Consider the following 57,429-nt stretch of genomic DNA (forward strand, 5'->3'; position numbering starts at 1 on the left):
GGGGCGGGGCGCTGCGCGCCTCGCAGTGGGGGAAGCCGCTGGCGCGGCTTCGGGTGCGGAGTGGGGGTCGGCGCTGCGCGCCTTGGGGTGGGGCGTCGGCGCTGTGCGCCTTGGGGTGTGGAGTGAGGCGTCGGCGCTTCGCGCCGCCGGGCCGGCGACTGCGGGGGAATCGTACGAGGGCCTGTGCTCCGGGGGAGTTCCCCACGGTTGGCGGGCTACAGGGGGCGGTGACCGGGGACAATCCGGTGGCCGCCGACGAAAGTAAGGGGACGTTCGACACGCCTGCGCGCGTACGGGAAACGCGCCTGGATGGACCACGACGCGGCAGTACGCGCGTAGGTGTGTCGGGCGGCCCCGACCCACGGCGGGACTGCGGCGCACCCACAGCCCGAGGCGAGGTGCACCCTCGCCCGGCAGTGAGCCGACAGCGGAGAGAGACCCCCTATCCAGCCCGCCCGGCGTTTGAGGGCGAGGCGCGCAGCGCCGAAAAGCCCGGCCGGCGTTTGAGGCCTCCGGCCGAAGGCCGGATGCGCGACAGCCGACGCAACCGGCAGCCGAAGACCGACGAACACCGCCGCGCGACGGAGGCCGACGCAACCGGCAGCCAAAGACCGACACAGACGGCCACCGGCCGGAGGCGCGACGGTTGACGCCCTCGTGTGCCCGCGCCTACATTGCCTTTCATATTGCAGAACATGAATTCCGCGATACGGAAAATGACTGGCCGTAGGAGTGAACGCATGGCTCGTATGACCGCCGCTCGTGCGGCAGTGGAGATCCTCAGGCTCGAGGGCGTCGACGTCGCCTTCGGCGTGCCCGGCGCGGCGATCAACCCCTTCTACAAGGCGCTCAAGGAAGCCGGCGGCATCCGGCACACCCTCGCCCGGCACGTCGAGGGCGCCTCCCACATGGCCGAGGGCTACACCCGGGCGAAGCCCGGCAACATCGGCGTCTGCATCGGTACGTCCGGACCGGCCGGCACCGACATGATCACGGGCCTGTACTCCGCGACCGGTGACTCGATCCCGATCCTGTGCATCACCGGCCAGGCGCCGACGGACAAGCTCCACAAGGAGGACTTCCAGGCCGTCGACATCGCGACCATCGCCGCGCCGGTGACCAAGAAGGCCACCACCGTGCTGGAGGCCGCGCAGGTCCCGGGCGTGTTCCAGGAGGCCTTCCACCTGATGCGCTCCGGCCGCCCCGGCCCCGTCCTCGTCGACCTGCCGATCGACGTCCAGCAGACGGAGATCGAGTTCGACCCCGACACGTACCAGCCCCTGCCCGTCTACAAGCCCGTCGCCACCCGCGCCCAGATCGAGAAGGCGATCGGGATGCTGCTGGCGTCCGAGCGGCCGCTGATCGTCGCCGGCGGCGGCGTCATCAACGCCGACGCGTGCGATCTGCTGACCGAGTTCGCCGAGCTGACCGGCACCCCCGTCGTGCCGACGCTGATGGGCTGGGGCGCGATCCCCGACGACCACGAGCTCAACGCCGGGATGGTCGGCCAGCAGACTGGCCACCGCTACGGCAACGCCACGTTCCTCGCCTCGGACTTCGTCCTCGGCATCGGCAACCGCTGGGCCAACCGCCACACCGGCTACCGCCTCGACGTCTACACCGAGGGCCGCACCTTCGTCCACGTCGATATCGAGCCCACCCAGATCGGCCGGATCTTCGCCCCCGACTACGGCATCGTCTCCGACGCCCGCGGCGCGCTGGAGCTGTTCGTCGAGGTGGCGAAGGAGCTGAAGGCCGCGGGGCGGCTGCCCGACCGTACCGAGTGGATCCAGTCGCATCTCGCCCGCAAGGGCACCCTGCACCGGCGTACGCACTTCGACAACATCCCGATCAAGCCGCAGCGGGTGTACGAGGAGATGAACAAGGCCTTCGGCCGCGACACCCGGTACGTGACCACGATCGGCCTCTCCCAGATCGCCGGCGCGCAGATGCTGCACGTCTACCGGCCCCGCCACTGGATCAACTGCGGCCAGGCCGGACCACTGGGCTGGACCATTCCCGCCGCGCTCGGTGTCGCCGTCGCCGATCCGGAGACGCCGGTCGTGGCGCTGTCCGGGGACTACGACTTCCAGTTCCTGATCGAGGAGCTGGCGGTCGGGGCCCAGCACCGCATCCCGTACGTCCATGTGCTGGTCAACAACGCCTACCTGGGGCTGATCCGGCAGGCGCAGATCGGCCTCGAGATCAACTTCCAGGTCAATCTGGAGTTCGAGAACATCAACACCCCGGAGATCGGCGTCTACGGCGTCGACCACGTCAAGGTCGCCGAGGGCCTGGGCTGCCGGGCGATCCGGGTCACCGACCCCGACGAGCTGGGCGCGGCCTTCGCCGAGGCCCGGCGGATCGCGGCCGAGGACCGGGTGCCGGTCGTCGTCGAGGCGATCCTCGAGCGGATCACGAACATCGCGATGTCGCCGACGGCGGACATCAGCGCGGTGAAGGAGTTCGAGGACATCGCCACCGAACCGGGCCACGCCCCGACGGCCGTCATCCCGCTGACGGAGCCCGTCGGCACCTGAGATGAGCTGCCGGGAGGGGACGGCTCCCGGTACCGGCCGTACCCCGGGGAGCGGGCACTCCCCGGGGTACGGCCTCGTCCGCCCGCGCCCGCGGCCCGGCCGGACGCGGGGCCGAGGCCCCGTGTCCGGTGCCGAAAGGCGCGCTATGTCACCGTCGCGCCACCGCCGCACGGGCTGTACCGGCAGGTGAGTTCGGCGGTGTACGTCGTGCGCCCCGACGCCTCCGGCAGACCCAGCACGAAGAGCACCGAGCCGGTCCGGTCGCGCATCGCGTTCGTCGAGCAGTCGTACCTTCCCGGCAGTCCGTAACCGAAGCACCCGTCGTACCAGTCCACCGTGTACAGCGACGGCCTGGCCGTGTTCTCCGACCCGGCCGCGTCCGTGATCACCGTGTCGTACTGGTCCGACCGGCCGGCCGGCAGCACCGCGCACACCGCACTGCCCGTGTCCTCCGAGAGTGTGCCGGTCAGCGGTCCGTACCCGTATGCCACCGACGGGATCCGCGGGCACTCGGCGGCGAAGCCGTCCACCGTCGCGACCCGCCAGGCGTCGATACGGTGTTCGGCCGGGACCTCGCGGTCCGCCGGCACCCAGGTGATCACCTGGTACGACGCCGACCCCTCGGCCACACACGCCCGGCCGAAGTTCGAGCACCGGCTCTCGCCGTCGGAGCCCATCACGTAGGCGTTCGTCGCCCCGTGCGCGTCCCGGACGTCGACCCGTACCGCGTCCGAGGCCGCCGGGGTGGTCACCCGGTGGCAGCGCAGCACCATCGTGCCGCCCGAGGATCCGGCGACGGACCGGCCGCCGATCGCGGTCACCGGTGTGGCCGGGCAACCGGGCGCCGTCGCGGTCACGTCGCGGCGGGTCAGCCGGTACGCGGCCGGCTCCTGGTGTCCGGTGAACAGCACCGTGTGCGCCAGACCGGGCGTCAGCGAGCAGCCGGTGAACGCGTTCTCGGTCACCTGACGGCTGCATGCCTCCCGGCCCGCCGTGTCCACCACGGAGAAGTTGGCTTCGGCGTCTCCCGCGACCCGCTCGAGCTGGAGCATCTCCCGGGCGGTGTGCTGGGACGCCGGAATGGTCAGACAGCCCGCGAACACCGTGTCGTCGGTGGCGAGCCGGGCCGCGCGGGATCCGTCCGCGAACGTGCCGCGGGGGAGCACCGGGCAGTCCGGCACGGTGTCCGTGCGCAGCAGGAAGACCCCGTACCGGCCCGACTCGATCCACTCGCCGGCCGTCGCCAGCAGCCGGAACGGGCCGGTGCCGGTCAGCCGGCAGGTGCCGGCGGTCAGCTCCGGCAGACCGCACTGCCGGGCGCCGGTGCGGTCGATCACCCGCAGCTCCGGATGGTCGACGTCGTAGTCCTCCCGTGGCGTGAGCGCGGCGATCCGGCCCCCGGCGGGGCTCGGCAGCACCAGGCAGTCGAACTGGCCGGGTCCGGAAAAGGCGTCGGTGTACGTCCCGGCCCGTGCCCTGACACAGCCGGCGCCGCTGTCCAGCCGCAGGAAGGCCGTGGCGTAGACGGGTTCCGCGACCCGGTCGGGGTCGCCGGCGACCAGGGTGTACGTACCGGCGGCGGAGAAGTCGCACCAGGTGTCCTCCCGGCAGACGATCCTGCCGTCCCGGTCGTACACGAACGAGCCGAGGCGCGCGCCTTCCCCGTCCACCGCCCGTACGGCGTACGGGCCGGCGGCCGGGACCACCAGGGCCCGGCAGCGCACCGGCCCGGTGCCGGGTGCTTCGCCGTACGTCCCGGTCACTGCCTTGGGGCAGCCCTCCGGGTGGGAGAGCCGCCGGATCTGCAGCTCGTAGTCGGGCTCCCGCTCGACTTCGGAGATGTACGAGAGCACCCGGTACGGCCCGTCGCCCGGCAGCACACAGCCGTGCTCCTCGTAGTCCCGGGCGCAGATCTCGGTGCCGGACTCGTCGGTGATCCACTGGTGGACGTATCCGTAGGACGTCGTGTTCGCGTAGACGACGACCCGTTCGCCGGATTCCGCCTCGAAGGGCCTGCAGTCCACCCGGTACAGCCCGCCGGCGGACACGGCCGTGGCGGGCTGGTCCCAGGAGGTGCCGACCGGGCCGGCGCAGCCCTCGGTGGCGGTCAGCGGTGTCACGAAGAGCCGGTAATCCTCCGGATCCCAGTAGGTGTTGGTGACGACGACGGTGTACGTGCCCGACTCGGGCAGATCGCACCAGGTCACCCCGGAGCCTCCCGAGGTGCACGCCCCGGGGTCCGGGAGGCCGGGTACGGAGACGGACAGGCCGTAGTGGTCGAGCAGCGAGAACTGATGGCGGCCGGCCGCGGCCTCGATCGTGTGGCAGGCCGCCTCGTCCGGCGCGAGGGTGCCCTCGGCCACGGCGTCTCCCGGATCGCCGTACGGGGCGAGCGCCAGCTCCGTGCACGGGCCCGGGTCGGCCGCGGTCCGTACGGCGGCGGAGGCGGGCAGGGCGGGCAGCGCCAGGGCGGCCAGCAGGGCGAGTAGGGCGAACAGGACGGTGTGCGGTGCGGTTCCTCTGGTGCGACTCATCGCATCTCCCCCGATGTCCTGAGTAGCGGCGGAGCCCCGCGGGCGCGGCGCTCTCGCTCGACGGCAAGACAGCGGCCGCAGGCGGAAGGTTGTGGCCGCGCGACCCGAATCACCCGGGGGTCGAGGCCGCTTCCGCGCCGGCCCTCCCCCCGGGTGCGGCAGACGGCGTACGCCTGTGTCGTGCACCTGCCGTAGTGACCGGGCGCCCCGCCCCATTGACCGGGGCGGGCGGCGGGCAACATCATCGCCGGGAGCCGGTGGAACGTCGCCCTGTCGAAACGAGGCCGTCCGTGCCGATATCCCCGTCCGCCCCGGTCCGTTCCGGTGTCGTCGAGCGGGTGCGGGTGCCGTTGCTCGGGGGCGGGCTGGTGGTGCTGCTTGCCCTGACCTGGCTGCTCTCCGGGGAACTGGCCGACGACGCCGAGCCGTTGGGTGTGGCGCTCGGGCGGACCGCCGTGTGTGCCGTCGTGCTCGGGGCTCTTGCCGCGAGCCGGGCCGGCGGGCGGGCCGGGGTGCGGGAGGTGCTGGCGCGGCCCGGGGGTGTGGCGGGGCTGGCGCTGCTCGGGTTCGCCGGGTACGCCGCCGGGACGCTGCTGGCGATGCCACGGATCGGGACCTCGCTGACCAACGTGGTGGTGGCGCTGCTGCCGTGCTTCTCCGTGGCCGTCGGCGCGCTGTTCTTCGGCGAGCGCTCCGGCGCGCGCAGGGCCGCCGGGGCGCTCACGGCCACCCTCGCCGCCGCCGGGTACGCCGCGCTCGGCGCGGACGGCGCCCGGCTCGACGCCGCGGGGCTGGCGCTCGCGGCCGGCGCCACCGCCGGGTTCTCCGCGTACACCTTCCTCTACCGGCGCCGGCTCGCCGCGATCCCGCCGCTCGCTGTGCTCCCCGTACTCCTGGGCGCCGCGTCGGCGTTCCTCGTCCCGCTCGCCGCCGCGCCGCTGCTCGCGGACCCGCCGACGGCCGCGCAGTGGGGCGGCATCGCGGTGCTCGGCGGCGTCGTGTACGCCCCCGCGTACCTCGTCCAGCACCGGCTGATCCTGCTCCGCGGTCCCGTGTACGTCGCCGCGCTGCAGCTCGCCGTGCCGTTCACCGTCCGGCTGGGTGACTGGGCGCTCGGCGGCGCGGCAGCTCCGGGCGCGGGTGAACTGGCGCTGCTGGCAGCGTGTTGCGGCGGAATCGCGCTGGTGATCACACCCGGACGGGTGCGGTAGCCGATCAATCCGGCGGATCTTCTTCCATAAACCTTATGACTTGCTAATATCTGCAATTCCTGAGGTCGCCATCTGCATGCGGTGGGCGAGGACGACCGCATGACGGAACGATGGCGTCGACGGATCCCGTGCGCCCGGGTGGCTGTGTCTTTGCGCGAGCTTTGCGCGTCGTTGACGGCCACGGACGGCTGCCCGGCCGGGCTGTGCGGCATCGTGTGGCGCGCCGGAAGTGCGAGGAGCGGGAACGTGAGTCTGCTGCGCAAGATCCGCGGCACCGGGCGGGTGGCCGAACCCGCGCCGCCGCGGCCGAAGGACGAGCCGCCCGCGGCGGCCCGGGAGTTGGGCGGTTCGGCGCAGGTACGGTGCATCGACGCCGGGTCCTGCAACGGCTGCGAGATCGAGATCGGCAACGCCTTCGGCCCGGTGTACGACGCCGAACGCTACGGCGCCCGGCTGGTGGCCTCGCCCCGCCACGCCGACGTGGCGCTGGTGACCGGGCCCGTGACCCGCAACATGGCGGAGCCCCTGCGGCGCACGGTCGCCGCGATGCCCGAGCCCCGGCTGGTGATCGCCGTCGGCGACTGCGCCCGCGACTGCGGGGAGTTCGCCGGGGCGTACGGCGTGCAGGGCGCCGTCGGCGACATCGTCGACGTGGACCTCGAGGTGCGCGGCTGCCCGCCCCGCCCCGAGGACATCGTCGCCGCGCTGCGCACGGTGACCGGCCGGTGAGCCCCATCGGGGCGGCGCTCGGGGCGGCTTCGGCCGCGGCCGGCGCCGGCGCACTCGCCGGCCTGCTGCTCCCGCTGCGCGTCCGGCCTCTGGCGGCCGGCGCCTGCACCACCGCCGCCGGGGCGGCCGGCGTGGTCGCGGGCGTCGCGGCGCTGGGCGGCGACAGCTGGTCCGTACGGCTGCCGGGGCTGCTGCCGCTGGCCGGCACGCATCTCGCGGTGGATGCCCTGTCGGGGCTGTTCATCGCGGTGGCCGGCGCGGTGGTCGCGGCGGTCGCGGTGTACGGCATCGGCTACTCCGGGCACGGCGCCACCGGCGCGGGCTCGCGCGGGGTGCAGGCGCTGCTGCCGCTGTTCGCCTGGTCGCTGCTGCTGGTGCCGGCGGCGGCCTCGGTGTCGACGTTCCTGCTGCTGTGGGAGCTGATGGCGCTGACGTCGCTGCTGCTGGTCCTGGCCGAGCACCGGCTGCGGGCCGAGGTGCGCGGTGCCGGGGTCTGGTACGCGGTGATGACCCATCTGGGGATGGTGTCCGTGCTGGCGGGGCTGGCGTGGTTCGCCGCCGACGCCGGGGGCGAGACCTTCGCCGCGCTGCGGGCCGGTGCCGACCAGCTGTCGCCGGGGGTGCGCGGGGCGGTGTTCGTGCTGGTGACGGCCGGGTTCGCGTCGAAGGCGGGGGCGGTGCCGCTGCACGCCTGGCTGCCGCGGGCCCATCCCGAGGCGCCGAGCCATGTGTCGGCGCTGATGAGCGCGGCCATGGTCAACCTCGGCTGCTACGGCATCGTGCGCACCGGCTTCGACCTGCTGGGCGGCGGACCGTCCTGGTGGTGGCTGGCCGTCCTGGCGACCGGGGCGCTGTCGGCGGTGTACGGGATCCTGCAGGCGGCGATGTCCTCCGACCTCAAGCGGCTCCTCGCGTACTCGACGACCGAGAACATGGGCCTGGTCCTCGTCGGCATCGGCGCCGCCGGCCTCTTCGCCGACCGCGGCCGGCCGGAGCTGGCCGCCCTGGCGCTGGCCGCCGCGCTGCTGCATCTGGTCAACCACTCCGCGTTCAAGGCCCTGTTGTTCTGCGCCGCCGGCTCGGTGGTGCACGCCACGGGTGAACGCGACCTGGACCGGCTCGGCGGACTGCGGGCCAAGATGCCCGCCACCGCCGGGCTGTTCGCGCTGGCCGCCCTGGGGGCGGTGGCGCTGCCGCCGGGCAACGGCTTCATCAGCGAATGGCTGCTGCTGCAGTCGCTGATACACGGTCTGCAGGTCCCGGGCGTCGCCACGGCCGTCGTCCTGCCGCTCGCCGTCGCCGTGATCGCGCTGTCCGCCGGCCTCGCCGCGGCCGTCTTCGTCAAGGCCCTCGGCGTCGGCTTCTTCGCCCGGCCCCGCAGCGAGGAGGCCCGCCGCGCCAGGGAGGCCGGCCCGTTCATGCTGGCCGGCATGGGCCTGCTCGCCGCCTGCTGCGTCGCCCTCGCCGTGGCCCCCGGCGCCCTCGGCTCCGGCCTCGACCGCGCCGGCACCGCCGCCGGACTGGCGGGCGCGCCTGTCCTGGACGACGGTACGGGCGTCCGCCTGGACGCCGTGTCGGCGAAGCTCGTCCCCGTCTGGGTGCTCGCCGCCCTCACCGTGGCGCTGCTCGCCGCCGTCGGGGTGCCGCGTCTGCTGCGGCGCAGACGCCGGCGGCTGAGAGCCCGGCTGTGGGACTGCGGCGGCGGGGCACCGACCCCGCGTATGGCGTACACCGCCACCTCGTTCGCCGAACCGCTGCAGCGCGTCTTCGACGACGTCCTCGCCCCCGAACAGGACGTCGACGTCACCCACACCCGCGAGTCCGTCTATCTGGTCGAACGGGTCCGCTTCCAGCGCCGCGTCCCCGACCGGGTCGAACACCGGCTCTACCGGCCGGTGCTGGACTGGGCCGAACGCGCCGGGGAGGCCGCCCGGCGGCTGGCCCCCGGCAGCGTCCACCGCTATCTCGGCTACGGCTTCTTCGGCCTGGTCGCCCTCCTCCTCGTCCTGGCGGTGGGCTGGTGAGCGCCCTCGGATACGCGGCGATCGCCGCCCAGGCCGGCGCGGTCGTCGTCGGCGCCCCCCTGCTCACGGGCTGGATGCGTCAGGTACGGGCCAGGCTGGAGGGCCGGGCCGGCGCGGGCACCGCGCAGCCCTGGCGGGATCTGCGCAAGCTGCTGCGCAAGGAGCCGATCACGGCCGCCGGCACCGGGCCCGCGTTCCGCGTCGCGCCCGCGCTGCTCGTGGCGTCCACCCTGGTGGTGGCCGCGCTCATCCCGCTCGTCTCCACCGCCACCCCGATCAGCGGCCACGCCGACGCGATCCTGGTCGTCGGACTGCTGGCGCTCGGCACCGTCACGCTCGCCCTGGCCGGACTCGACACCGGCACCGCCTTCGGCGGCATGGGCTCCTCCCGCGAGATGACCATCTCGGCGCTCGTCGAACCGACGATCCTCCTCGCCGTCTTCGCCCTGTCCATCCCCGCCGGCTCCACCAACCTCGCCGCGATCATCTCCGGCGCCGCCGAGGACCCCGCGCGCCTCGCCTCCCCGGCCGGACTGCTGGCCACCGCCGCCCTCGCCGTCGCGGTGCTCGCGGAGACCGGCCGGATCCCGGTGGACAACCCGTCGACCCACCTCGAACTCACCATGGTCCACGAGGCGATGGTCCTGGAGTACGCGGGCCCCGACCTCGCCCTGGTCGAACTCGGCGCCCAGATGCGGCTGACCGTGCTGCTCGGACTCCAGGCATCCCTCTTCGTCCCCTGGGGCATCGCCACCGCCGGGGACTCCTGGGGCTCCCTGCTCCTGGCGCTCGCGGTCCTCGCCGTCAAGGTCGCCGCCCTGGGCGCGCTGCTCGCCGCCGCCGAGGTCTTCTGGGCGAAACTCCGGCTGTTCCGCGTACCGGAACTGCTCGCCGGCTCCTTCCTGCTGGCACTGCTCGCGGTGACGGCCTCCTACTTCCTGGGCACCGGCGGGGGCATCCTGTGACCGAAGCGCTCTACACGCAGCTGCTCGACCTGGCCTGCGGGGCGTTCCTGCTCGCCGCCGTCGTGGTGCTCTGGCTGCGCGAACTCACCGTCGTCGTCCGGGTCCTCGCCGTCCAGGGCGTGGCGCTGGCCGCGATCCCACTGCTCATCGGCTGGTACGAGGACGAGGCCGCCCTCCTCGGCATCTCCGCCGGACTCGCCCTGCTGCGCGGCGGCCTCCTCCCGTACCTCCTCAACCGGGCCCTCACCGGGCCCAGGGACAGCGAACACCGCGAGACCCGGCCCCTGGTGAACGTGGCGGCGTCCCTGCTCACCGCCGCGCTGCTCACCCTCCTCGCCTACGCCGTCACCCGGCCGCTGGTGGCACTGGAGGCCACACCCGCCACCCGGGCGCTGCCCGTGGGCTTCGCGGTGGTGCTGATCGGGTTCTTCGTCCTGGTCACCCGGCGCCGCGCGCCCTCCCAGGTGGTCGGCTTCCTGCTGCTGGACAACGGCATCACCGCCATCGCCTTCCTCGCCGCCTCCGGGGTGCCGGTCATCGTCGAACTCGGCGTCTCCTTCGACGTCCTGCTCGCGGTGCTCGTCCTGCACATCCTCACCACCCGGATGCGCGCCGCGTTCGGCGGGACCGACCTCGACGAGCTGAGGGAGCTGCACGACTGATGGCCTCCGGCACCCTCACCACGCTGGCGCTCACCGCGCCCGTCGCCGTACCGGCGCTGCTGGCGGCCGGCTTCGCCCTCGCCGAATGGCGCGCGGGGGGTCCGCCCCACCGCGGTGCACCTCCGGGCCGGCCGGCGCCCGCCGACTGGCTCGGCCTGCTCACCCCCGCCGCGATCCTCGCCGGCGCCGGCCGGCTCGCGGCCGAAGTGCACGGTACGGAGGGCACGTTCGCCCACGGCCGGCTGCTGCGCGCCGACGCGCTCACCGTCTGGCTGCTGCTGACCGTCGGCGCCGTCGCCGCCCTCGCGCTCGCCGCCACCCCGGCCCACCTCGCCGCCGAACGCGACGCGGGCCGCGCGGACGCCCGTACCGGACGCCGCTACCACGTCCTCGTCCAGGCGTTCCTCGCCGCGATGTGCCTGGCGGTGCTGGCCGCGAACCTCGGCGTGCTGTGGGTGGCGATCGAGGCCACCACCATCGTCACCGCGTTCCTCGTCGGCCACCGCCGCACCCGCAACTCCGTCGAGGCGGCCTGGAAGTACGTCGTCATCTGCTCGGCCGGGATCGCCCTGGCGCTGCTCGGCATCGTGCTGCTGTACTTCGCCGCCCGCCAGGCCGGGATGTCCGAGGCCCTCGCCCTGGACTGGCCCGCCCTCGCCGCGCACGCCGACCGGCTCGACCCGGCCGTCACCCGGCTGGCGATCGTGCTGATCGTCCTCGGCTTCGGCGCCAAGGCCGGCCTCGTCCCGCTGCACGCCTGGCTGCCCGACGCGCACAGCCAGGCCCCCGCGCCCGTCTCCGCGCTGATGTCCGGCGTGCTGCTCGCGGTGTCCTTCACCGCCCTCCTGCGCTGCAGGACGATCGCCGACGCCGCCCTGGGCCCCGGCTTCACCCGGGCCGTGCTGCTGGCCGTCGCCCTGCTCACCCTGGCGCTCGCCGCCGCGCTGCTCCTCGCGCAGCGGGACTACAAGCGGATGCTGGCGTACTCCTCGATGGAGCACATGAGCCTGATCGCCCTCGGCGCCGCCGTCGGCACCCCCCTCGCGCTGCGCGCCTCGCTGCTGCACATCGCCGGGCACGGGCTGGCCAAGACCGTCGCGTTCTGCGCCGCCGGGCGGATCCTGCAGCAGGAGGGCACGTCGAGGATCGCGGAGGTACGCGGACTGCTCGCCCGTTCCCCCGCGCTCGCCGCCGGGTTCGGGATGGCCGTGGCCGCGCTGGCCGGGCTGCCGCCGTTCAGCCTCTTCGCGTCGGAACTCGGCATCGTACGGGCCGGGTTCTCGGCCGGGCTGGGCTGGGCCGTGGTGCCGGCGCTGGTGCTGGTGCTCGTCGCGTTCGCCGGGCTCGGGACGCGCAGCGCCGGGATGCTGCTGGGCGATCCGGGGGACCGGCCGACCGTGCGGCTGGGGGCGGCGGCCGGGGCGCCGCTGCTGGCCGGGCTCGCCGCCTGCGCCGCCCTCGGGCTCGCCGCCGGGCCCCTCGACGGCCTGCTGTCCGACGCCGCCGCCGTACTGACCGGGAGCTGATCGCCGTGCCCGCCGCCACCCGCACCGTCCAGGAGACGGGACCCGCCGACCTCCCCGCCGTCGCCGCCGGACTGCTCGCCGAGGGCCGCCGCCTCGCCCTGGTCGCCGCCCACCACGACGACGCCGCCGCGCCCGGCGGCCGGGCCCTGCGCGTCGTCTACCTCTTCGTGTCCGGCCCGCCCGACACCCGCCTCGAGGTCCACGTCCGCCTGGACGCCGACCGGCCCGAGCTGCCGACGCTGGCCCACCGCTCCTTCGCCGCCGGGCGGTTCGAGCGCGAGATGCACGACCTGCACGGCGTCCGCGTCCAGGACCATCCGCTGCCCCGCCGTCTCGTACGCCACTTCCACTGGCCCCGCGGCTGGTACCCGATGCGCCCCGACGCCGGTCCGCCGCCCGCGTTCGGCGCGCAGGAGGGGCCGTACCCCTTCCTCGAGGTGGAGGGGGACGGGGTGTACGAGATCCCCGTCGGGCCGGTGCACGCCGGGCTGATCGAGCCCGGGCACTTCCGGTTCTCCGTCGTGGGCGAGACCATCCTGAAGCTCAAGGCCCGGCTGTGGTTCGTGCACAAGGGCATCGAGAAGCTCTTCGAGGGGCGGACCGTGGAGCGGGGGCTGCCCCTGGCCGAGCGGATCAGCGGGGACACGGCCGTCGGGCACGCGCTGGCGTACTGTCTGGCCGTCGAGGAGGCCACGGGGACCGAGGTGCCGGGGGAGGCGCAGCGGGCGCGGGCGATGCTGCTCGAGCTGGAGCGGATGTACAACCACGTCACCGATCTCGGCGCGCTGTGCAACGACGTGGGTCACTCGGTGCTGAACTCGCACGCGCTGCGGATCCGGGAGCAGTTGCTGCGGGTCAACGAGACGGTCACCGGTCACCGGCTGCTGCGCGGCGGTGTCGTGGTGGGCGGCGCGCGTCTGGAGTCCGTGCCCGAGCCCGGGCTGCTGCGGGCGGTGCGCGAGGACATCCGCGAGGTCGCCGCGCTGGCCCTCGGGCACTCCACCGTCCGCGACCGCTTCACGGGCACCGCCGTGCTGGGCGCGGACGTCGCGCGGGATCTGGGGTGCCTGGGCTACGTCGCCCGCGCCGCCGGTCTCACCGACGACGCGCGGATCGCGCACCCGTTCACGGTGTACGACCCGGCGCCGGACGTCGCGGTGCGCACCACGGGTGATGTGCTGGCCCGCTTCCAGATCCGCGCGGAGGAGATCGACACCGCCGTCGACCTCGCCACGGCCCTCGCCCCGGGCCTGCGTCCGGGGACGGTGCGCGCCGACCCGGCCGGGGGGCCGCGCTCCGGCGTCGGCATCGTCGAGGGCTGGCGGGGCACGATCACCACCCGGGTGGAACTGGCCGCGGACGGCACGCTGGCGCGGGTGAAGCCGGTGGATCCGTCGTTCTTCAACTGGCCGGCGCTGCCGCTGGCGCTGGCGGACACGATCGTGCCGGACTTTCCGCTCACCAATAAGAGCTTCAACTTGTCGTACGCGGGAAATGACCTGTGACGGTCCGGCCGGCCTGCTTTTCCGGCTGGGGGTCCGGGGGTGATCCCCCGGGGGAGCGCAGTAACTTGTCGTATGCGGGAAATGACCTGTGACCTGTGATTACCCCGTGTGCAGCGCACCCCGCAGCATGTCCACCGCCAAGCTGACCGCCGCCCGCGCCGCAGGCGTCTCGCGCAGGTCGTCCCGGACGACGAAGTCGTGCACCGCCCCCTGGAACCGCACCGCCGTGACCGGCACCCCCGCCGTGCGCAGCTTGTCCGCGTACGCCTCGCCCTCGTCCCGGACCACGTCCTCCTCCGCGGTGACGACCAGCGCCGACGGCAGCCCCGCCAGCTGCTCGGGCGTCGCGCGCAGCGGGGAGGCGGTGATCTGCGCGCGCTCGGCCTCGACGGTCGTGTACTGGTCCCAGCACCACCGCATGCGGTCGCGCCCCGGCCCGTGGCCGGTGGCGAAGCGGTGGTACGACCCGGTGTCGAACGCGGCGTCCGTCACCGGGTAGAACAGCACCTGCCCCGCCAGCGGCAGATCCCCGTACTCCTTGGCCATCAGCGTCATCGCGGCGGCCATGTTCCCGCCCGTCGAATCACCGGCCAGCGCCAGCCGCCGGCCGTCGAGCCCCCGCGAAGCGCCCTTCGCGGCCACCCACCGGGCGACCGTGTAGTTCTGCTCCAGGGCCACCGGATAACGCGCCCGCGGCGCCGGGTCGAACTCGGGGAAGACCACCGCCGCCCCCGCCCCGACGGCGAGTTCGCGCACCAGCCGGTCGTGGGTGCGGGCGCTGCCGGACACCCAGCCGGAGCCGTGGACGTACACCACGACCGGCAGCGTGCCGGTGCTCCCGGCGGGCCGGACGATCCGGACCCGGACCCGGTCGGTGGGGCCGCCGGGGACGGTGCACCACTCCTCGTCCACGGCGGGCGGCGGCACCGGTCCCGGCTGCGGGGGCTCGAACATGACGTACTCCTGAACTCTCCGGCCAGGACCGGGATCTCCGGCGTGGCGGCGACTCGCGCCACGCTAGGACGCGGACTTGACTGTGGGCGCACCACGGCTTGACCGTCGGTGCACAGCCCCGCCGGTGAGCCGGTCAGTCGCAGCTGTCCATCAGCACGGCCAGCGCCCCGTCCACGTCGATGTACTCCTTCCCGTCGGGGACCAGCGCGTACGACCGGCGCAGGAACTCCCGGACGTCGGTGGTCCGTACCTCGATCAGCGCCGCACGGTGGGCGGACCGCACGACGATCCGGACGGAGTCGCGGTGGCACCGGTGCGGGGGGTTCACCAGCACCCGGCCGACGCCGGACGGGCGGCGCATGCCCTCCGCGAGCAGCGAGCGGGCGAACACCCAGTCGACGGGCTCCGTCTCGGGCGCGCCGAGGGACAGCAGGACGGCGTACGGGTCGGCCCGGTCGTAGTGCAGCAGCGCGGGCATGAGTACGACGGGCTCGCCGGGGACGTCGACGGCGACGGTGGCGGCGTGGACGACGGTGGTGGGCTGATTCAGCTCCTGCATGACGGTCCTCTTTCTCTTCCCGGATGTTCCTGGGTTCGCTGAGTGGGGGCCGGGCGGATTGCGTTCACCGGGTGACCGGCCGGGCGGTGCGCCAGTCGCGCGGGGAGACGCCGTAGACGCTGCGGAACAGCCGGCTGAAGTGGGCGGGGCTGGCGAACCCCCACCTCCGGCCGACGGCCGCCACGGCCGGGGCGTCCGTACGGTGGGCGAGTTCGCGCGCGCACTGTTCCAGCCGGCGCCGCTGGATGAGCTTGGCGACGGTGAGGTCCTCGTTCTCGAAGAGGCGGTGGAGGTAGCGCACGGAGATGTGCTGGGCCCTGGCCACCTGCTCGGGGCAGAGCTCGGGGTCGTCCAGATGGCGCTCGATGTGGTCGCGGATCCGCAGCACGAGGTGGTCCCGTTCCGTCGTCGGCTCCGCGGCGCTCCGGTCGGCGACCAGGGTCGCGAACAGGTCGGCGATCCCGGCGGCCAGCCGCCCCGCGACGGCGGGGGAGTACGGCCGGGCGCCGGGGACGAGCGCCGTCAGCAGGGACAGTACGACCGCCCCGAACCCGTCCCGGGTGTCGATGACCCGGCCCGTGGCCTGCCGCAGCTCCTCCTCCGGCAGGCCGAGGGCGGTGCGGGGGACCAGAACGATCCGGGTGGCGAACGGCCGCGGGTAGTCCAGGGAGTACGGGCGGGCCGTGTCGTACACCAGCAGATCGCCCCGCCCCGCGGTGACCGTCCGGCCGTCCTGGACGAGCGTCACCGTCCCCGACCGCTGCACCGCGATGCCGACGAACTCCCCGGGCCGGCGGGAGAGATGCGCGGGGGTGCGGGCGGCGCGCTGGGCGCCGGCCTCGATGTCGCAGATCCGCAGCCGCCCCACCCGGCCGGTGGTGATGCGGCCGGTGAACGGGCCGGCGCCCAGCGGGACGAGGGACATGGGCACCAGCGCCTTGCCCCACGCGTCGTGCCACTGCGCGAGCCGGTCGCGGTCGGGGACCGGCGCGGTTGTCGGCAACTGGTTCATCTGGTTCTCCTTCTCCCACGTCGGGCCTGGTGGCACCGGGTGTACCGCCGGTCTCAGCCAAGCAACGGGCCGCGGGGTGCTCCAGGCAGAAGGCAGGCAGAAAACGGCAGGAAGGGCCGATGAGCGGAGAAATGCGCGCAGAGAACGGTGCCGTGCGCCGACGGTCAAGAAACGCCGGCGCCCGGGCCCCTCCGGAGGGGCCCGGGCGCGGACGGGGAACAGGGCGAGCCGTGCCCGTTCCCGTGGAGGCGATCCGCCCGATCAGGCGGCCGGCGGGTTCCTGCGCGGGGACAGCGTGGCGTTCGGCAGTACGGGGGCCGGGAGGCGGTCGCCCGCGTACCCCTCCACCCGGCCGAAGCGGGGCGACTCGGCCGTCCACGCCTCGCGGGCGGCGACGATGTCCTCGTGGGTGCGGCCGATGAAGTTCCACCACATGACGATCTCCTCCCCGAACGGCGGCCCGCCCAGCACCAGCATCCGGGCCGGCTCCGCCCCCGGATTCCTCAGGGTGAGCGTGTCGCGGCCGGGCGCCGCGTAACCCAGCTCCGCGGGCTTCAGGTCGCAGCCGGCGAGCGTGACCTCCCCGCTGTCGAGCAGGACGCCGTGCTCGAAGCCCGGATCGGCCGCGAGGTTCACCGAGGCCCCCGGCTCCAGGACGAGCTCCGCCCCCAGCAGCGGGGTGAACGTCGCCACCGGCGACGTCTGCCCGGCCAGCGTCCCGAGGAAGACGCGGGCCTCGCCGCCCGCCAGCTGCGTCACCGGCGGCACGTAGTGCTGGAAGTCACGCGCCGCGTCCCGGTCGGCCGCCGGCAGCGCCACCCACAGCTGGACGCCGTGCAGCACGGTGGTCGCCGCGGTGGACACCTCCGAGTGGCAGATGCCGTGGCCGCCGGTCATGAGGTTCAGCTCGCCGGGCCGGACGAAGGCGTACGAGCCCAGGCTGTCGCGGTGCTCGATCTCCCCGCTGAACAGCCAGCTCGCGGTCTGCAGCCCGGTGTGCGGGTGCGGGGCGACGTCCATGCCGCCGCTGACGGAGACGTCGTCGGGACCGTAGTGGTCGGCGAAGCACCAGGCGCCGATCAGGGTGCGGGCACGCTGCGGCAGCGTCCGCCGCACCCGCATCGCCCGCGGGCCGCCGAGCGGCACGTCGCGCGGGGTGAGGACCTCGATGCCGGCCGCCGGGCCGGTACCCTCGGATCCGCAGGTCGTCTCGACCGGGTGCGTCTCTGTGTTGCTCACGAACGGCATCCTCTCCCAGCAGAGAAAGTTGTGTTTTCAACCTTCTTGGGGTCGATGATAGAACGGGCCTTGAAACACCGCGCGATGAGGGAGTGCCCGTGACCGAGACCGCAGCGACGCATACCGCCGGACGGGTGTTCGTCGACAAGCAGAGCCCGGAGGCCTACCGCGCACTGCGGGCGACGGCCGACGCGGTACGCGACACCGCCGCCGCGGCCGGGTTCGACCGGCGCTTCGTCGAGCTCCTCAACCTCCGCGTCTCCCAGCTCAACGCCTGCGCCTACTGCCTCAACACGCACACCCGGGCCGCGCTGCGCGCCGGCGAGACCGTACAGCGCCTGGGCGTACTGGCCGCCTGGCGCGACACCGGCCTCTTCACCCCGCGCGAGCGCGCGGCCCTGGCGCTGGCGGAGGCCACCACCCACCCCGCGGACGCCACCGCCCAGGAGGCCGCCTACGCGGAGGCCCGCGCCGTGCTCTCCGACACCGAGATCTCCGCGGTGATCTGGATCGCCATCACCATGAACGCCTTCAACCGGGTCTCCGTCATGAGCAAACACCCGGTACGCGCCGCCGCGGCGACGCCGTCCGTCTGACGCCCCGCTCCGGCACCCCGCCGGTGGACACCTCGTCCGGGCGGCGGGGCGTGAGGGCGGCCTCCAGCGGGGCCACGTTCCCGGTCCGGGCCGCCGTGATGAAGGTGTCCAGCAGCCGCCGGTGCGCCGCGGTGTCCACGTCCCCGCGGCGCTCCGCCGCCACGTGCCGGCGGGCCCGGCTCACTATCTTCCGTACGTTGACCTGCGTGACCTCGAGGATCTCGGCGATCTCCGGATAGCCGTAGTCGAACGCCTCGCGCAGTACGTACGCGGCCCGCTCGGTGGGCGTCAGCCGCTCCAGCACCACCAGCAGGGCCACCTCCAGCGCCTCCGCCCGCTGCGCTCCCAGCTCCGGATCCGCACCGGTGTCGACGGGCTCGGGCAGCCACGGGCCGATGTAGGTCTCGCGCCGCATCCGGGCGGACTGCGCGACGTTGATGGCCAGCCGGGTCGTGACGCTGGTGAGGAAGGCCGTGGGGCTGAGCACCACGGAGCGGTCCGTGCGCTGCCAGCGCAGCCACACCTCCTGCACCACGTCCTCGGCCTCGGCCGCGCTGCCGAGCATGCGGTAGGCGATGCCGAACAGCCGCGGCTGGTGCTGGACGAAGACGGTGACGGCGGCATCGAGATCGGCTCCGGCGGGGGTGGTCTGTGCGGGCATGATCGTGCGGTCTCCGTTCCTCCGGTGCAGCTGACCGGTGGGCGAGCGAGGGGTGCCGCGCGGTTCACGGATGTGCGTCCGCTGTTCACGACCCTGCTGAGTATGGGGGGTTAGGTAACCCTTATGAACCGGTACGTGGCGATTGGGCACTTATAGGCAAGTGTTCGACCGATCTGTTCCCGGAGAGGGTTGAGTCCGTCCCCAGCCTGGGGCCGGGGTGGCATGGGGACGGACTGTCGGTGGCCGGCGGACCGGGGAACCACGGACGTACCCCTACGACCGGACGCGTGCGGGCGATGTGACAGGCGGTCCGGGCGTTCCGTTCAACCCCGCCACCTCCTAGGATCATTGGAGGAGCACGACCGCACACCCGTCCGCCCCGCGCCCCCGACCCCCAGGAGCCGTCATGCCCGGAGGCCCCCAGCCCTCGCGCCGCGCGTTCCTGACCGCCGCCGGAGCCGCCGCTGCCACCGTCGCCCTGCCCGCGGTCCCGGCCGCCGCCGTCACGCTCGGCGCCGCCGTCGCGGCCGGGGTGCTCGCCGCCGCCGACAGCCCCGGCACCGAGGCCGCCCGGTCGGCGATCCGCCGGCTGGCGCCCCGGCTCGCGGACCGCTTCGTCCTGCGGCTCGCCCCCGACGCCGGCCCGTACGCCGCCGCCTTCTCCTTCCGCACGGCCGACGGCGCCGTCGAGCTCACCGGCAGCGACACCAGCGCCCTGCTCGCCGGGTTCACCTGGTACCTCGAGCAGCACGCCCACGGCCAGCTCTCGCGCGGCGGCGACCAGGTCCCGGCCCGGCTCGTCCTGCCGGCCGCCCCCGTCACCCGCACCACGTCGCTCGCCCACCGGTACGCGTACGGCTTCCGGGTCACGGGCTGCACCAACCCGCACTGGAGCTGGGCCCAGTGGGAGCGCGAGCTGGACCTCCTCGCCGCCTCCGGCGTCAACGAGCTGCTGGTCACCACGGGCATGGAGGTCCTGTGGTACGACACCTGGCGGCAGTTCGGCTGCACCGGCGCCGAGGCGCTGGCGTACATCTCCCTGCCCTCCCGCCAGCCCTGGCAGTGGACCGGCCATCTCTTCGGCGCCGGCGGCGGCATGTCCACGCAACTGCTCGCCAGACGCGTGGAGCTGGGCCGGCGCATCCTCACCCGCCTCGGCGAACTCGGCATCACCCCCGTCGCCCCCGGCTTCGCCGGCTCCGTCCCCAACGGCTTCGCCGCCCGCCACCCGGGCGTGCGCGTCGTCGGCCAGGGCACCTGGCGCGGCTACGACCGCCCCGACTGGCTGGACCCCACCGCGCCGCTCTTCCAGGAGGTGGCGTCCGTCTGGTACGCCGCCCAGCGCGAACGCTTCGGCCTGCTCCGCTCCCAGGCCATCGACCTGCTGTACGAGGGCGGCCGGCCCGGTGCCGTCGACCTCACCGAGGCCGGGCTGGCCATCGAGCGGTCCCTCAAGACGTCCGTCCCCGACCACCGCTGGTACGTCCAGGCCTCCGGCGCCGACCCGCGCCGCGAACTCCTCGACGCCGTCGACCGCTCCCGCGTCCTGGTCCTCGAGCTCGACGGCGAGCTGCGCCCCGGCGACAACCGCTTCGAGGACACCGCCTGGGCCTGGGGCCAGCGCACCAACTACGGCGGCCGCACCGGCCTGTACGGCCCCCTCGCCCCCACCGCCGCCCTCCCCGCCCTCGGCGCCGGCCCCGCCGGGGCCGGTGGCCTCCGCGGCACCTGCCTGGTCAACGAGGGCGTCGACACCAACCCCGTCTGGGGCACCCTCTTCGCCGAGGCCCACTGGCACACCGACCCGATCGACCTCGACTCCTGGATCACCGCGTACCCCCTGCGCCGCTACGGCCGCCCCAGCCAGGCCGCCGCGTCCGCCTGGCGCACGCTGCACCGCACCGCGTACACCACCGACACCGGCGGCGGGGGAGCGGACTCCCTCTTCAATGCCCAGCCCGACCTCACCGCCCGGCGCGCCGCCCCCGACGCCGCCGAGACCCTCGGCTACCACCCCGACGCCCTGCACCCCGCGCTGCTGGACCTGCTGCGCGCCGCCGCCGAGGTGGGCGACGCCGACACGTACCGCTGGGATCTGGTGAACGTCACCCGCCAGGCGCTGGTGGACCGCGCCCGGGTGCTGCTGCCCCGGCTGCGGACCGCGTACGAGACGCGCGATCTGGCCGCGTTCGACCAGCTCACCGCCGGCTGGCTGACGCTGATGGACGCGCTGGAGGAGCTGCTGGGCACCCGCGCCGAGTTCCTGGCCGGGCGCTGGATCGCCGACGCCCGCCGCTGGGGCGCCGACGACGCGGAGCGCGACGTGCTGGAGTCCGACGCCCGCACCGTGCTGACCACCTGGGGCGAGACCCGGGCCGCCGCCGTCAGCCGCGAGTACGCCAACCGGGACTGGGCGGGACTGGTCGGCGGCTACTACAAGCCCCGCTGGCGCCGCTACTTCACCGCCCTGCGCACCGCGCTCACCTCGCGCAGCACGCCGGAGACCATCGACTGGTACGCGTTCGCCGAGGCCTTCCGCCGCGACCGCACCCCCCTGCCCGCGACCCCGACCGGCGACCCGCTGCACGCCGCCCGCGCGGCGGCCACCCTGCTCCACCCGCGCCCGCAGCTCACGGCCGCCCTGCTGCCCGGGCCCGTCCTGCGCGCCACCCTCGTCAACTGGCGCCCCACGCCCCTGGACGCGGCCCCCGAGCTCGACCTCCCCGACGGCTGGCACGCGGAGGCGGCCCAGCCCGACGGGGCGCCGCCCGTCGGGGGATACGACCGGGCCACGTACACCTGGCGGCTCACCGCGCCCGAGGACACCGCCGGCGCCGTGCTCACCGTCCGCGCGGGGGGCGTACGGGCCGACGTGGACGCGTGAACGGCCGCCCGGGAGAGCGGCCGTTCACCGGGAGCGTCAGCCCCGCAGCTGCTCGTACGCCGGCAGCGTGAGGAAGTCCGCGTAGTCCTCGCTCAGCGCCACCGTCAGCAGCAGATCGTGCGCCTGCTGCCACCGGCCGGCCGCGAACGCCTCCTCGCCCAGCTCCTCGCGGATCGCCGCCAGATCCTCCGCGGCGACCTTGCGCGCCAGCTCGGCCGTCGCGCGCTCGCCGTTCTCGAAGACGACCCCCGCGTTGATCCACTGCCAGATCTGCGAGCGGGAGATCTCCGCCGTGGCGGCGTCCTCCATCAGATTGAAGATGGCCACCGCGCCGTTCCCGCGCAGCCACGCCTCGATGTAACGGATCCCGACCTGCACGGCGTTGACCAGCCCGGCGTAGGTGGGCTCGGCGTCCAGCGTGTCGATCGCGATCAGCTCGCCGGCGGTGACGGAGACGTCCTCGCGCAGCCGGTCCTTCTGGTTGGGCGCCTCGCCCAGCACCGCGTCGAAGGACTCCATGGCGATCGGCACCAGATCCGGGTGCGCCACCCACGACCCGTCGAAGCCGTCGGCCGCCTCCCGGTCCTTGTCGGCCCGCACCTTCTCGAACGCGACCTTGTTGACCTCGGGGTCCCGGCGGGACGGGATGAACGCCGCCATCCCGCCGATGGCGTGCGCGCCGCGCTTGTGGCAGGTGCGCACCAGCAGTTCGGTGTACGCGCGCATGAACGGCGCGGTCATCGTCACCGCGTTGCGGTCGGGCAGGACGAACGACGGGCCGCCGTCGCGGAAGTTCTTCACGATCGAGAACAGATAGTCCCAGCGGCCGGCGTTCAGCCCGGAGGCGTGGTCGCGCAGCTCGTAGAGGATCTCGTCCATCTCGTACGCCGCGGTGATCGTCTCGATCAGCACGGTGGCGCGGACGGTGCCCTGCGGGATGCCGACGTAGTCCTGGGCGTAGACGAAGATCTCGTTCCAGAGCCGGGCCTCGAGGTACGACTCGGTCTTCGGGAGGTAGAAGTACGGGCCCTTACCGAGCTCGAGCAGGCGCTTCGCGTTGTGGAAGAAGTACAGCCCGAAGTCGACCAGCGCGCCGGGCACGGGCCGGCCGCCGGCGGTGAGGTGACGCTCGTCGAGGTGCCAGCCGCGGGGCCGCATCACCACGGTGGCCAGTTCGTCCGCGGGCTTCAGGGCGTAGGACTTGCCGGACGCGGGGTCGGTGAAGTCGATCCGGCCGGCGTAGGCGTCGGTCATGTTGATCTGGCCGCCGATGACGTTCGCCCAGGTGGGGGCGGAGGCATCCTCGAAGTCCGCGAGCCAGATCTTCGCCCCCGAGTTGAGGGCGTTGACGGCCATCTTGCGGTCGGTGGGTCCGGTGATCTCGACCCGGCGGTCGTTCAGCGCGGCCGGGGAGGGGGCGACGCGCCAGCTGTCATCGGCGCGGACGGCGGCGGTCTCGGCGGGGAAGTCGAGGGTGGAGGTACGGGCGATCTCGGCGCGGCGCTCGGCGCGGCGGGCGAGGAGTTCGTCACGGCGCGGCGTGAAGCGCCGGTGGAGTTCGGCCAGGAAGGTCAGGGCCGCTTCGGTGAGCACTTCCTCCTGGCGGGCGACCGGTTCGGCATCGACGATGGCCAGCGGGGACGGCGCTGGTGCGGACATGGCAGTCACTCCTTGACGGCAGGGACGGCACGGGGTGCCGGGGCGCTGCTGAGCGGTTCGACCGGCGCACCTGGGCGGTGTAACGGCTCTGACCTGTGGAGAATAGTTTCCTCATAGCGGAAGTTCAACGCTCTGTTGACGTCAAGACACTTTTCGCGCCGCCGGGTGGCGCACCGTGCCACCCGGCCGGGGGATTCCCCCCGGCCGGTCCGTTCTCACGTCAGGAGGCCCGGCTTCCAGTCCTCGGCGAGGAGCCCCAGGATCACCTCGTCGAGGAACTCGCCGAGTACCCACGCGGAGGAGCGCAGCACGCCCTCGCGGACGAAGCCGTTGCGCTCGGCAGAGCGCAGCATCGCCGTGTTGTCGGCCAGCGTCTCGATCTGCAGCCGGTGCAGTCCGCGGACCGTGAAGCCGTAGTAACAGAGCACCGAGACCACATCGGTCCCGTACCCCGTACCGCGCGCGGACGGCAGCAGCCCGAGCCCGATGTGGGCGGCCCGGGCGTGGTTGTCGATGCCCCACAGCGTGGCGGTGCCGACCAGCGTGTTGCTGGCCAGCTCCACCACGGAGAACGGGACATGCCCGGGCTCGTTGTCGTCCACCACGAGCCGCGAGTCGTTCGACCCGGGCGTGACGGGGCGCCATGGCCGGCCCTCGGCCCGGGACCCGTTGACGTGGTCGTCGTACAGCTCGCTGCGCAGAACCGGAATATCGTCGTCGTGCCGGGCCCTGAGCCCGACCTTCTCACCTTTCAGCATGGACGCTTCATAGCCGAACGGGTGGTCGGGCGGCAAACGGATGATCTCCTAGCGCAGATCGGCGAGGAGGCCGTCGAGGGCCTCGTGGAGGGCTCTCGCGTTGGCCGGGGTGAACCAGGTGGTGCGGATGCGCTCGTTGTTGCCCCTGGGGGTCTCGTGGTTCGCGGCCAGTTCGGGGAGGGTGTGGGACTCGTCCGAGAGGGTGCGGGCCAGGCCCTGGTAGACGCCGCGGATGTAGTGGTCCGCGGGGGCGGGGTCGATGCCGCGGGACGTGATCCAGTCGGTGAGGGCGGAGAGGTACGAGAGGTGGGTGGTCAGGGTTCCCGTCACCGCGGAGAGGACGTTGTACGCGTGCTCGTCCGGGACCGGGAGCGCGCCGCCCAGGCCGGCGAAGAACGCGTCCACCGCCGGGTGCGCGGGCCAAACCGCCGTCACGGAGCGGCGTTCGGCGATGGACGGCAGGGGGATGGCCCGGATCAGCGGGGCGTCCGTGCCGAGGAGGTCGCGCAGCGCCTCGGTGGGGACGCCCGCCATCACGTTGACCACCGTCTTCGCCGCGGGGATCGCCAGACCCGCCAGTGCCTCGCGGTACTGGTCGCCGCGGACCGCGATGATCACCAGATCGGAGCGGTCCACCACCTCCTGGTTGTCCGCGCACACCCGGACCCCGGGGAAACGGTCGGCCAGTTCCGCGGCCGCGGCGGCGCCGCGCGGGGAGAGCGCGACCTCCGGCGGGTCGGCGGCCTCGTGGTGGAGACCGGTCGCGATGGCCCGGCCGATCTCGCCCACTCCGATGATGCCGATGCGCTGCACTGCGGGTACCTCCGACGCCGTATCCGGTGACTGCGGTACCGAGTCTGCATCAGACCGGGGCCTTCGCGCCGAGCAGGGTGGCACGTGCGGCCTCCGGTCCGCGGCACGGGGAACAGGAGACGTAGTCCAGCCCAACGGCGTGGAAAAAGTGGCTCGATCACGGATCCCCGCCGTGTTCGCCGCACACCCCGAGGTCCGGATCCGGGCGCGCCGCGGGCCCTCCTCGGGGGCGGACGAACGGATCAGCGGGGGACCACCACGACCGGCGACCGGGCGTGATGCAGGACGGCGTCGGTCACCGCGGACAGCCCCGGGCCGCGGCGGCCGACGATCAGCCGGCCCGCCCGGGCGGAGGCCGCGACCAGCGCCCGGGCCGGGGTCAGGGCCCGGACGTCCGGGCGCACCGTGACGTGCGGGTACTTCTCCCGCCACGGCCGCAGCGCCTCGTGCAGCAGATGCGTCTCGTGGTCCTCCCGCGCGCCCCGGTCCTCCGGTACGCGGAACGGCAGCCGGGCCGCCTCCGACAGCGGCATCCGCCAGGCGTGCAGGGCGCGCAGCGTCGTACCGGAGCGGTCGGCGGCGTCGAAGGCGTACGCGAGGGTCTCGTCCACGGCGGCGCGCGCGTCGACACCGACCACGATCTCGCCGGCCGTGAACCGCCGCCCGTAGATGTCGCCCACGGCCGCGACATCCCGCCCGCTGGGCACCAGGGCGACGGGGAACGGCGCCCGCGCCGCCGCCTCCCAGGCCGTGGACCCGAGCAGCAGCCCGGGGAAGCCGCCGACGCCCCGGGTGGCCACCACGAGGAGTTCGGCGTCCGCCGTGAGCGACGCGGCGCGCTCCCCCGTGATGCGCAGCCCGCCGTGGCGGTTGCCCAGCAGCTCCACGGCGTGTTCCAGGAAGTGGTCGCCGGTGACGGCGGGACCGGCGTGCACCACCCGCAGCGGCAGCTCGCGGGCCGCCGCCTCCCGGGCCGCCCAGTCGGCGGCGGCCAGACTGCGGGCGGAACCGTCGATGCCGGCGACCACTGCTCGGGTCCTCATGGGATGCCTCCTCGACCGGGCTCGGGGTGCGTACGGGCTACTCGACGGGGAGCAGGAGCACCGGGGCGTGCGAGTGGTGCAGCAACGCGTGGGTCACCGGCCCCAGTTGCATACCGAACCGGTGCCGCCCGCGGTGCGCGGCCAGGACGACCAGGTCCGCGGCCTTGCTCGCGTTCACCAGCACGCTCGCGGCGGCGCCCAGCTCGTGGTCGGTGTCGACCCGCACCAGCGGATACGTGTCCCGCAGCGGGGCGGCGGCGTACCGGGGCACGGCGTCGGCCAGCTTGCGCGCGTCCTCGACCCGTTCGTGGGTCCGCTCGGCGTCCACCGCGGGCAGCCCGCCCAGCGGCGCCGGATACGTCCAGGCGTGCAGCACCCGCAGCCGCGCGTCGCGCCGCTGGGCCTCCTCGAAGGCGTAGCGCACCGCGGGGGCGTCCGCGTCGCCCTGCACCCCGGCGACGACGGTGTCGCGGGCCTCGCTGTCGGTCTCCGCGTCACCCCGTACGACCAGCAGCGGGCCGTGCGTGTGGGCGGCCACCCGGAGGCTGACGGAGCCGAGCAGCAGCCCGGTGAACCCACCGTGGCCACGGGTGCCGACGACCGTCAGGCCCGCCGTCCGGGAGGCCTCGATCAGGGCCTCGGCGGCGGGGTCGGACGACAGGGTCGCCACCACCTCGAGGTCGGGCGCCGCCTTGCGGGCCCGGTCGGCGGCGGTGTCCAGGCTCTCGCGCGAGAGGCGGTACAGGTCGCCCTGTTCGGTGATCGGCGCGCCGAGGGCGGGCGGCGGGAACGGTGTCCACGGGGCGCCGAGGATGATCTCGAGGCCGGCCTCGCGGCGTTCGGCCTCGTGGATCGCCCGGGTCAGAGCGCGCTCGGCGGGCGCGGAGCCGTCGTAACCGACGACGACCCGGCCCTGCGTCCGGGGGGTCTGCTGCTCAGTCATCGTGTCCTCCGTGTGCGGTCGGTACGGCTGGAAGGCTGGAGCCCGGGGGCGTGTCGGGGGATGGCGCCCCCGGGCGGTTCGGAGGGGTCAGCGGAGCCAGGTGTGGTCGCGGACGACGGGGAGCTTGGCCCAGGTCTTGCCGAGGCCCCAGGTGTTGCCTGCGGCGAGGGCGGCGAGGGCGATGGCAGTGACCGCGTACATCACGTGGTAGTCGACCAGCGGGTTCGACGACATGGTGGGGTCGCCCATCGAGTTGTGCTGGGCGAGGGGCCATTCGGCGATCCACATCAGGGCCATCATGACGGTGGCGGCGACGGCGGCGGGCTTGAGGGCGAAGCCGAGGATGAGGGCGACGCCGATGCCGAGCATGCCGAGCATGAAGAGCCAGTCGGCCCAGCCGGCGCCGGCCCAGTCGCGGAGGGTTCCCTGCATCGGGCCGACGGCGACGCCGCTGAGGAAGCCCTTGGTGGGGGATCCGCCCTCGGTCCAGGCCCGCTCGGACGCGGTGGCGTAGTTCAGGCCGAAGGTCTTGTCGAGGAAGGCCCAGAGGAAGATGAACCCGGTCAGGACCCGGACGCCGGCGAGGACGCGGGCGGTGACGGCGCTGACGGCGACGGTGGTGGTGGTGGCGGGGGCGGCGGTGGTGGTGGTCATGGCGGCCTCGGTGGTGTCGGGCGACGCGGGGGCCTCGGCGGCGCCGGCGGCGCGGTGGATGCGCAGGGACGGGAGGTGGAATCCCTGGTGGCGCTCGGGGTGGTGCTGGACGGCCATCGCGTTCATCCCTTCTCGGGCCCGGGGGCTTCTGCCGGCCCCCTCGGGCTTCTGGGTGACTCACTGCCTTGCGGTATCAATCTCCCGCTCGGGCAAGGGGTTTCGCAGTGGACGGCGGTCCCGTCCTCCGGGGCCGACGGACCCCGCTTCGAAGGCCCGTTCGGCGGCCCGGAGCCCGGCTCGCGCGCCCGATCCCGGGCCCCCGGCGGCCCGACGTGCACGGCGTCGCAGGACCGGTGGGGCCGCTCGGCCCCACCCCGCCGGGCCGGCCGTCCCGCGGCCGGGTGACGATGGACGTTCCGGACGCGAGGAGTTGCCGCCCATGAAGAGGAACCGCCTGCTGCCCGGCCTCACGGCGCTGACCGGCTACCGGCGGGCGTGGCTGCGCGGGGACGTGCTGGCGGGCGTGACCGTCGCCGCGTATCTGGTGCCGCAGGTGATGGCGTACGCGTCGCTCGCGGGTCTGCCGCCGGTGGCCGGGCTGTGGGCGATCCTGCTCCCGCTGGTGCTCTACGCGTTCCTCGGCACCTCCCGACGGCTGTCCGTGGGACCGGAGTCGACGACCGCGCTGATGACGGCCACCGCCGTCGGCCCCCTCGCGGGCGGTGACCCGGACCGGTACGCCGCGCTGTCCGCCGCCCTGGCCGTGATGGTCGGTGTGGCGTGTGTCGTCGCCTGGCTGGTGCGGCTGGGGTTCGTGGCCGATCTGCTGTCGCGGCCGGTGCTCGTCGGCTATATGACGGGCCTGGCCCTGATCATGGCCGTGGACCAGCTGCCCAAGCTGGCCGGCGTGTCCGGCGGCGGCGGGGGCTTCTTCCCGCAGCTGTGGACGTTCCTGAGGCAGCTGCCGGACAGCCGACCCGCCACCGTGGTGTTCGCGGCGGCCGTGCTCGCCCTGCTGTTCGGTCTGCAGTACGCGGCGCCCCGCGTCCCGGGCCCGCTGCTCGCCGTGATCCTCGGCACCGCGGTGGTCGCCGTGTTCGGGCTGGAGGACCGGGGCATCGCCGTGATCGGTGGCGTACCGGCCGGACTGCCCGCGCCGGCGCTCCCGGCGGTCGGCGATCTGCGGGAGCTGATCCTGCCGGCGCTCGGGGTGCTGCTCGTGGGCTACACCGACGTCATCCTCACCGCGCGGTCCTTCGCCGGGGAGGGCGACGTCCGGCCCGACCCGCAGCAGGAGCTCCTCGCCCTGGGCGCGGCCAACCTCGGCGCCGGCGTGCTGCGCGGCTTCCCGGTGAGCAGCAGCGCGAGCCGGGCGGCGCTGGGCATCTCGGCCGGGGCCCGCACCCAGGTGTACTCGCTGGCGGCGTGTGCCGCGGTGGCCGGGGTGCTGCTGTTTCTCGGCCCGGTGCTGGCGCACACGCCGAAGGTGGTGCTCGGCGGGATCGTCGTCTACGCCGCCGTCCGGCTGGTGGACCTGGCCGGGTTTCGCCGGCTCGCGGCCTTCCGCCGCCGGGAGTTGCTGCTGGCGCTGGCCTGTCTCGGCGGGGTGCTGGTGCTGGACATTCTGTACGGGGTGCTGTTCGCGGTCGGCCTGTCGGTCGCGGAGATGCTGTCGCGGGTGGCCCGCCCGCACGACGCCGTGCAGGGGCTCGTCCCGGGGCTGGCGGGCATGCACGACGTGGACGACTACCCGCAGGCGCGGACCATTCCCGGGCTGGTGGTGTACCGCTACGACTCCCCGCTGTTCTTCGCGAACGCCGAGGACTTCCGCCGCCGCGCCCTGGCGGCGGTGAGCGAACAGGCCGTGCCGGTGCGGTGGTTCGTGCTGAACATGGAGGCGAACGTCGAGGTCGACATCACCGCCCTGGACGCCGTCGAGGCGGTACGGAGCGAACTCGCCGGCCGGGGCGTGGTGTTCGCCCTGGCGCGCGTCAAACAGGACCTGCGGACGGCGCTGGACGCGTATGGGCTGACGGAGGCGGTCGGCACGGACCGCGTCTTCCCCACCCTCCCCGAGGCCCTCGCGGCCTACCGGGCGCCCGGGACGAACACCACCGGGCAGTGAGCGCGCCGCAGCAGCGCCCGCCGCAACCGCCCCCCGCCGGCCCGCGCCGCGAGCACCGCGACCCAGGCGTGCCGGGTGGCCTCGGCCAGTTCGGCGGCGGACGGCGCGCACGTCACGGCCACCGGCCGCGTCCGCGCCGCGACCCCGCCCCCGGCGCCCGGCGCGGCGTCCGCCCCGTCCGCCGGAGCGCCCGGCGGCGTCCCCCGGTACGCCCACGTGTGCGCGACCCGCAGCGGCGACCCGCCGCACCGTGCCGCCTCCGCGAAGGCGAAGGCGGCCGCGTCGGCGTCCTCGTCGCCGGCCGGCACGAACAGCACCTCGTCGCACCCGCGCCCGAGGGGCCGGGGCCCGGCCGGTACGACCATCAGCGGGCCGGTGGCGTGCCGGGCCAGCCGGTGCACGGCCGCCCGGGCGGGCGGGGCCGCGTGCCGGGACAGGCCCACGACGGTCAGCGCCGCGCCGTCCTGCCGCGCCGGCAGCACCCGTACGAGATCACCCACGACGTGCTCGGCGCGCAGGGTGAGCCCCACGTGCCGGCGGCGGATCCGGGCGAGCGCGAGGTCCAGCACCGGAGCGGCCTCGTCCAGGTCGTACTCCGAGCGCACGACCACCAGGCAGACCAGCTCGACCCGGCGCCGCACGGCCTCCGCCGCGGCCCGGTCCAGGGCCTGTACGGAGGCGGGGGAGCCGTCCACTGCGACGACCACGTGAACGGTGCTCATGACATCTCTCCTTGCCGACGGGCGACGTTGCTCGGGGCTGCCCTCTCATGCTCGCCGCGGGTGCACGGCCGCGAGCAGGGGCGTGCGGGTCGTCCGCGAACCGCCGGACGACCCTGCGTCCGGGCCCGTCGGACCCGGCCGGCGGACCTCCAACGTCCGTGGTGGGGGCGGGTGTTGAACCGGACAGCCGGCGTCCGGGGCACCCCGCCACCACTGTGACCGGGGACTTCGCCGGTAAGCGCAATACGGCCCGCCCCGGCCCGCGACGGAGGGGCCGGCCGGCCCCCTTGCCGATCGACCCTCCGGACGAGCGCCGGTCGGCCCCTGTGAACGGCTCCGGCCAGCCCTGGGAGGCGCGCCCCCGGCCGCCGATGCTGAAGGCGGATCGACCGACGCCATCGACAGGGGACCACCATGACGGAGACCACGCACCGCCCCGACCCCGTCCACGTGCTCCTCGCCGACGGCAGGACCGCCGGGATCCGGCCCGCCCGCCCCGGCGACCACGACGACGTGCTGCGCTTCTACGACGGCATGTCCGGCGCCAACCTGCGGCTGCGGTTCTTCGCCGCCGGCCGCCGCTCCGGCCGGCAGGCCGCCGACCGGGTGGCCCGCACCGGACGCGAGGGCTACCGGGCGCTGCTCGCGTACCACGAGGACACCCTCATCGGCATCGCCGAGTACGAGCGCCTCGCCACCCCCGCCGTCGCGGAGATCTCCCTGGCCGTCGCGGACGACTTCCACCACCACGGCGTCGGCACCCTGCTGCTGGAGCACCTGGTGCACGCGGCCCGCCGCGACGGCGTCACCACCTTCACCGCCGAGGCACTCGCCGAGAACGCGGAGGTGCTGAAGGTCTTCGCCGACCTCGGACTGCACACCACCCGCCGGCTCGAGGGCACCGAGGTGCGCTGCACCATCGCCCTGGAGTCCGACGAGACGTATCTGAGCGCCGTCGACGAACGCGCCCGCACCGCCGACACCGCCAGCATGGTCCCCCTGCTGCGGCCCCGCTCCGTGGTCGTCGTCGGCGCCGGCCGCAACCCCGGGTCCGTCGGCCGGGCGGTGCTGAAGAACCTGCGCCGGGCGGGCTTCACCGGCCGGCTGATGGCCGTACACCCGCAGGTGCGGGCCATCGAACACGTCCCGTGCCACCCCTCGGTGGCCGCGCTGCCCGAGGTGCCGGAGCTCGCCGTCCTCGCGCTGCCCGCCGCCGCCGTCGCGGACGCGGCCGAGGAGTGCGGCGCCGCGGGGGTGCGCGCGATGGTCGTGCTGTCCGCCGGCCTCGACGCCGGCCAGGGCGCGGCGCTGCTCGCGGCCTGCCGCCGGCACGGCATCCGGCTCGTCGGCCCCAACTGCCTGGGCATCGCCACCACGGAGGAGACCGTACGGCTGGACGCCACGTTCGCCGCGCACCGGCCGCTGCCCGGCTCCGCGGGGGTCGCCGTCCAGTCCGGCGGCGTCGGCATCGCGCTGCTCGGCGGGCTGAGCCGGCTGGGCATCGGGGTGTCCACGTTCGTGTCACTGGGCGACAAGTACGACGTCAGCGGCAACGACCTGCTCCAGTGGTGGGAGAGCGACGGCACCACGGACCTGGCGCTGCTGCACCTCGAGTCCTTCGGCAACCCCCGCGCCTTCTCCCGCACCGCCCGCCGCGTGGCCCGCAAGATGCCCGTGCTCACGGTGGACGCGGGCCGTTCCGAGGCAGGCCGCCGCGCCGCCGCCTCGCACACGGCCGCCGCCGCGACGCCGACCGTCACCCGCCAGGCGCTCTTCGCCCAGGCCGGGATCACCGCCACCCGCAGCGTGCGCGAACTCCTCGACACCGCCGCCCTGATGCACACGCAGCCGCTCCCCGCCGGGACCCGCGTCGCGGTGGTGTCCAACGCCGGGGGCGCCGCGGTGATCACCGCCGACGCCTGCGTGGACGCCGGGCTCACCGTCCCGGAGCTCCCCGCCGACCTCGTCGCGGACCTCCGCGCCGTCCTGCCCGCGGGGGCGAGCGCCGCCAACCCGGTGGACGCCACCGCCGCGGCCGGCGACGGCGCGCTGCGGGCCTGCGTGGACCGCCTCACCCGGCACGGCGCCGTGGACGCGGTGCTCGTCACGCTGGTGCCCACCGCCCTCGCGGAGGCCACCGGCGACGACCCGGCGCGCGCCCTGACCCGCCGCGGCCTCGAACCGCGCCCGGTGGCCGCCGTACTCCTCGACCAGCCCGACTCCGTACGCCTGCTGCACTCCGCCGGCGGCGACGTCCCCGCCTACGCCGACCCCCGCTCCGCCGCCCGCGCCCTGGCGCACGCCGCGGACCGCTCCCGCTGGCTGGCCCAGCCCGCCGGCACCGTCCCCGAGCCGGGCGGCACCGACCCCGGCGCCGCCCGCGCCGTCGTCGACGCCTACCTCGGGGAGCACCCCGACGGCGGCTGGCTCGACCCCGGCCGGTGCGCGGCGCTGCTCGACGCGTACGGCATCCCGCAGCAGCCCTGGGAATGGGCGACCACGGAGGACGAGGCGGTCGCGGCGGCCGAACGGCTGGCCCCGGCCGGCGCCGGCCGCGTCGCGCTCAAGGCGCACTGGCCCGGGCTGCTGCACAAGAGCGAGCAGGGCGCCGTCCTGCTGGACCTGACCGGCCACGGCGAGGTCCGCGCCGCCTACCGCGATCTGGCCGCCCGCTTCGGCGACGTGCTCACCGGCGTCGTCGTCCAGCCGATGGCCCCCCGCGGCCTCGAACTGGTCGCCGGCGCCGTCCAGGACGACGTGTTCGGCCCCCTGGTCCTCTTCGGCCTCGGCGGTACGAGCACCGAACTCCTCGCCGACCACGCCGCCCGGCTCGCCCCGCTGACCGACCGCGACGTCCAGGAGCTGATCACCACCCCGCGCTGCGCCCCGCTGCTCTTCGGCTACCGCGGCGCCGGCCCCGTCGACCTCGAGGGCCTCGAACAGCTCCTGCACCGCCTCTCGGCGCTCGCGGGCGATCTGCCCCAGCTCGCCGAGGTGGACCTCAACCCCGTCCTGGCCGAGGCCGACGCCGACGCCGTCACCGCGCTCGACGCGCGGATCCGGGTGCGGCCCCGCCGGGATCCCGACCCCTATCTGCGACGTCTGCGCTGACCCGGAAGGAGCGTACGGCCATGAAGCACCAGAAGACCGGCGACGTGATGACGACCGGTGTCGTCCATGTCACCCGCCACACCCCGTTCAAGGAGATCGCCGACCTGCTCGTGCGGCACCGCATCAGCGGGCTGCCGGTGGTCGACGACGACGACAAGGTCATCGGGGTCATCTCCGAGACCGACCTGATGATGCACCAGGCGGGCCAGGGCGAACAGGAGGCCGCCCGCGCCGAGGGCCGCCGCCCCCGGCTCCCCCTCCCACGCCGCCGCGCCCGCGCCCGGCAGGTGAAGGCGGGCGCCCGTACGGCCGGAGACCTGATGTCCGCCCCGGCGGTCACCGTCCCCGCGGACGACTCCATCGCCTCCGCCGCCCGCACCATGGCCGCCCACGGCATCGAACGGCTCCCGGTGGTGGACGTCGAGGACCGCCTCGTCGGCATCGTCACCCGCCGCGACCTGCTGCAGATCTTCCTCCGCCCGGACAGCGAGATCCGGCGCGAGGTCGTCGAGGAGGTCCTCGTACGCACCCTGTGGCTGCACCCGCAGGCCCTCTACGTCGCCGTCCAGGACGGAGTTGTGACCCTGCGCGGCGAGGTCGAACGGGCCTCCGAGATCTCCATCGCCGTGCAGCTGACGGGCCGGATCGACGGCGTGATCGGCGTGGTCGACCGGCTGACCTCCCGTACCGACGACACCCATCTGCGCCCCGTGGGCGTCAACGGCCGCGGCGTCACGGACGCCTGGCTGCGCCGGCTGTGACCGGGGGACCGGCTGCGCCGGCCGGTGCACCCCGCGGCCGACTTGCCGCGGCCGTCGTTGGCGCGACGGGTCACCTGCGGTGAGGTGGACGGACACCACTCGCCCCGCACGGAAAGGCGTGTCATGACACAGCACCACGTCCTGGTGGTCTACGGGACCAAGCAGGGTTCGACCGCGGAGATCGCCCGGTGGACCGGCGAAGCGCTCGAGGCGCTGGGCGTCCCCGCGGACGTCCGGCCGGCCGGGGAGGACCCCGACCCCGGTGGCTGCACCGCCGTCGTCCTGGGCTCGTGCCTGTACACCGGGCGCTGGCACCGCGACGCGGTCCGCTGGGCCAGGCGCAACGCCGAGGCCCTGCGGCAGCTGCCCGTCTGGCTGTTCAGCAGCGGACCGCTGGACACCTCCGCGGACGAACGGGAACTACCGCCCACCTCCAAGGTGGCGAAGATCGCCACCGAACTCGACGTCCTCGGCCACCGGACGTTCGGCGGCCGGCTCCGCGACCGCCGGGAAGCTGATGACGGCGCCGGCGATCTGCGTACGGGCCGCCGACACCCTCGCCCACGCCGCCCGCGTGATGGCGCAGCGGCAGGTCAAGCGGCTGCCCGTGGTCGACGCCCACGGGCGCCTGGTCGGCGTCGTCAGCCGCGGTGATCTGCTCAAGGTGTTCCTGCGCCCCGACGCGGAGCCCCGCGACCCCCCGCCGCGGCGTCACCCGGGTGCTGGACGCTCCGGCCGACGGGGTCAGCGCAGCAGCGCGGCGCGCAGGGTGATGCCGTGCCGGGAGCGCAGCCGGCGCAGCTCCCACACGCTGATCAGGGTGATCGAGACCGGTCCGCCGAGGATGAGCGCCGCCCGTACCCCGAACGGGACGCCGTCGTAGGCGTCGGAGAACAGATCGGTGATCGCCAGCTCCCACACCAGGATGATCGCCAGGATCGGCGGCAGCGACTCGTGGATGTCGGCGGTGCGGAACACGTGCACCAGGGCCATGGCGATGCCGTAGAAGAGGAAGGGGAACACCCACAGCAGGACGAACAGCATCACGGTCAGCCGCGCGTACGCCCCGGGGGTCGGCTCATCGCCGGGGAGGAAGTCGTCGTAGAAGTAGGTGGAGAGGACGATCAGGCCGCCGACCGCCGCGAAGAGGGCGGCCAGGGAGCCGCCGGGCTTGAGCGAACGGCGCAGGAACAGCCGCCGGTTGGGCGGGCGGCTCACCGCTATGAACACCGCCACGACGATCGGGAAGGTGATCACCAGCAGGTTCATCGACATACCGATCTGGTCGATGCGGTCGTCGACCAGATCGCCGGTGTCCTTGACGATGCGGTACGACAGCAGCACCCACAGCACCGCGGCCAGGCCGACCACCGTGCGCAGGGTCTGCACCTTGCGCACCGCGGGGTCGTTGACCCGGTCCGGGCGCGAGGGCTTGAACACCATGCGGCCCACGGCGATCGGGTTCAGCAGCCGGAAGGCGCGCCGGATCCGCCCCGGCGGCCGGCCGGGCGGTCCGTACGGCGGATAGCCGGGGCCCGGCCCCGGTCCGTAGGGCGGATAGCCGGGGCCCGGACCGGGGCCGTAGGGCGGATACCCCGGGCCCGGCCCGGGGCCGTACGGGACGGGCCGCGGATAGCCCAGCGGCTGCGGCGCTCCCGGCGGCGGCGGACCCTGCGGTCCCTGCGGAACGGGCGGCGGCCAGCCCGGCCGCGGTCCGTACGGTCCCTGTCCCCCGCCACCACTCATCTACTGCCCCCGTCCCCGGACCCGGCCCGTACCGCCGGAGAGCATACGCACCCGACTCGCGTACCAAACACCGGAATTCGGGATTCCCGGCATTGGTACGAAGCGCGGACGCGATGCGGACCGGACGGGTACGGGCCGGGCCCGGCGGGGTCAGCTCCCGGCGGTCAGGATGACCTTCAGCGCGCCGGTCTCGGCGGATCGGCCGAACACGTCGTAGGCCTCCTCGATCTGGTCCAGCCGGAAGCGGTGCGTGGCCAGTTCGGCGACGGGCAGCTTGCCCGCGGCCAGCATGTCCAGCAGTACCGGGGTGGAGTACGTGTCCACCAGACCGGTGCGGATCGTCACGTTCTTGATCCAGAGGTCCTCCAGATGCAGTGTGACGGGCTTGCCGTGTACCCCGACGTTGGCGACGGTGCCGCCGGCCCGGACGAGCCGGGTGCACAGCTCGAACGTGTCCGGTACGCCCACGGCCTCCATCACGACGTCCGCGCCGAGCCCGCCGGTCAGTTCGCGTACGAGGTCCTCCGGGTTCTCGTCGGCCCGTACGACGACGTCCGCGCCGAGCCGGCGGGCCGCCTCCAGCCGGGAGTCGGCCAGGTCGACGGCGATGATCCGGCCCGGCGAGTACAGCTTCGCGGTGGCGGCGGCGGCCAGGCCGATGGGGCCGGCGCCGACGATCACGACGGTGTCGCCGGGCCGGACGCCGCCGTTGAGCACGCCCACCTCGTACGAGGTGGGGAAGATGTCCGACAGCAGCACCGCCTCGGCGCTGTCCACGCCGGAGGGCAGCGGGTGCACCGCCAGATCGGCGAACGGCACCCGGACGTAGGCGGCCTGGGTGCCGTTGATCAGATGGCCGAGCACCCAGCCGCCGCCGTTCAGGCACTGCCCGTACGCCTGCTCGCGGCAGTAGCGGCACTGCCCGCAGGGCGAGACGCAGGAGACCAGCACCCGGTCGCCGACGCTCACCGACCGCACGCCGGCGCCGGCCTCGACCACCCGGCCCACGGCCTCGTGGCCGAGGATCGTCCCCGGCTTCGTCTCGGGCACATCGCCCTTGAGGATGTGCAGATCCGTCCCGCAGATGGTGGTGGCGAGCACCTCGACCACCACATCGGTGGGATCCACCAGCTCCGGGTCCGCGACCTTTTCCCAGGCGGACTTCCCGGCCCCGTGATACACGAGCGCTTCCATGACCCGACTCCTCACCCGGGGACCGTCCGGCCGGTCCCGCTCACCTTCCAGCCTTACGCGCACCGGGGCGGGTGCGCAGGGGCCGGCCGACCCGGCGCGGAGCCGGGCGGCCCCATGACAGGGGCGCCGGGACCGCTCCCGGGTCAGGGCGTGAGCAGGGCCTTGACGGCGCGGCGCTCGTCCATCGCCGCGTACGCCTCGTTGATCCGATCGAGTGGCACGGTGAGGTCGAAGACCTTGCCCGGGTCGATCCGGCTGGTCATGACCCTGTCGATCAGGTCGGGCAGATAGCGCCGCACCGGGGCGGGGCCGCCGCGCAGGCCGACGTGCGAGTAGAAGAGCTCCCGGCCGTCCACGGCGACGCCGTGCGGGACGCCGACGAAGCCGACGTTGCCGCCGGGGCGGGCGGAGCGCAGGGCCTGGGACATGGCCTCGGGGGTGCCCACGCACTCCAGCACGCTGTCGGCGCCGACGCCGTCGGTGAGGTCCAGGATCCGGGCGACGCCGTCGTCGCCGCGCTCGGTGACGATGTCGGTGGCGCCGAACTCGCGGGCCAGCTTCTGCCGGGGCTCGTGGCGGCTCATGGCGATGATCCGCTCGGCGCCGGACTCCTTGGCGGCGATCACCGCGCAGAGGCCGACGGCGCCGTCGCCGACCACCACGGCGGTCGATCCGGGGCGGACCTCGGCGGCCTCGGCGGCGTACCAGCCGGTGCCCATCACGTCGGAGACGGCCAGCAGACCCGGCCAGAACTCCTCGCCCGGCACGTCGTCGAGCGCGACGAGGGTGCCCTGGGCGTTGGGGATACGGACGTGGTCGGCCTGGCAGGTGCCCATCACGTGCCGCTGGACGCAGTGGGACTGGTAGCCGTTGCGGCAGTGGGCGCAGGTGTTGTCCGAGGTGGCGAAGGACCCGACGACGAACTGGCCCGGCCTGACCGCCGTGACGCCGGCGCCCACCTCCTCGACGAAGCCGACGTACTCGTGGCCCATCGTGCGCGGCTCGCGCACCGGGTCGAGCCCGCGGTAGGACCACAGGTCGGAGCCGCACACGCAGGTCACCGCGGTGCGGATGATCGCGTCGGTGGGGTGGAGGATCTCCGGGTCGTCGAGCGTCTCGATCCGGACGTCTCCGGGGGCGTGCAACACTGCGCCGCGCATGAGCGGTATTCCTTACCTGCTGGGGCGGGGCGGTGGGGACGTACCGCCGGCCGCCGGTTATGAGCCTGACCTCCGACGATAGCCCGCGTTCCGGTTGCCGGGCGCGGGGGTGTCCCCGGCGCGGTTCAACGGTGAATCAATTCGCGATTCGGGTGAATTTCCGTATTGCGCGCTTCCCGGAACGCGTGGTTCCTTGCAGGTGGAAAAATGGCTGCATTAATTGGTTCGTATGACAAATGAATGGGTTTATCGCGGTGTGGCCGGCGCCGCCGTCGCGCTGGCCTGCACCCTCGCGGCCCCGGCCGTCACTACTGCCGCCGGTTCCGTTCCCGCCCAGGCCGGCGGCGGGGTGGCCATGGTGAAGCAGCTCGTCACCACCAGTGGACCGGACGGAGCCGAGCTGCGTTTCGAGATCCGGCTGAGCAACGACCTGGATGTCGCCGTCTCCGGGCTGCACGTCGTCGAGGATCTCGACGGCCTGCTCGACAACACCGGATTCCTCTCCCGCCCGCGCGCCTCCACCGGCACCGTGCAGCCCGAGGGCGGCTATCTCCTCTGGGACGGCGACATCGCACCCCATGCGACCGCCACCATCAGTTACGTCCTGTCCTCGGCGTCCCTGACCGACCCGTACACCACCTCCGCCACCAGCAGCTGGCGCGGCCGCACCTCCGGCCCCTGCCCGGTCACCTACGACCCGGCGCCCCTCGGGGACACGGGGGAGGCGACCATGTCGTGCTCGGCGCGGCTGGCGATCTCCGCGGCCTCCGCACTGGAGCCCGCCCTCGCCCCGGGTGCCCCGCACGCCGGCGGTGGCGGCGCGGCGGCGGAACTGGCCGCCGCGCGGGCCCCGCACAACCGGCTGGCGTCCTGGCTGGGCTGGCTGATGCTCGCGGTGGCGTGCGCCCTGGGCGCGCTGCTGCCGGTCGGACTGCGGCGGGCGGCACGGCGGCACCGGCCCCATGCCTGACCGGCGCCGGTGCGCTCTCCGGTCCGCACCGCGTCGTCCGGCCGGGGGCCCGGGCCCCCGGAAGACCGCGGCCCGGGCCCGGCAGCCCCTCAGCCGGGCCCGGCGGCTGCGGCGCACCCTCCTGGCCGTCGCCGCCCTGATCACGGCCGTCACCGTGGCCGTCACCCTGACCGGCGGCGGCGACGAGCCGCCCCGCCGGCGCAAACGGGCGGCGGTGACGGCGCTCGGCCCGTCCCGCCCGGTGTCCCTGCGGATCGACAGCATCGGCCTCACCGCCCGCGTCACGCCCCTCGGCCTCACCCCCGCCGGCGCGCTGGACGCCCCGCCCAAGAAGCAGCTCGACACCACCGGCTGGTACCGCGGCAGCGTCACACCCGGTGAACGCGGCTCCGCCGTCGTGGTCGGACACGTCGACTCCGCCCGCAGACGCTCGGTGTTCTTCCGCCTCAGCGAACTCGCCCCCGGCCGCCGGATCGCCGTCCGCCGCGCCGACGGCAGCACCGCCCGCTTCACCGTCGACAGCCGCGACTACATCCGCGCCGCCGACTTCCCCGGCCGCCGGATCGTCACCCGCACCGGCCCCCCGGGCCTGTGGCTCATCACCTGCGCCCCGCCGTACAACGCCCGCACCAAGACGTACGAGAGCACCCTCCTCGTCCACGCCCGCCTCACCGGTACGACCCCCGCACCGGCGTGACCTGCTGACGGGGTCCTTCGTGGCCGGATGCCGCGATCGATAACCTGAACGGGTGACGACCGAACTGACCCTCCTCTCCCGTGTCGCCCACCGAGGACGGGAGATCACCGCTCCCGGGCTGCGGGGCCTGCTGGCCCTGCTCGCCGGGGAGTTGCGGGCCGGGTGCAGCAGCGCGCGGCTGGTGGACGGGCTGTGGCGGGACGAGCTGCCGGCCAACCCGGCCAACGCGCTGCGGATCCTGGTCTCCCGCGCCCGCTCCCAGCTCGGCGCCGACGTCGTCGTCAGCACCCCCACCGGCTACCGGCTGGCCCTCGACGAGGACCAGGTCGACGCCTCCGCCGTCCTGCGCGCCGCCGGGGCCGCCGCCCGCCACGCCCGCGCCGGGGACCACGCCGCCGCGCTCGCGAGCGCCGAGGAGGGCCTCGCCCACTGGGACACGCCCCCGGACCGCGACGGCGAACCGGGCGACCCGGTGGCCGAGTTGCGGGCCGAACGCGCCACCGCCCACGACGCCCTCGTCCGCGCCCGCGCGCTCGCCCTGGCCCGGCTGGGCCGGGGGGCCGAGGCGATCGGGCCGCTGACGGAGATCGCCGGGGACGCCCCGCACGACGAGGAGGCGCTGGCCGAACTGCTGCGCGCCGAGTCCGCCACGGCCGGCCCGGCGGCGGCCCTCGTCCGCTACGACACCTACCGCCGCCGCCTGCGCGACGAGATCGGCGCCGACCCCGGCCCCGCCCTCACCGCCGTCCACCAGGAACTCCTCCAGGGCGACGCACCCGTCGTCCGCTACGGCGTGCCCCACGAGCCCAACCCGCTCCTCGGCCGCGACGACGACATCACCGCCGTCACCGGGCTGCTGCACTCCTCCCGCGTCACCTCCATCGTCGGCCCCGGGGGCCTCGGCAAGACCCGTCTCGCCCACCACGTCAGCCGCGAGGCGGACCAGCGCGTCGTGCACTTCGTCTCCCTGGCCGGCATTACCGCGGACGCCGACGTTGCCCGCGAGGTGGCCTCCTCCCTCGGCGGCGAGGAGGCCCCGCGCGGCGGCATGTACGCCGGCGGCGCCCCGGACAGTCCCGCCGGGATCCTCGCCGCGCTCGGCTCCGGCCCGGTGCTGCTGGTCCTCGACAACTGCGAGCAGGTCATCGGCGGCGCCGCCGATCTCGTACGGGAACTGGTCGCGCTCTCCCGGGACCTGCGCGTCCTGGTCACCAGCCGGGCGCCGCTCGCGCTCAGTTCGGAGGCCGTCTACCAGCTGCCGCAGCTCAGCCAGGAGACCTCCGTCGCCCTGTTCGAGCAGCGGGCCCGCGCCGCGCGCCCCGACGCCGAACTCCCCGCCGACGTGGTCGCGGACCTCTGCCGCCATCTGGACGGACTGCCGCTCGCCGTCGAACTGGCCGCGGCGCGGGTCCGGGTGGTGTCCGTACCGGAGATCGCCCGCCGCCTCGGCGACCGGTTCGCGCTGCTGCGCGGCGGCAGCCGGGACGTACCCGAGCGCCACCGCACCCTGCGGGCGGTCGTGGAATGGAGCTGGAACCTCCTCGAGGAGGACGGCCGGGCGGCGCTGCGGGCGCTGTCGGTCTTCCCCGGCGGCTTCACCGAGGAGGCCGCCGACCGGCTGCTCGGCGCCGACGGCGACGCGCTGTTCCTGCTGGAGCAGCTGGTGGACCAGTCCCTGCTGAAGGCCGCCGACACCGCGGCCGGCATCCGCTTTCACATGCTGGAGACCGTACGGGAGTTCAGCGCCGGCCGGCGCGCCGCGGCCGGAGAGGACGCGGCGGTCGAGGACCGGTTCCTGGACTGGGCGCGGGAGTTCGGGCTCGCCAACCACGACGCGCTGCTCGGCGGCGAACCGCTGCGCCACTGGCCGCGGCTGCGCGCCGAGCAGGACAACCTGGTGCCCGCCCTGCGCCTGGCCCTCGCCCGCGGCGACGCCCCCGTCACCGCGGCGGTCGGCGCGGTGCTGGCCGCCGTCTGGGGCACCGACTCGGGGAGCATCTACCGCCTGGTCTCCCTCGCCGCCGACACCGCCGTACCGCTCTCCCACTACCACCCCGACGCCCGGCACACCGAGGCCCTGCGCACCCTGTGCGCGGTGACGGTCGGCGCGCTGTCCCTGGGCTTCGGCTCGCAGAGCCCGCGCCACCTCGTCGTCCTGCGCCGGCTGCCGCCCGCCGATCCGGACAACCTGGTCCGCGCGCTGTCCGTCGTGCTGTGCGTGCTGCCCGAGACCCGCCCGCCGGGTTACGAGCCGCTGCAGGAGCTGTGCGCCGACGACCGGCCGCTGCTGGCCGGGGTCGCCGAGTGCGTAGCCAGCTATCTGTGGGAGTACGCGTACGAACCCGAGCGCGCGCTGGCCTCCGCCCGCCGGATGCTCACCGTGGTCGACGCCGTCCCCAACCCCTCGCTGCAGCTGCTGGGCCACGGCCGGGTCAGCGAGCTGTGCATGGCCGCCGGGCTGGGGGAGGAGGCGTACCGCAATCTGCTCGCCGCGCTCGACACCGTGCGGCATCTGGGTGACCTGTCGCCCACCACGGGTGTGCGCTGGGGGCTGGTGCTGGCGTGTCTGCAGCGCGGGGAGCTGGACGAGGCCGAGGAGTGGGTGGCCAGCGCCGAGCGCAGCCAGTCGGGGGAGCACCCCGTGACGGTCGGACCGGACCTGCCGGCCCGGGCGGAGCTCGCGCTGGCCCGCGGGCTCACCGAACTCGGGCTCAAGCGCTGGCGGCTGGCGATGGAGGAGATGGCCACGCCCGGCGCCCCGGACCCGTGGGCGGAGCGCGTGGTGGCCTGCGCGGTCGCCGCGCACGCCTACGCCGGCCGGCTGGAGCCCGTCGCCGCCGCGACGGCCGGCCTGCGGGAGCGGACGCGCAGCGCCCTGGCCGACGGCTCCCGCCCCGCCGCGGAGATCCTCGGGTTCGGCACCGCGCTGCTGGCCCTGGGCCTGGTCCGGCTCGCGGAGGGCGACACCTCGGGCGTACGGCTGCTGGCCCTGGCGGAACGGCTCCACGTACCGCGCGAGTTCCACCCCACCCTGGCCGCGGACCGGGCGCGCGAGGCCGCCGGGGCCGCGGACGCCGCGGGGTACGCGGAGGCGGTGGCCCGGTACGCGGGACTGGGCCGGGAGGAGCTGTGGGAGGCGGCGCGGGGGCTGGTCGCGGGGGTCTGAAGTCCGTACGGCAGATCGGTACATGAACGGTCAAACAGTGCATATGGTCGTACCGTGAGGTCATGGCCACATTGCTGGAGAGGTCCCGGACCTCGGAATCCACCGGACAGGGATTCGTCACCGAGGACTACGACGCCAACCCCGCGCTGTGCCGGAAGGGCGTCTGGCAGGGGGCCGCCCAGTTCTTCCGGGAGACCGTCACCCTGTCCTACGAGCACGACCCCGAGCCGCTGAACGTGTTCTGGCTGCTCAACGGGACGGACGTGCTCTATCCCGTCCCCGGCTACTACGGCGGCGGACCCGTGCTGGGCTCGCAGGGTGTGACCTACCGGTGGCCCGTGGACGGCTTCCGGCACCGGATCTCGTTCACGAGCACGCCGGGCACACCGACGGAGTACGTCCGCGCCCAGGTCCTCTACCAGCGCCTCGACGACCCCGACCAGGTCCACCCGCAGACCCACTACGGCCCCGCGCTCTCGGTCCCGGTCAGCGGCCGGCTGGTGAAGTGGCCGGCGGACAAACTGGCGGAGGAGGAGCGCTGCCTCGACCGCTTCACGGAGATCCGCCGGCGCTACGTGCGGTGGCACAAGCCCAAGCCGGGGGAGTCGCTGCCGGGCCTGGGGCAGTTGCGCGGCGACGACGCGATCCGGCTGGCCGCGATGGCGGAGCAGCTGGAGACACTGGACCTCACGGCGAACCGGGAGCTGGCCGAGGCGCTCGAGCGCGAGCTGTCCGTCGCCCTGCTGCGGGCGGAAGGCACCCGCGGGCTGGAGTGACCGGCGTGCGGTTGCGGGCCCCGGGGCCCCGCCGTCCACTGGAAGGGTGAGATCCACCGGCCGAACGGCTCACGCCTGCAGGGCGAGGTCCTTCTCCAGGGCGCGCGCGCCCGCGTTCAGCGTGGCCACCAGGGACTGCAGCCGATGCGGGTCGTAGCGCACGCTCGGCAGCGACACCGACAGGCCCGCCACCGCGGTGCCCTGCGGATCCCGGACCGGGACCCCGACGGCGACCAGACCGCGCTCGGACCGCTCCCGGTTGACCGCGAACCCGTTGCGCCGCAGCTTCACCAGATCCGCCCGCAGCCGGTCCACGTCCGGACGCTCGGCCGCCCGGTCCCGGTAGCGCCCGGGGTCGTACACCTCCGCCAGCTCCTCGTCCGTCAGCTCGGCGAGCAGCAGCAGCCCCGCCGTCGTCCGGTGCGCCGGGAAGACCATGCCCTCGCGCGAGCCCACCCGCAGCGCCTGCCGGCACTCCACGGAGGCGATGAAACGCGCCGTGTCACCGGTGCGCACGATCAGGTTCGCCGTCTCGTCCAGCAGATCCACCACCCGCTGCAGATGCGGCAGCGCCGTCGCCCGCAGCCGCGAAATCTGCGACTGCGAGTGCGCCGCCAGCTCCAGCACCGGTCCCGCCCGGTAGACGCGGTCCTCGTCCCGTACGGCGAAATCCCGGTACACCAGCATCGCCAGGATCCGGTGCGCCGTCGACCGGGCGACACCCAGCCGCTCGGCGATCTGCGACACCGTCGCCCCGCCCTCCAGCTGCAGGATGGCCGCCGCCCGCAGCGCGTGATCCACGCTCGCGATCGGATACGGCGGCGGCGTCTTGAGCGGATTGTCCATGTGGACCTCCCTTTGTTCTGCTCTCAAGAATCTACCTGTCTATTCACAAGACACCACGCAGGATGTGCACTGTGACCCAGTCCTCCATCGCCCCAGACACCGCCGCGACCTCCCCGGTCCGGCTGCAGGCCGTCGCCGCCGAGGGACAGCCCGACGTCACCCCGGCGCTCGAAGAGCTCTACCGGGGCTTCGAAAAGGAGCTGCTCGTCCCGCTGTGGACCGAGATCGGCGACCTGATGCCCGCACACCCGCGCTCGCGTGCCGTCCCGCACCTGTGGCGCTGGAACAAGCTGCGCGAGCTCGCGGCCCGCGCCGGCGACCTGGTCCCCGTCGGCCGCGGCGGTGAGCGCCGCGCCATCGCGCTGGCCAACCCCTCGCTCGGCGGCCGGCCCTTCGCCACCCCGACCCTGTGGGCGGCCATCCAGTACCTGATGCCCGGCGAGGACGCCCCCGAGCACCGCCACACCCAGCACGCCTTCCGCTTCGTCGTCGAGGGCGAGGGTGTGTGGACGGTCGTCGGCCGCGACCCGGTGGCCATGCGCCGCGGCGACTTCCTGCCGCAGGCCGGCTGGAACTGGCACGCGCACCACAACGCCACCGCCGAGCCGATGGCGTGGATCGACGGGCTGGACATCCCCTTCCAGTACGTCACCGAGTCCCAGTTCTTTGAGTTCGGCCGCGACGACATCTCCGACGCCGAACGCATCACCCCCAGCCGGTCGCGCTCCGAGCGCTTGTGGGGCCACCCCGGGCTGCGCCCCGTCTCCGCCGGCACCCCCGGCCCCGGCTCCCCGCTGCTCGCGTACCGCTGGGAGCACACCGACCGCGCCCTGGCCGACCAGCTCGCCCTGGAGGCCGAGGGCTTCGACGGCACCGTTGAGCACGGCCACGCCGCCGTCCGCTTCAGCGACCCGGCGACCGGCGCCGACGTGCTGCCGACCCTCCGCGCCGAGATGCACCGCGTCGCCTCCGGCACCGAGACCGCGCCGGTCCGCGAGACGGGCTCCTCCGTCTACCAGGTCTTCGACGGCTCCGGCACCGTCACCGTCGGGGACACCTCGTGGTCCGTCACCCGCGGCGACCTGTTCGCCGTGCCGTCCTGGCAGCCCTTCTCGGTGCGCTCCGAGGCCGGCACCTCCGACTCCGACTCCGGCGCCCTGGACCTCTTCCGGTTCTCCGACGCGCCCGTCTTTGAAGCCCTGCGGCTCGACCGCACCCAGGTGGAAGGAAACCCCCGATGAAGCTCGCCACCCTGCGCACCACCGACGGCACTCGCGCCGTCCGCCTCGACGGCGAGGTTCTCGTCGATCTCGGCGCCCCCGACCTGGGCGCGCTGCTCGCCCAGGAGGACTGGGCCGCGAAGGCCGCCGCCGTCACCGCGGCGAACGCCACCACCTACCCCGTCGAGGGCGCCGACTTTGCCCCCGTGGTGCCGAACCCCTCCAAGATCGTGTGCGTCGGTCTGAACTACCGCAACCACATCCAGGAGATGGGCCGCGACCTGCCGGAGCACCCCACCCTGTTCGCCAAGTTCGCCGACTCGCTGATCGGCGCGAACGACGACATCGTGCGTCCCGCCGAGACCGAGAAGTTCGACTGGGAGGTCGAGCTCGCCCTCGTCGTCGGCGCCCCGGTGCGCCGCGCCACCGGCGCCGAGGCCGAGCAGGCGATCGCCGGCTTCACCGTGCTCAACGACATCACCTGCCGCGACTGGCAGTTCCGCACCCGCGAGTGGCTGCAGGGCAAGACCTGGGACTCCACCACCCCCGTCGGCCCCTACCTCGTCACCCCCGACGAGCTGCCCGGCGGCGTCCGCCCCTCCCTCGACGTCAAGCTGATCGTCGACGGCGAGGTCATGCAGTCCGACTCCACCGGCGACCTGCTCTTCGACCCCGTCGCCCTGGTCGAGTACGTCTCCACGATGATCCGCCTGAACCCCGGCGACATCATCGCCACCGGCACCCCCGGCGGCGTCGGCCACGCCCGCAAGCCCGAGCGCTACCTGGTGGGCGGCGAGACGGTCGTCACCCAGATCGAGGGCATCGGCCGGCTGGAGAACACCGTGGCCAAGGAGGCCGCGGCCTGATGGCCCGTACGTTCGAGGACGCGCGCGCCTGGGCGAGCGCCGGCACCGGGCTGATGCTGAAGGCCGCCGAGGCCGACGACACCGGCTTCGCCGCGCCCAGCGCGCTCCCCGGCTGGAGCCGCGCCCATGTGGCGGCGCACGTCGCCGCCAACGCCGAGGCCCTGTGCAACCTCGTGCACTGGGCCGCCACCGGCGAGCGCACCCCGATGTACGCCTCCCCCGAGGAGCGTGCCGCCGGCATCGAACGCGGGCGCAAGCTGCCCGCCGCCGAGCTGACGGCGTGGCTGCGCGCCTCCGCCGAACGGCTCGACGCAGGGATGGCCGCCCTCACCGACGGGCAGTGGCAGCGCGAGGTCGTCACCGCCCAGGGCCGCACCGTCCCCGCGACCGAGCTGCCCTGGATGCGCTCCCGCGAGGTCTGCGTGCACGCCGTCGACCTGGCGACCGGCGTCACCTTCGCCGACCTCCCGGCCGGCTTCCTCGCCGCCCTGTGCGACGACGTCGTGGCCAAGCGCGCCGCCGCCCCCGGCCCGGCCGTGCACCTCACGGCATCGGACACCGGCGCCGGCTGGGAGCTCCCCGGCGAGGGCGAGCCCACCCGCGTCACCGGCGAACTGCACCGCATCACCGCCTACCTCACCGGACGCGACACGGACCTGCGCACGGCCGGGGGCGCCCCCGCCCCCGAGCTCGGCCCCTGGCTCTGATCCGCCGCCCGGACACGAAGGAAACAGCACAATGAACAACGGACCCACCCCCGCCGGCCGGCCGGACGTCATCGTCGTCGGCGGCGGCATCGGCGGCCTCAGCACCGCCTTCGCCCTCTCCCGCCAGGGCCTGAAGGTGCGCGTGCTCGAGCAGGCCCCGGAGTACGGCGAGGTCGGCGCCGGCCTGCAGATCGCCCCCAACTGCACCCGGATCCTCGACGAGTACGGTCTGCTCGACGAGGCCAAGTCCCTCGGTGTCCTCCCCGAGAACATGGTGATGCGCGACGCCCTGGACTCCCGTGAGCTGACCCGGCTGGACCTGCGCGACCTGGAGCGCCGCTACGGCTTCCCGTACATGGTCATCCACCGCAGCGACCTGCACGCGATCTTCCTGCGGGCCTGCCGGCGGGCCGGGGTCGAGCTGCTCAACGACCAGGTCGTCGTCGGCTACGAGAACACCGACGGCGGCGCGCAGGTGACGCTGGCCGACGGCCGGGTCGAGTCGGCGCCGCTGGTCGTTGCCGCCGACGGGCTGAAGTCCGTGGCCCGCCGCGACCTGATCGGCGACGACGTCGTCAGCTCCTCGTACGTCGCCTACCGGGCGGCCGTACCGTTCGAGCAGGTCAAGGACAACAACGTCGCCGAGAAGGACGTCACCGTCTTCGTCGGCCCGCGCCGCCACTTCGTGCAGTACGGTCTGCGCGGCGGCGAGATGTTCAACCAGGTCGCCGTCTTCGAGTCGCCCAAGGCACTCGCCGGCGAGGAGGACTGGGGCACCCCGGACGAGCTGGACGCCGCCTTCGAGGGCTCCTGCGAGACGGTCACCAAGGGCATCCCGCTGATGTGGCGCGACCGCTGGTGGCGGATGTTCGACCGCGACCCGATCGAGACCTGGGTGCACGGCCGTATCGCCCTCCTCGGCGACGCCGCCCACCCGCCGCTGCAGTACATGGCGCAGGGCGCGGTCATGGCGATCGAGGACGGCTGGGTGCTCGCGAAGCACTACGCCCGCGTCGCCGCGGCGGCCCCGCAGGGCGCCGAGCCGGACTGGGACGGCGCGCTCGCCGCGTACGAGGCGGTCCGGGTCGAGCACTGCGACCGCATCCAGACCACCGCCCGCGCCTGGGGCAAGCTGTGGCACCTGGACGGCGAGGAGCGGCTGCAGCGCAACGCGATCCTCGGGGCGCGCGACACGTACGACTACGGCTTCACCGACTGGGTGTACGGGCCGACGGCCCTGACCCCGGACGAGGAGCCGGCCATGTTCGAGCCGATCCCGCTGGACTCGGCCGTCGTCGGGGAGCCGCTGAGCGACGCCGCCTGAGGGTGCCACCGGACCCCGGTCGGTCCGTTGTCCGGCTGGGGGTCCGGGGGTTATCCCCCGGGAGTGAGCAGTACGCTGCGGCCCCATGCAGCGGACACGCCTCGACCTCGCCCGGATCAGGGCGGCCCGCCGGGTCATCGACCCGGTCTTCCTCGACACCCCGCTCTATCGCTGCCCCGCGCTGGAACCGGTCCTCGGCTGCTCCGTGAGCGTCAAGCTGGAGACCGCCAACCCGGTGCGCAGCTTCAAGGCCCGCGGTACCGAGCTCGTCGCGAGCATGCTCGCCGAGCACGGTCCGCGGGCCCTGGTGTGTGCCAGCGCGGGCAATCTGGGGCAGGCCCTCGCCTGGTCCGGGCGCTCCCGCGGGCTCGACGTCACGGTGGTCGCCTCCCGCCACGCCCCCGCCGCCAAGCTGGACCGCATACGTGCCTTCGGCGCCCAGCTGGAGCTGGTGGACGGCGACTTCGAGGCCGCCCGGGAGCGGGCCGTGGCCCTCGCGGACCAAGACGGCGTACGGCTGGTCGAGGACAGCCTGGACCTCGAGACCTGCGAGGGCGCGGCGACCATCGGCCTCGAGCTGGCGGAGGCGTCCTTCGACGCCGTGCTGATCGCCCTCGGCGGCGGGGCGCTGGCCACCGGCGTCGGGTACGCGCTGAAGTCCCTGGCGCCGGACACCGAGGTCGTCTGCGTACAGCCGCACGGCGCCCCGGCCATGACCCGCTCCTGGCGCGCCCGGCGGGTGATCACCACGGACTCGACGGACACCATCGCCGACGGCGTCGCGGGCCGCCGCCCCATCCCGGAGGTGCTGACCGACCTCCTCGCGACCGCCGACGACGCCGTCCTGGTCCGCGAGGAGTCGATCGTCGCCGGCATGCGGCTGCTGCTCGACCACGCCGGACTGGTCGTCGAGCCGTCGGCCGCGCTCGGCGTGGCGGCGCTGCTGGAGGACCCGGAACGGTTCGCGGGCCGGCACGTCGTCACGATCGTCTGCGGCGGCAATGTCGACATGGCGTCCTACCGGCGCTGGGTCGGCTAGTCCAGCAGCCCCAGATCCTCCGGCGTGTCCACGTCCTCCGGTGACGCGACGTCACCGCACTCCACCAGCGTCACCTGGGCCGCATGAGCGCGCAGGAAGTCACGGGCGCCCCGGTCGTCCCGGGCCGCGCCGGTGACTTCCGGCCAGTGGCGGCGGGCGAAGAGCACCGGATGGCCGCGTTCCCCGTCGTACGCGGCGGCGGCCAGCGAGGCGCCCGCGCGGTGCGCGGCGATCAGCCGGGCGACCGCCTCGGAGCCGATGCGTGGCTGGTCGACCAGCATCACCAGCGCCGCCCCGGCGTCCGTCGCGGTGAGTGAGGCCAGACCCACACGCAGCGAACCGCCCATCCCGCGCGCCCAGTCCGCGTTGACGACGACCCGGCATCCGTCAAGCCGCGTCCGCCGGTTCACCTCGTCCGCGTCCGCCCCCAGCACCACGTGCAGCGGTGCGCAGCCACCGGCCCGCATGATCTCGGCCGTCCGCTCCACGAGCGGCTGCCCACCCATGCTGAGCAGGGCTTTCGGCCGGCCGCCCAGCCGCCGGCCGCCGCCCGCGGCGAGCAGCAGACCGGCCACGACCGGGCCGGATTCGATCGTTCCGTTCGGCGGATTCATCTCAATATCCCGGGGTGTGTAGCGGGTGGACGCGAAAGTGGCGTTAACTGATCCGCGGCCCTCGCGACTGACCAACGCGGCGGCCGCCGGTCAGGGCAAGGGGGATGGTCAGTGGTAAAGGATCGTACGGGCGCCGTGCCCGTGGACAGTGCCGCGGTGGAGCCGAAGGATGCCGCGGTGGCAGGTGCAGTCGACGTGGATCAGGTGTCCACGTCACCGATCGAGGATCCGCGCGTCGAGGCGCTGGCGACAGCCGTCTGCCGGCTGCGCCGGGAGCTCGCCGGATACCAGGCGTGCCTCAGTGACCGGTCGGTCGCCGAGGACGCCCTGGGCGAGCTCGCCGCCATGGCGCACACCGGGAGCCCCGAGGTCCCCCGGCTGCGCCGCGCACTGCTGGCGGTGGCCGGCGCGCTCGGTTCGGTGAGCGCGCTCGCCGTGCCGGTGTCCCGCTTACGGGAGGTGATCGACCTGTTCGGGGCCGAGCCCTCGCAGCCGCGGGACTGAAAGGGAGTCAGGGCCGGTCGCGTCCCCATGTCTGGAGGGCGAACGACCGGCCCTTCTCCGTGCCCTCGATCAGCGGTACGTCCAGCAGCCGGAAGCCCGACGACCGCGCCACGCCCACGCTGCCGGCGTTCTCCGACTCCAGCTCCAGCACCAGCGACGGCGCCCCGAGCTCCGCGAAGGCGTACGCCGCGACGACCCGCACCGCCCGCGACGCCAGCCCCTGCCCGCGGTGGGCGGCGCCGACGGAGTAGCCGATCTCCAGCGTCCCCGGGTCCTGCCCCTCGTGCCGGGATCGCATGATCAGCACCTCGCCCAGCGGCTCGCCGCCGCCGCGGGTGATCGCCAGCTGGATCGTCCGGCCCTCGGCCCGGTAGCCGCGTGAACGGGTGAGATACGCCCGCGCCGCCGCCTCGTCGAACGGCGAGACCAGCGGCGTCCAGTACGCCACGTCGGGGTCGTCCATCAGCGTCCGCAGCACCGGCAGATCGGCGTCCGTCCACTCGCGCAGGACCAGGTCCTCGCCGGCGAGTTCGACGCCGGAGGGGAACGCGCTCATGCCGTCGCCCCGTTCGTGTCGGCCAGCGACCGGGACAGCTCCCGCGCCACCTGCTGCAGTACCGGGACGATCCTCTCGGTCGTCGCGTCGGTCACCCGGCCCGCCGGCCCGGAGACCGACAGCGCCGCCCTGGTCGGCGCGTCCGGCACCGCCACGGCCAGACACCGCACGCCGATCTCCTGCTCGTTGTCGTCCACCGCGTAGCCCTCGCGCCGCACCCGGGCCAGCGCGTCCAGGAAAGCGTCCGGGGTGGTGATGGTCCGCTCGGTCGCGGCCGGCATGCCGGTACGGGCCAGCAGCGCCCGTACGTCCTCCTCCGGGGTGTCGGCGAGCAGTGCCTTGCCCACGCCCGTGGAGTGCGGCAGCACCCGGCGGCCGACCTCGGTGAACATCCGCATGGAGTGCCGCGAGGGCACCTGCGCCACGTACACCACCTCGTCGCCGTCGAGCAGCGCCATGTTCGCCGTCTCGCCGGTCTCCTCCACCAGCCGCGCCAGATACGGCCGCGCCCAGGTGCCCAGCAGCCGGGCGGAGCTTTCGCCGAGGCGGATCAGCCGGGGGCCCAGCGCGTACCGGCGGTTGGTCTGCTGGCGGACGTAACCGCAGGCCACCAGGGTGCGCATCAGGCGGTGGATGGTCGGCAGGGGCAGTCCGCTGCTGGCCGACAGCTCGCTGAGGCCGACCTCGCCGCCCGCGTCGGCCATGCGCTCGAGCAGGTCGAACGCACGCTCAAGGGACTGCACGCCGCCGCCTGCGGCGGACTTGGGCTCGGCCACGTCTGTTGATCCTTTCCTGGCAGGTAGCTGGAGCTTACCGGCCGGAATCACCCTTCCGGTATGTGGAATCGTCCAATCCGCCGCCGCGCGGACCATGCGGACGGCGCGGGGCTGTTGACGGCCGGGGGAGGGGAGGTGAGACTCCGTTCAACAGATCCGTTCAACAGATCGTTGAAGTCTACGTCCTGTCGCCGGGACAGCCGAAGCCGGGAAGGGGAACCGTGTCCGTCGACCTGGTCCTGCGTTCGCGCCGCGTCATCACCCCCGAGGGGGAGCGCCCGGCCGCGGTCGCCGTCACCGCCGGCCGCATCGAGGCCGTCCTGCCGTACGAGACCCCGCTCGCCGCCCCGCTGGCGGACCTCGGCGACCACGTGCTGCTGCCCGGCCTGGTGGACACCCACGTGCACGTCAACGACCCCGGCCGCACCGCCTGGGAGGGCTTTCGCTCCGCGACCCGCGCGGCGGCGGCCGGCGGCGTCACCACGATCGTCGACATGCCCCTCAACAGCCTGCCGCCCACCACCACCCGCCCCGCCCTCGGCGTCAAGCGCGACGTGGCGAGGCACCGGGTGCACGTCGACACCGGCTTCTGGGGCGGCGCCGTCCCCGGCAACCTCGACGACCTCGAACCCCTCCACGACGCCGGGGTGTTCGGCTTCAAGTGCTTCCTCTCGCCGTCCGGCGTCGACGAGTTCCCCCCGCTCGCCGGCGACGGCCTGGAGGCCGCCCTGGCCGCGATCGCGGCCCTCGGCGGACTCCTGATCGTGCACGCCGAGGACCCCGGCGTCCTGGCCGCCGCCCCCCAGGTGCCCGGCGCGCGCTACGCCGACTTCCTTGCCTCCCGCCCGCCCGAGGCCGAGACCCGCGCCGTCCGCCGGCTGATCACCCTCGCGCGGAAGTACGACGCCCGCGTCCACGTCCTGCACCTCTCCTCCGCCGCCGCGCTGCCCCTGATCGCCGCCGCGAAGGCCGACGGCGTCCGCGTCACCGCCGAGACCTGCCCGCACTTCCTCACCCTCACCGCCGAGGAGGTCCCGGACGGGGCGAGCGCCTTCAAGTGCTGCCCGCCCATCCGCGAGGCCGCCAACCGCGACGCGCTGTGGGACGCCCTGGCCGACGGCACCCTCGACTGCGTCGTCTCCGACCACTCGCCCTCCACGGCGGATCTCAAGACCCCCGACTTCGCCACCGCCTGGGGCGGCATCTCCTCCCTCCAGCTGGGCCTCCCGGCGATCTGGACCGAGGCCCGGCGCCGCGGCCGGACGCTCACGGACGTGGCCCGCTGGATGTCCGCCGGCCCCGCCGCGCTCGCCGGGCTGACCCGCAAGGGCGCGATCGCCCCCGGCCGTGACGCGGACTTCGCCGTCCTCGCCCCGGACGAGACCTTCACCGTCGACCCGGCGGACCTCGAGCACCGCAACCCGGTCACCGCCTACGCCGGCCGGCGGCTGTCCGGCGTCGTGCGCTCCACCTGGCTGCGGGGGACCCTGATCGCGGAACACGGCGTGCCGGGTGAGGCCCGGGGCGAGCTGCTCTCCCGTAACTGAAAGGCGACCATGAAGCGCTTCACCGGTGACGCGGGCCCGTACCCCGGCGGCGATCCGTACGCCGACTACCGCACCTCCGTCTTCCCCTTCGCCGCCGCCTGTGATCTCGCCGACCGGCGGCTGGGCGCGGGCGTGATCGCGGCGAGCGACGAGTTCTTCGCCGACCGGGAGAACCTCCTCGCGCCCGGCCCCGCGCGCTTCGACCCCGGGACGTTCGGGCACAAGGGCAAGATCATGGACGGCTGGGAGACCCGCCGCCGGCGCGGCGCCGCGGCCGGGGCGCCGCATCCGGGGGACGGTGACCACGACTGGGCGCTGGTCCGCCTCGGCGCGCCGGGGCTGATCGGCGGGATCGTCGTCGACACGGCGCACTTCCGGGGCAACTACGGCAAGTGGGTGTCCGTCGAGGGCACGTCGCTGCCCGGCACCCCGGCGCCCGCGGACCTGCTCGCGGCGGACGTGCCGTGGACGGAGCTCGTACCGCGTACGGAGGTCGGCGGACACGCGGCGAACGGCTTCACCGTGACGTCCGCGCGGCGCTTCACCCATCTGCTGCTGCGCCAGTACCCCGACGGGGGGATCGCCCGGCTGCGGGTGTACGGGACGGTCCTGCCGGACCCCGGCTGGCTGGCGGCGCTGGGGACCTGCGATCTGGCGGCGCTGGAGCACGGCGGCTCCGTGGAGGACGCCTCCGACCGGTTCTACTCGCCCCCGGAGAACACGATCCTGCCCGGGCGGCCGGGGCGGATGGACGACGGCTGGGAGACCCGGCGCCGGCGTGACAAGGGCCACGACTGGATCCGCTACGCGCTCGCCGCGCAGGCCGAGCTGCGGGCGGTGGAGATCGACACGGCGTATCTGAAGGGGAACGCGGCGGGCTGGGCGTCCCTGTCGGTGTCGGACGACGGCGACTGGACGGAGATCCTCCCGCGCACCCGGCTGCAGCCGGACACCAACCACCGCTTCGTCCTCCCGGCCCCCGCCACCGCCCGCCGGGTGCGGCTCGACGTCTTCCCGGACGGCGGCATCTCCCGCCTGCGCCTGCACGGCAGCCTTACGGCGACGGGGGCGCGGGAGCTGGCCGAGCGGTACGCGGCGGCGCGCCGAGACGGGCGTCCAGATACCCCCCCAGGTATTTGACAAGCCTTCGCCTCCCTGGTTACTGTCTTCTCATCGACATACCCAGGGGGGTATCTGGAGGTAGTTCTCGGCATGGCGCGTGAAATAGATCTCGACACCTTCGCCGGCGAGTGGGCCGACGGCGCCTTCGTCGTCGACGTACGCGAGCCCGACGAGTACCGGGAGGCGCACGTCCCCGGCGCGGTCCTCGCCCCGCTCTCCACCCTGGCCGGCGCGTACCTGGCGCTGCCCGAGGGTCGTCCCGTGTACGTCATCTGCGCCAGCGGCAACCGCAGCAAGGCCGGCGCCGACGTGCTGACCAACGCCGGGGCGGACACCTACTCCGTCGCCGGCGGCACCCGCGGCTGGGCCCGTGCCGGCCGCCCCGTGGTGACCGGGGACGCTCCCGGCGCCCGCTGACCTTCCCTTTTCTTCTTCTTCCCCGCGCCCCGACCGGGCCGCAGCACGCCCTCTTTTATACCCCCCAGGGTATAAGAAACGCACCTACGGAGGTTTCCGTGTTCCTCACCCAGTACTACCTCGACTGCCTCTCCCAGGCCTCGTACATGATCGCCGACGAGGGCACCGGCCGGGCCGTGGTCGTCGACCCGCGCCGTGACGTCTCCGAGTACCTGGCGGACGCCGAGGCGCACGGGTTCACCGTGGTCGGCGTCATCAACACCCACTTCCACGCCGACTTCATCGCAGGCCACCTCGAGATGGCCGCCCGGACCGGCGCCTGGATCGGCTACGGCAGCCGCGCCGAGACCGACTACCCCATCCGCAAGCTCACCGACGGCGAGAGGATCGGCCTCGGCGACGTCACGCTGCAGATCATGGAGACCCCGGGCCACACCCCGGAGTCCGTCAGCGTGGTCGTGTACGAGCGGGCCGCGGACGCCGTCCCGTACGGCGTGCTCACCGGTGACGCCCTGTTCATCGGCGACGTGGGCCGCCCGGACCTGCTGGCCTCGGTCGGCGTGACCGCCGAGGAGCTCGGCGCCATGCTGCACGACAGCGTGCAGAACAAGCTGATGGGCCTGCCGGACGAGGTGCGCGTCTTCCCCGCGCACGGCGCCGGGTCCGCCTGCGGCAAGAACCTCTCCACCGAGAAGCAGTCGACGATCGGGCAGCAGCGCCTGACGAACTACGCCTGCGCGCCGATGAGCAAGGACGACTTCGTCGCCCTGGTGACGGCCGGCCAGCCCTCCGCCCCCGGCTACTTCGCCTACGACGCCGACCTCAACCGCCGCCGGCACGAGCTCTTCGACCCGGCGACCGCCCCCCGGCCGCTGTCCGCCGAGGAGTTCACCGCCCGCCGTGCGGCCGGCGCCGTGGTGGTCGACGCCCGTGACCCGCAGGAGTTCGCCGCCGGACATCTGCGCGGCGCGGTCAACGTGCCGGCCGACGGCCGGTTCGCCGAGCAGGCCGGCACCGTGCTGGACCCGAAGGACGAGCTGCTGGTCCTCGCCCCGCAGAACCGCGAGGAGGAGATGGTCACCCGGCTCGCGCGCATCGGCTTCGACAAGGTCACCGGCTACCTGCGCTCGCCCGACGACGCCCTCACGGCCCTGGCCGCCGAGGTCACCCCGGCCAGCCGGCTGACCGCCGCCCAGCTGCGCGACGCCCTCGCCGGCGAGCACCCCCCGGTCGTGGTCGACGTCCGCAACTGCGGCGAGCGCGCGGACAACGCCTTCATCGAGGGCGCCGTGCACATCTCCCTGGGCGAGCTGCCGCACCGGCTGGACGAGCTGCCGCGCGAGCGGCCGCTGGTCCTGCACTGCGCCGGCGGCCACCGCTCCTCCATCGCCGCCAGCCTGCTGCGCCGGCGCGGCTTCACCGACGTCTCCGACGTCCTCGGCGGCTACGCGGCCTGGGCCCTGCTGAACGCCCCCGCCGCCGTCTGACATCCCCTGACGGCCGCCGGCGCCCCCGCGGCCGGGACCTCACGCCCTGACCGATCCCCGCCCGGGGAGCGCCGGCCCGACCCATGCCTCCGCGTATACCCCACCCCGTATTTCTCCCCGGGGTGGGCCCCTGAAACAGACCATCGAGGAGCCCCTCCATGACCGCCACCGCCACCGGCCTCACCCCCGCCGCCCTCCAGGCCCTCATACGCGACGGCCACGGCCCCCGGCTGCTGGACGTCCGGACCCCCGGCGAGTTCCAGAGCGCCCACATCCCCGGCGCGTACAACGTGCCCCTGGACACCCTGCGCGAACACCGCGCCGAGCTGCTGGACCACCTCGACGAGGGTGTGGTGCTGATCTGTCGCTCCGGCGGGCGCGCCGCCCAGGCGGAGGCGGCCCTCGCCGAGGCCGGGCTGCCCGGACTGCGGGTGCTGGACGGCGGCATGATGGCCTGGGAGGCCGCCGGCGCGCCCGTCAACCAGGGGCCCAAGCGCTGGGACCT

General features: G+C 74.3%; 46 protein-coding genes and 5 pseudogenes (1 of these 51 only partly in view). 30 read left to right on the top strand and 21 right to left on the bottom strand.

Translation table 11 applies throughout. The features are described 5' to 3' along the window. The first annotated feature begins 740 nt into the window (after window positions 1-740). On the top strand, window positions 741-2,540 hold the full coding sequence (gene gcl / locus SRB5_RS23480) for a glyoxylate carboligase (protein ID WP_153455287.1): 1,800 nt from the start codon (window positions 741-743) through the stop codon (window positions 2,538-2,540). A gap of 143 nt (window positions 2,541-2,683) precedes the next feature. On the opposite strand, the gene SRB5_RS23485 is transcribed toward gcl, so the two are convergent. Continuing rightward, window positions 2,684-5,074, bottom strand: coding sequence for a Tat pathway signal protein (locus SRB5_RS23485; protein ID WP_153455289.1), 2,391 nt, complete (start codon window positions 5,072-5,074; stop codon window positions 2,684-2,686). A 290-nt stretch (window positions 5,075-5,364) separates the two neighbouring features. Here SRB5_RS23485 and SRB5_RS23490 point away from each other — a divergent pair, with 290 nt between their 5' ends. The 7 genes from SRB5_RS23490 to SRB5_RS23520 all read left to right on the top strand — a co-directional run bounded on the left by SRB5_RS23490 (window position 5,365) and on the right by SRB5_RS23520 (window position 13,696). Next, a complete protein-coding gene (locus SRB5_RS23490; protein WP_194293015.1) occupies window positions 5,365-6,285 on the top strand; it encodes an EamA family transporter in 921 nt (306 codons plus the stop codon). A gap of 246 nt (window positions 6,286-6,531) precedes the next feature. Next, complete coding sequence (locus tag SRB5_RS23495; RefSeq protein ID WP_323378344.1) at window positions 6,532-7,014, top strand: NADH-quinone oxidoreductase subunit B family protein; 483 nt, start codon at window positions 6,532-6,534, stop codon at window positions 7,012-7,014. Beyond that, window positions 7,011-9,038, top strand: coding sequence for a proton-conducting transporter transmembrane domain-containing protein (locus SRB5_RS23500; RefSeq protein ID WP_323378345.1), 2,028 nt, complete (start codon window positions 7,011-7,013; stop codon window positions 9,036-9,038). The genes SRB5_RS23495 and SRB5_RS23500 overlap by 4 nt, the downstream gene beginning before the upstream one ends. Continuing rightward, the gene (locus SRB5_RS23505; RefSeq protein WP_323378346.1) at window positions 9,035-10,003 is read left to right on the top strand and encodes a respiratory chain complex I subunit 1 family protein; all 969 of its coding nucleotides are present in this window, start codon (window positions 9,035-9,037) and stop codon (window positions 10,001-10,003) included. The genes SRB5_RS23500 and SRB5_RS23505 overlap by 4 nt, the downstream gene beginning before the upstream one ends. Then, complete coding sequence (locus tag SRB5_RS23510) at window positions 10,000-10,665, top strand: hypothetical protein (RefSeq protein ID WP_323378347.1); 666 nt, start codon at window positions 10,000-10,002, stop codon at window positions 10,663-10,665. The genes SRB5_RS23505 and SRB5_RS23510 overlap by 4 nt, the downstream gene beginning before the upstream one ends. Then, on the top strand, window positions 10,665-12,191 hold the full coding sequence (locus tag SRB5_RS23515) for a proton-conducting transporter transmembrane domain-containing protein (RefSeq protein ID WP_153455295.1): 1,527 nt from the start codon (window positions 10,665-10,667) through the stop codon (window positions 12,189-12,191). Before SRB5_RS23510 ends, SRB5_RS23515 begins: the two co-directional genes overlap by 1 nt. A gap of 5 nt (window positions 12,192-12,196) precedes the next feature. Then, window positions 12,197-13,696, top strand: a complete 1,500-nt coding sequence (locus SRB5_RS23520; RefSeq protein ID WP_323378349.1) for a hydrogenase large subunit — start codon at window positions 12,197-12,199, stop codon at window positions 13,694-13,696. A gap of 99 nt (window positions 13,697-13,795) precedes the next feature. Here SRB5_RS23520 and SRB5_RS23525 read toward each other — a convergent pair. The 4 genes and pseudogenes from SRB5_RS23525 to SRB5_RS23540 form a co-directional block, all read right to left on the bottom strand. Continuing rightward, window positions 13,796-14,683 (bottom strand): annotated as a pseudogene (locus tag SRB5_RS23525) (alpha/beta hydrolase); the annotation flags it as partial. 100 nt (window positions 14,684-14,783) lie between these two features. Continuing rightward, entirely contained in the window at window positions 14,784-15,209 is a 426-nt protein-coding gene (locus tag SRB5_RS23530; RefSeq protein WP_153455299.1) for an SsgA family sporulation/cell division regulator, read from the bottom strand. 64 nt (window positions 15,210-15,273) lie between these two features. Next, window positions 15,274-16,221 (bottom strand): AraC-like ligand-binding domain-containing protein, encoded by a 948-nt coding sequence (locus tag SRB5_RS23535; protein ID WP_153455301.1) that lies wholly within the window; start codon window positions 16,219-16,221, stop codon window positions 15,274-15,276. A gap of 261 nt (window positions 16,222-16,482) precedes the next feature. Then, a complete protein-coding gene (locus SRB5_RS23540) occupies window positions 16,483-17,460 on the bottom strand; it encodes a pirin family protein (protein ID WP_323378350.1) in 978 nt (325 codons plus the stop codon). A gap of 98 nt (window positions 17,461-17,558) precedes the next feature. On the opposite strand from SRB5_RS23540, the gene SRB5_RS23545 reads away from it, so the two are divergent. Further along, the gene (locus SRB5_RS23545; protein ID WP_323378351.1) at window positions 17,559-18,056 is read left to right on the top strand and encodes a carboxymuconolactone decarboxylase family protein; all 498 of its coding nucleotides are present in this window, start codon (window positions 17,559-17,561) and stop codon (window positions 18,054-18,056) included. Here SRB5_RS23545 and SRB5_RS23550 read toward each other — a convergent pair. Then, a pseudogene (locus tag SRB5_RS23550) lies at window positions 18,049-18,717 on the bottom strand (sigma-70 family RNA polymerase sigma factor); the annotation flags it as partial. The gene SRB5_RS23545 and the pseudogene SRB5_RS23550 sit on opposite strands and share 8 nt — an antisense overlap. 406 nt (window positions 18,718-19,123) lie before the next feature. On the opposite strand from SRB5_RS23550, the gene SRB5_RS23555 reads away from it, so the two are divergent. Next, window positions 19,124-21,601, top strand: coding sequence for an alpha-N-acetylglucosaminidase (locus SRB5_RS23555; RefSeq protein ID WP_153455309.1), 2,478 nt, complete (start codon window positions 19,124-19,126; stop codon window positions 21,599-21,601). Between the two features lie 36 nt (window positions 21,602-21,637). Here SRB5_RS23555 and aceB read toward each other — a convergent pair whose 3' ends face one another. The 7 genes and pseudogenes from aceB to SRB5_RS23585 form a co-directional block, all read right to left on the bottom strand. After that, on the bottom strand, window positions 21,638-23,260 hold the full coding sequence (aceB, locus tag SRB5_RS23560; protein WP_153455312.1) for a malate synthase A: 1,623 nt from the start codon (window positions 23,258-23,260) through the stop codon (window positions 21,638-21,640). A 215-nt stretch (window positions 23,261-23,475) separates the two neighbouring features. Then, window positions 23,476-24,018: a GNAT family N-acetyltransferase gene (locus SRB5_RS23565; protein ID WP_153455314.1), complete on the bottom strand. Its 543-nt coding sequence runs from the start codon at window positions 24,016-24,018 to the stop codon at window positions 23,476-23,478. A gap of 48 nt (window positions 24,019-24,066) precedes the next feature. Beyond that, a complete protein-coding gene (locus tag SRB5_RS23570; RefSeq protein WP_323378352.1) occupies window positions 24,067-24,831 on the bottom strand; it encodes an NAD(P)-binding domain-containing protein in 765 nt (254 codons plus the stop codon). Between the two features lie 49 nt (window positions 24,832-24,880). After that, window positions 24,881-25,057 (bottom strand): annotated as a pseudogene (locus SRB5_RS37575) (putative PEP-binding protein); the annotation flags it as partial. 16 nt (window positions 25,058-25,073) lie between these two features. Next, window positions 25,074-25,874 (bottom strand): universal stress protein, encoded by an 801-nt coding sequence (locus SRB5_RS23575; protein WP_153455319.1) that lies wholly within the window; start codon window positions 25,872-25,874, stop codon window positions 25,074-25,076. A 37-nt stretch (window positions 25,875-25,911) separates the two neighbouring features. Beyond that, a complete protein-coding gene (locus tag SRB5_RS23580; RefSeq protein ID WP_153455321.1) occupies window positions 25,912-26,817 on the bottom strand; it encodes a universal stress protein in 906 nt (301 codons plus the stop codon). Window positions 26,818-26,904: 87 nt separating this feature from the next. Further along, window positions 26,905-27,588 carry a DoxX family membrane protein gene (locus tag SRB5_RS23585; protein ID WP_153455323.1) on the bottom strand — a complete coding sequence of 228 codons (684 nt, stop codon included), beginning with the start codon at window positions 27,586-27,588 and terminating at the stop codon, window positions 26,905-26,907. Between the two features lie 322 nt (window positions 27,589-27,910). Here SRB5_RS23585 and SRB5_RS23590 point away from each other — a divergent pair, with 322 nt between their 5' ends. Beyond that, a complete protein-coding gene (locus tag SRB5_RS23590) occupies window positions 27,911-29,596 on the top strand; it encodes a SulP family inorganic anion transporter (protein ID WP_153455326.1) in 1,686 nt (561 codons plus the stop codon). On the opposite strand, the gene SRB5_RS23595 is transcribed toward SRB5_RS23590, so the two are convergent. Beyond that, window positions 29,560-30,318 carry a universal stress protein gene (locus SRB5_RS23595; protein WP_153455329.1) on the bottom strand — a complete coding sequence of 253 codons (759 nt, stop codon included), beginning with the start codon at window positions 30,316-30,318 and terminating at the stop codon, window positions 29,560-29,562. The genes SRB5_RS23590 and SRB5_RS23595 overlap by 37 nt on opposite strands. A gap of 414 nt (window positions 30,319-30,732) precedes the next feature. Between SRB5_RS23595 and SRB5_RS23600 the strand changes: the two genes are divergently transcribed. The 4 genes and pseudogenes from SRB5_RS23600 to SRB5_RS37770 form a co-directional block, all read left to right on the top strand. After that, window positions 30,733-33,429, top strand: a complete 2,697-nt coding sequence (locus SRB5_RS23600) for a bifunctional acetate--CoA ligase family protein/GNAT family N-acetyltransferase (protein ID WP_153455331.1) — start codon at window positions 30,733-30,735, stop codon at window positions 33,427-33,429. Window positions 33,430-33,449: 20 nt separating this feature from the next. Next, window positions 33,450-34,190 carry a CBS domain-containing protein gene (locus SRB5_RS23605; protein ID WP_153455333.1) on the top strand — a complete coding sequence of 247 codons (741 nt, stop codon included), beginning with the start codon at window positions 33,450-33,452 and terminating at the stop codon, window positions 34,188-34,190. Window positions 34,191-34,313: 123 nt separating this feature from the next. Continuing rightward, window positions 34,314-34,634: pseudogene (locus SRB5_RS36670) on the top strand (flavodoxin domain-containing protein); the annotation flags it as partial. Window positions 34,635-34,707: 73 nt separating this feature from the next. After that, window positions 34,708-34,800, top strand: a pseudogene (locus SRB5_RS37770) (CBS domain-containing protein); the annotation flags it as partial. Between the two features lie 134 nt (window positions 34,801-34,934). Here SRB5_RS37770 and SRB5_RS36680 read toward each other — a convergent pair. The 3 genes from SRB5_RS36680 to SRB5_RS23625 form a co-directional block, all read right to left on the bottom strand. Further along, on the bottom strand, window positions 34,935-35,936 hold the full coding sequence (locus SRB5_RS36680) for a hypothetical protein (protein WP_228390396.1): 1,002 nt from the start codon (window positions 35,934-35,936) through the stop codon (window positions 34,935-34,937). Between the two features lie 150 nt (window positions 35,937-36,086). Then, on the bottom strand, window positions 36,087-37,130 hold the full coding sequence (locus SRB5_RS23620; protein ID WP_153455339.1) for a zinc-dependent alcohol dehydrogenase family protein: 1,044 nt from the start codon (window positions 37,128-37,130) through the stop codon (window positions 36,087-36,089). 143 nt (window positions 37,131-37,273) lie between these two features. Beyond that, a complete protein-coding gene (locus tag SRB5_RS23625) occupies window positions 37,274-38,290 on the bottom strand; it encodes a zinc-dependent alcohol dehydrogenase family protein (RefSeq protein ID WP_153455341.1) in 1,017 nt (338 codons plus the stop codon). A 229-nt stretch (window positions 38,291-38,519) separates the two neighbouring features. On the opposite strand from SRB5_RS23625, the gene SRB5_RS23630 reads away from it, so the two are divergent. The 4 genes from SRB5_RS23630 (at window position 38,520) to SRB5_RS23645 (ending at window position 43,899) form a co-directional block, all read left to right on the top strand. Beyond that, window positions 38,520-39,260 carry a hypothetical protein gene (locus tag SRB5_RS23630; protein WP_153455343.1) on the top strand — a complete coding sequence of 247 codons (741 nt, stop codon included), beginning with the start codon at window positions 38,520-38,522 and terminating at the stop codon, window positions 39,258-39,260. Next, the gene (locus SRB5_RS23635) at window positions 39,253-39,957 is read left to right on the top strand and encodes a sortase domain-containing protein (protein ID WP_153455345.1); all 705 of its coding nucleotides are present in this window, start codon (window positions 39,253-39,255) and stop codon (window positions 39,955-39,957) included. Before SRB5_RS23630 ends, SRB5_RS23635 begins: the two co-directional genes overlap by 8 nt. 52 nt (window positions 39,958-40,009) lie before the next feature. After that, window positions 40,010-43,123 carry an ATP-binding protein gene (locus tag SRB5_RS23640; RefSeq protein WP_323378354.1) on the top strand — a complete coding sequence of 1,038 codons (3,114 nt, stop codon included), beginning with the start codon at window positions 40,010-40,012 and terminating at the stop codon, window positions 43,121-43,123. 62 nt (window positions 43,124-43,185) lie between these two features. Then, window positions 43,186-43,899 (top strand): hypothetical protein, encoded by a 714-nt coding sequence (locus tag SRB5_RS23645; protein WP_153455347.1) that lies wholly within the window; start codon window positions 43,186-43,188, stop codon window positions 43,897-43,899. Window positions 43,900-43,968: 69 nt separating this feature from the next. Here SRB5_RS23645 and SRB5_RS23650 read toward each other — a convergent pair whose 3' ends face one another. Beyond that, on the bottom strand, window positions 43,969-44,745 hold the full coding sequence (locus tag SRB5_RS23650; RefSeq protein WP_153455349.1) for an IclR family transcriptional regulator: 777 nt from the start codon (window positions 44,743-44,745) through the stop codon (window positions 43,969-43,971). Between the two features lie 71 nt (window positions 44,746-44,816). Here SRB5_RS23650 and SRB5_RS23655 point away from each other — a divergent pair, with 71 nt between their 5' ends. The 5 genes from SRB5_RS23655 (at window position 44,817) to SRB5_RS23675 (ending at window position 49,901) form a co-directional block, all read left to right on the top strand. Continuing rightward, window positions 44,817-45,986, top strand: coding sequence for a cupin domain-containing protein (locus SRB5_RS23655; RefSeq protein WP_323378355.1), 1,170 nt, complete (start codon window positions 44,817-44,819; stop codon window positions 45,984-45,986). Continuing rightward, window positions 45,983-46,831 carry a fumarylacetoacetate hydrolase family protein gene (locus SRB5_RS23660; protein WP_153455353.1) on the top strand — a complete coding sequence of 283 codons (849 nt, stop codon included), beginning with the start codon at window positions 45,983-45,985 and terminating at the stop codon, window positions 46,829-46,831. Before SRB5_RS23655 ends, SRB5_RS23660 begins: the two co-directional genes overlap by 4 nt. After that, a complete protein-coding gene (locus SRB5_RS23665; protein ID WP_153455355.1) occupies window positions 46,831-47,538 on the top strand; it encodes a maleylpyruvate isomerase family mycothiol-dependent enzyme in 708 nt (235 codons plus the stop codon). Before SRB5_RS23660 ends, SRB5_RS23665 begins: the two co-directional genes overlap by 1 nt. A 31-nt stretch (window positions 47,539-47,569) precedes the next feature. Then, window positions 47,570-48,862 carry an FAD-dependent oxidoreductase gene (locus SRB5_RS23670; protein ID WP_153455357.1) on the top strand — a complete coding sequence of 431 codons (1,293 nt, stop codon included), beginning with the start codon at window positions 47,570-47,572 and terminating at the stop codon, window positions 48,860-48,862. Between the two features lie 85 nt (window positions 48,863-48,947). Next, the gene (locus tag SRB5_RS23675; RefSeq protein ID WP_153455360.1) at window positions 48,948-49,901 is read left to right on the top strand and encodes a threonine ammonia-lyase; all 954 of its coding nucleotides are present in this window, start codon (window positions 48,948-48,950) and stop codon (window positions 49,899-49,901) included. Here the strand turns inward: SRB5_RS23675 and SRB5_RS23680 are convergent. Beyond that, window positions 49,898-50,515, bottom strand: a complete 618-nt coding sequence (locus SRB5_RS23680) for a nucleotidyltransferase family protein (protein WP_153455361.1) — start codon at window positions 50,513-50,515, stop codon at window positions 49,898-49,900. The two genes, SRB5_RS23675 and SRB5_RS23680, sit on opposite strands and share 4 nt — an antisense overlap. A gap of 177 nt (window positions 50,516-50,692) precedes the next feature. Here SRB5_RS23680 and SRB5_RS23685 point away from each other — a divergent pair, with 177 nt between their 5' ends. Then, on the top strand, window positions 50,693-51,019 hold the full coding sequence (locus SRB5_RS23685; protein WP_323378356.1) for a DUF5955 family protein: 327 nt from the start codon (window positions 50,693-50,695) through the stop codon (window positions 51,017-51,019). Window positions 51,020-51,026: 7 nt separating this feature from the next. On the opposite strand, the gene SRB5_RS23690 is transcribed toward SRB5_RS23685, so the two are convergent. Both SRB5_RS23690 and SRB5_RS23695 read right to left on the bottom strand, forming a co-directional pair. After that, window positions 51,027-51,575, bottom strand: coding sequence for a GNAT family N-acetyltransferase (locus tag SRB5_RS23690; protein ID WP_153455363.1), 549 nt, complete (start codon window positions 51,573-51,575; stop codon window positions 51,027-51,029). Further along, window positions 51,572-52,351, bottom strand: coding sequence for an IclR family transcriptional regulator (locus SRB5_RS23695; RefSeq protein ID WP_323378358.1), 780 nt, complete (start codon window positions 52,349-52,351; stop codon window positions 51,572-51,574). The genes SRB5_RS23690 and SRB5_RS23695 overlap by 4 nt, the downstream gene beginning before the upstream one ends. A 221-nt stretch (window positions 52,352-52,572) precedes the next feature. On the opposite strand from SRB5_RS23695, the gene allB reads away from it, so the two are divergent. The 5 genes from allB to SRB5_RS23720 all read left to right on the top strand — a co-directional run. Continuing rightward, on the top strand, window positions 52,573-53,898 hold the full coding sequence (gene allB / locus SRB5_RS23700; protein ID WP_323378359.1) for an allantoinase AllB: 1,326 nt from the start codon (window positions 52,573-52,575) through the stop codon (window positions 53,896-53,898). Between the two features lie 9 nt (window positions 53,899-53,907). Next, window positions 53,908-55,038, top strand: a complete 1,131-nt coding sequence (gene alc / locus SRB5_RS23705) for an allantoicase (RefSeq protein ID WP_153455367.1) — start codon at window positions 53,908-53,910, stop codon at window positions 55,036-55,038. A gap of 72 nt (window positions 55,039-55,110) precedes the next feature. Continuing rightward, window positions 55,111-55,437 carry a rhodanese-like domain-containing protein gene (locus tag SRB5_RS23710; protein WP_153455369.1) on the top strand — a complete coding sequence of 109 codons (327 nt, stop codon included), beginning with the start codon at window positions 55,111-55,113 and terminating at the stop codon, window positions 55,435-55,437. A gap of 98 nt (window positions 55,438-55,535) precedes the next feature. Further along, window positions 55,536-56,924 (top strand): MBL fold metallo-hydrolase, encoded by a 1,389-nt coding sequence (locus SRB5_RS23715; protein ID WP_323378360.1) that lies wholly within the window; start codon window positions 55,536-55,538, stop codon window positions 56,922-56,924. Between the two features lie 158 nt (window positions 56,925-57,082). Further along, on the top strand, window positions 57,083-57,429 hold the 5' portion of the coding sequence (locus SRB5_RS23720) for a rhodanese-like domain-containing protein (RefSeq protein WP_153455371.1). It continues 226 nt past the right edge of the window; the window shows 347 of its 573 coding nt (coding positions 1-347); its start codon is at window positions 57,083-57,085; the stop codon falls past the right edge of the window.

Origin of the sequence: Streptomyces smaragdinus, assembly GCF_009604385.1 — a bacterium.
Lineage (GTDB): Bacteria > Actinomycetota > Actinomycetes > Streptomycetales > Streptomycetaceae > Streptomyces > Streptomyces smaragdinus.

Bases quoted from the DNA above. Each gene is read 5' to 3' on its own strand.
- gcl (WP_153455287.1), top strand. From the start codon at position 741: ATGGCTCGTATGACCGCCGCTCGTGCGGCAGTGGAGATCCTCAGGCTC.
- SRB5_RS23485 (WP_153455289.1), bottom strand. From the start codon at position 5,074: ATGAGTCGCACCAGAGGAACCGCACCGCACACCGTCCTGTTCGCCCTA.
- SRB5_RS23515 (WP_153455295.1), top strand. From the start codon at position 10,665: ATGGCCTCCGGCACCCTCACCACGCTGGCGCTCACCGCGCCCGTCGCC.
- SRB5_RS23530 (WP_153455299.1), bottom strand. From the start codon at position 15,209: ATGCAGGAGCTGAATCAGCCCACCACCGTCGTCCACGCCGCCACCGTC.
- SRB5_RS23535 (WP_153455301.1), bottom strand. From the start codon at position 16,221: ATGAACCAGTTGCCGACAACCGCGCCGGTCCCCGACCGCGACCGGCTC.
- SRB5_RS23555 (WP_153455309.1), top strand. From the start codon at position 19,124: ATGCCCGGAGGCCCCCAGCCCTCGCGCCGCGCGTTCCTGACCGCCGCC.
- aceB (WP_153455312.1), bottom strand. From the start codon at position 23,260: ATGTCCGCACCAGCGCCGTCCCCGCTGGCCATCGTCGATGCCGAACCG.
- SRB5_RS23565 (WP_153455314.1), bottom strand. From the start codon at position 24,018: ATGCTGAAAGGTGAGAAGGTCGGGCTCAGGGCCCGGCACGACGACGAT.
- SRB5_RS23575 (WP_153455319.1), bottom strand. From the start codon at position 25,874: ATGAGGACCCGAGCAGTGGTCGCCGGCATCGACGGTTCCGCCCGCAGT.
- SRB5_RS23580 (WP_153455321.1), bottom strand. From the start codon at position 26,817: ATGACTGAGCAGCAGACCCCCCGGACGCAGGGCCGGGTCGTCGTCGGT.
- SRB5_RS23585 (WP_153455323.1), bottom strand. From the start codon at position 27,588: ATGGCCGTCCAGCACCACCCCGAGCGCCACCAGGGATTCCACCTCCCG.
- SRB5_RS23590 (WP_153455326.1), top strand. From the start codon at position 27,911: ATGAAGAGGAACCGCCTGCTGCCCGGCCTCACGGCGCTGACCGGCTAC.
- SRB5_RS23595 (WP_153455329.1), bottom strand. From the start codon at position 30,318: ATGAGCACCGTTCACGTGGTCGTCGCAGTGGACGGCTCCCCCGCCTCC.
- SRB5_RS23600 (WP_153455331.1), top strand. From the start codon at position 30,733: ATGACGGAGACCACGCACCGCCCCGACCCCGTCCACGTGCTCCTCGCC.
- SRB5_RS23605 (WP_153455333.1), top strand. From the start codon at position 33,450: ATGAAGCACCAGAAGACCGGCGACGTGATGACGACCGGTGTCGTCCAT.
- SRB5_RS36680 (WP_228390396.1), bottom strand. From the start codon at position 35,936: ATGAGTGGTGGCGGGGGACAGGGACCGTACGGACCGCGGCCGGGCTGG.
- SRB5_RS23620 (WP_153455339.1), bottom strand. From the start codon at position 37,130: ATGGAAGCGCTCGTGTATCACGGGGCCGGGAAGTCCGCCTGGGAAAAG.
- SRB5_RS23625 (WP_153455341.1), bottom strand. From the start codon at position 38,290: ATGCGCGGCGCAGTGTTGCACGCCCCCGGAGACGTCCGGATCGAGACG.
- SRB5_RS23630 (WP_153455343.1), top strand. From the start codon at position 38,520: ATGACAAATGAATGGGTTTATCGCGGTGTGGCCGGCGCCGCCGTCGCG.
- SRB5_RS23635 (WP_153455345.1), top strand. From the start codon at position 39,253: ATGCCTGACCGGCGCCGGTGCGCTCTCCGGTCCGCACCGCGTCGTCCG.
- SRB5_RS23645 (WP_153455347.1), top strand. From the start codon at position 43,186: ATGGCCACATTGCTGGAGAGGTCCCGGACCTCGGAATCCACCGGACAG.
- SRB5_RS23650 (WP_153455349.1), bottom strand. From the start codon at position 44,745: ATGGACAATCCGCTCAAGACGCCGCCGCCGTATCCGATCGCGAGCGTG.
- SRB5_RS23660 (WP_153455353.1), top strand. From the start codon at position 45,983: ATGAAGCTCGCCACCCTGCGCACCACCGACGGCACTCGCGCCGTCCGC.
- SRB5_RS23665 (WP_153455355.1), top strand. From the start codon at position 46,831: ATGGCCCGTACGTTCGAGGACGCGCGCGCCTGGGCGAGCGCCGGCACC.
- SRB5_RS23670 (WP_153455357.1), top strand. From the start codon at position 47,570: ATGAACAACGGACCCACCCCCGCCGGCCGGCCGGACGTCATCGTCGTC.
- SRB5_RS23675 (WP_153455360.1), top strand. From the start codon at position 48,948: ATGCAGCGGACACGCCTCGACCTCGCCCGGATCAGGGCGGCCCGCCGG.
- SRB5_RS23680 (WP_153455361.1), bottom strand. From the start codon at position 50,515: ATGAATCCGCCGAACGGAACGATCGAATCCGGCCCGGTCGTGGCCGGT.
- SRB5_RS23690 (WP_153455363.1), bottom strand. From the start codon at position 51,575: ATGAGCGCGTTCCCCTCCGGCGTCGAACTCGCCGGCGAGGACCTGGTC.
- alc (WP_153455367.1), top strand. From the start codon at position 53,908: ATGAAGCGCTTCACCGGTGACGCGGGCCCGTACCCCGGCGGCGATCCG.
- SRB5_RS23710 (WP_153455369.1), top strand. From the start codon at position 55,111: ATGGCGCGTGAAATAGATCTCGACACCTTCGCCGGCGAGTGGGCCGAC.